This window comes from Streptococcus parasanguinis (assembly GCF_040908565.1).
Classification (GTDB): Bacteria; Bacillota; Bacilli; order Lactobacillales; family Streptococcaceae; genus Streptococcus; species Streptococcus parasanguinis_AC.
Window position 1 is genome coordinate 1 of sequence record NZ_JBDGEA010000012.1, and the last position, 57671, is coordinate 57671.

The window sequence follows — 57671 nt, forward strand, 5'->3', positions numbered from 1 at the left end:
TTGTAATAGGATTTGCTATACCATTCGCGGTCGCTAATTCCTAGATATTCCTTGTATTCCATCGGATACTTATGGATATAGTAGGCTTGCACAATGTGGACATCGATAAGAAAAGCTATTAAATAGGCATAAACAACAAACCAAAGAATCAAAAGTAAACCGTAAGGATAAAAATACCACAAAACCGGTAACTTGTTTAGCTGATGATACATTAAAGATACTGGAAAAAGAAAGACCATCATTCCTAGCGTCATCAACAAGACTTTCTTCAGAATTGGCTTTGGTTCCTCATCATTCATGCGTCGTTTCAAATTCTGGATTTTATTAACAATTATCCAGATAAAGAGAGCTATTCCTACTATCAGCTGAATCCAGAATCCCAGCAGAGTATAGGCATCATAGGCTACAGCACTCGCAAAGTAAAGTCCTGAAATAAACGCCCCAGATAACCACGGGAAATAAAAAGGAAAATAGGTCCAGAGTTGACTACTCAAGCGCTTCTTCGGCCAAAAAACTGGTATAGAAGCAACAAGAAAACCTACATAAACTAGGAGGCTAACAGGCTTTAAAAAAGCACCTATAGACCGAATTAAGATAGCAGCATCATAAGAAAGATAACGAACGTCTGTACCTTTCCCTAAATTACTAGGCAAAGAGATTAATAGAAAATAGACCATGATGCCAAAAAAGAAAAATACACAAAAAATAACTGTAAAGAGACGATTGAGAAGGCTCATATGGATAGGATTCGGCATCCCTGCTGTCAATGAATACTTCCCACTGGTTACAATTTTCTTACTGTTTTCAAAATCAGCACCAAATAAACTGATTCTTTTCATTCTTTACGCTCCACTGTCGTCCTGCTCTTTCTTAAAGAGCACTTTTCCTTGGCTGTATAATTTCATAATTTTCACAAAACGAACTGGATTGTTTTGATTATACATTAACACGAGTACATAGAATAATAATCCACCCATCCAGAATTCATTACCTAGTTCAATCTCCTGACCAAATTTCTGAGTACAGCTATAAAAAACATAGAACAAGTAGATATTAGTGGCAATGATTAGAAAACGAACGAAACGGAAGATTTTCGTTGACAACTTAGCTGGATCAAAGTTATCTTCCCCCACCATCAAGTTATGAGAAGCCGCATAGTAAAAGACCTTCTCTGTCGTTGGCTGGGCCGTGCGAACATTTTTATATAGTCCTCGTTCAAGAATCGTAAACAGGAACAAAAACTCTGCCAACCACAATAATAGGATAAAAGTCAGACTGGTCCAGTTATAAACTCCTATACTCATTGCCGCAAGGAAGCCAAAGCCTCCTGTTCCACCTGCCATGAAGAAAATCACCAGTTCAGGAATATAGGCGTTAGTCTTTCGAGCCCCTTCAGTATTAAGCAGGACGCTCTTGGGAGCGGCTAAAGCCTCCCGCGTCTTTTGGTCATAATAGACCGCCTGACCATCACATTCGCCGATAAAGACACGACGTCGTCTTAGAAAAAACATACATACCTCTTTCTAATCATGAAAATAAGTTCTTAAAATTCCCTAACCATTAGGAACAAGCTTCAAAATGAAAAATCTACTCCTCATATTCTGGGTGTTTGCGTACAAAGCGCGCCGCCTGAACTCCGTCCACTATGAGAGCTGGTAAAAAGAGATTCATCAAGATGCCCAAGAAAACACCAAAAATATTCTCAATGTAGCCAGTGAGAATAGCTGGCGCTAACAATACAGCTACAAAAGCAACTCCACCATTAAACAATCGCTCTTGCTTCTTGTCATTGTCTTTACCACCATAAGTCTCCCACCGGTTGAAAGCCCAGATTTTCCCCTGATTTTTAGGAAGGTAATACCAGGAGTAGAGACCTGTAGAAAAAAGCAGGATAAAGAGAGCTACCAGATTATAAGCCAGCGCCAAGCCTGAATAGATCCCGTCATTACCAACTAGCATAACCAAGCCTATAAAAGTCATGTCAATGTTTAAAATCAAAACAAGTATAGAAACAAAAAGATAGATAAAACTCTTAAATCTCACAATAAAACGATCGAAGAAAGAGAGTGGGATTGCTACACCACTAATGAACATGAAAATAATGAACAAGATTTTATAAATGCCAATATGATCGACATAGGTTGTCCCACAATACGCCATAAAAGAGAATGCTAAGCTAATCCAAGATAGAAGCTTGATATAGCCTAGACTAACACCATCTGTAATCAAAGGGCCGTGGTAGCGTTCTTCGATCACTACTTTCTTTTTCTTTGAAGATTTTGACATGAACTCCCTCTCCTTAACTGGTCAGATTGATTTTATCCAAGGAACCTATTTTCCAATCTCTACCTTCTACTTAAAAACTTGGTTTTTATCCTTCTCTAGTTGGGTGATGACAGGTTCTTGATCTGCTCCCATCCTCACTTTTAGATAAACATCTGGATTGTCATCGTCTCTACATACCACACTCATTTTTCCTTCTTCAAAACGCAGTAATAATTTCAAATTTCTAATGAAATTATTTTGATTGAAGACAACGAAAGCTGTTCCTAACAAAAGGCCTGCAAGACTTCGCTTGACAATCTCCCCTCCAATAGGGTGCCCTAATAACTCTCTGAAGTGGGAAAGGAAATCATAGGCATAATAGAAACCGACCGCAGGAACTGTCAGCAAGAGGGCATAAAATAGTAAAAAATCTTTTTTACTAAATCCTTGTTCCGCCTCTTCGTCGTCCTGATTTTCATCAACTTTCTCAATCATCATTGTTAGGCAGACCGTTTTTGTGGTGACTGTAGCTCGATGGACATTTCGATACAGGGCTCGCTCTACAAGGAGAGTGATGAAAAGAAACTCTGTTACCCAGATAAACATAACTGTCCAAAAAGTTGCCATACTATAGGTGCCATGAAAGAATAGACTAAATAAAGAGACCAGTCCACCTCCGCTTGCCAGAAAAAGAACAACCAAATAAGGAATATGGCGGTTCATCTTACTAGATTTCTCTGTATCCAACAGCTTACTCTTTGGTGCTTCTAACACTTCGTGCGTCTCCCGATCAAAATAAACAGCTTTGTCTTCATATTGATTCAAAAAATAACGCTGTCTTCTAAAAAACATATCTGTCCCTTTCTCACCCAAGTCTATTTCAAGTATTTTTTGCCATAGTCTTCGTAGCTTGGTTGCTTGTTTTTATCCCTATCCTACAAAAGTCTCGGACTCCTTCACTCGCTTGTAAAACAGCCCTAGACTCATAGGATTGTGAAAAATTGCATAGAACTAGTATACCATAAAAGCTAGGTGGCAGAATGAATCTGAGCATAAGAGAGAGTGGGACAGAAATCGGTAATTCGTTAGAATTCGATTTCGTCGTTCCACCTCCGCACAGTTGAGTAGGGCTGTAAAAGCTGATGAAATCAGCGTAGTAGAACCCACTCAACCACTGCATCTTGCTCAACAATCCCAAAATAATTGAGAGGCTAGGACTTTTGTCCCAGCCTCTTGTATCGATCATCCTATCAGACTTTTTTATGTAGAATTCTTACAGACAGCTCATCCTACAAGCCTTTTGCTAGCTCTCCCAATTTTTCGATCCGATCATGAAGGGTTTCTACATTGAGATTTTCGTTCTGGTAGTCGCACAACACACCATTCTCATAAAAGACTTGCTCGGGCAGCTGGACCTGCGGTGGCTGAGGACACTCAATCATGACTACACTGAAGACTCCACCAGACCCAGTTTGCTCCATGGTATTGCCCACAAAGTGATAGGTAAAGGCTCTGAATTGCCAGTCCTTGTAGGCACCTGGGATCACATAGGCTACCTTTCGCTCATGACCACGGCCAAAGGGATAGTGCGTAAAGTTGGCATATTTTTCAACAAAGGGACTTTGGAAAGGAGTGATGGTCCGATCCTGATCCATCTTCTTCTTCGAATAATCTCTGTAATAGTCATTCCCCTGTGCTCGATCAAATTGATAACCATGCAAGGAAGCAAAAGTCTGATACTCCTTATTGCTTTTCTGAGCATAACTGACGGCCCAATAACAAATCCCTACAACAAAGGCTGAAATGACAACTATTAGGATCAAAATTAAGATAACAACATCCATACCATACTCCTTCTATAAAAGAGAAACCCTGACTAAGGTTCCTAATATCCTTGCATTCTACAAGTTTTAGCAGGGATTGTCAAGGTGATCCATAATATTATATGTATAAAAACTTGAACTGTTTCATTCATCTATACTTCTCCAAACACCATCCCCCTATTATCCCCCCACTTATGGTATGATGGTAGAGTATGTTTAGGTGCCAAGCTACTTGAGCACCTCCGTGTTAAAAGGAGACGATAATGAAAATTGCATGGAATGAAATTAAATTCCAACCTAAGAAGTTTATCCTGATTGAACTTCTCATTACCATTCTCATGTTTATGGTGGTGTTTTTGTCCGGTCTGACAAATGGACTGGGCCGTTCGGTATCGGCCCAAATCGATAACTATGGGGCCCTGCACTACATCCTTTCGACGGATTCAGAAGGGATTATCCCCTTTTCAACCATTACGGCGAAAGATTTAGATGAGGTCCAAAAGATAGAGGGGATGGACTATTCGGGCTTGTCCATCCAACGGGCAACCATCTCAAAATCTGAGGATTCCAACACTCTGGACATCACCTACTTCGCGACCGATCACAATGAAGAAGAAATCCTCAATCCAATTATGGAAGATACTGACCTCAAGATCACCGACTTAAAGAAAAACGAGGTCATTCTGGACCATTCTTTCAAAGAGGATGAGGGAATCCAAGTCGGCGATCAAGTGATCGACAAAACCTCTAAGCAAAAACTCAAGGTCGTGGCCTTCGCGAAAAATGCTAGATACGGCTATAGCAAGATTGGTTTTATCAGCTCGGAGACCTACACAGTTATAAGGCAAAAAACAGATTCAAGCTATCAATGGCAAGCCCAAACCCTTGTGACCAAGAAGAGCATCCCTTCTAGCGATCTAGCCAGCAACTTAATGGTGGCCGATAAGAAGCAAGTGATCGATAAAATCCCTGGCTACAAGGCTCAAAACCTGACGCTACGGATGATCACGTGGGTGCTCTTGCTTGCTTCTTCTGCTATCCTTGGGGTCTTCTTCTATATCCTCACCCTGCAGAAGTTGAAACAGTTCGGCGTCCTAAAGGCCATTGGCATGTCCATGAGCCAGATTACCTATGTCCAACTATCCCAGCTCACCATTATCTCCCTTATCGGAGTACTGCTGGGACTTGGCTTGGCAACCATAATGGCGCCATTTTTACCCAATAGCGTCCCTTCCTTTATGACCCTGAAAGACAACCTCACCATCTCGGTTAGCTTTATCCTGACCTCTATTTTGTGTGGTGCCTTGTCCCTTGTAAAAATCAAAAAAGTAGATCCAATCGAAGTCATTGGTGGAAATGGAGAATAAGATGGCCATTATCGAATTAGAAAATATCAGAAAATCCTACGCCGATGGTAGCCAAATGCACCATGTCCTCAACCAGCTTAATTTAAGCGTAGAACCCAACGAATTTGTCGCCATCTTGGGCCCTTCAGGATCTGGTAAGTCCACGCTTTTAGCCATCGCTGGCTTGCTTTTATCAGCGGATGAGGGCCGGATTCGCATCGCTGGCCAAGACTTGACCGGTCTCAACCAAGGCCAGTGGACGCAAAAACGGCTGGAATTGCTCGGCTTTATCTTCCAAGATCACCAGCTCCTCTCCTATATGAAAATCGGTGACCAGTTGGAACTGGTGGCCAAATTAAAAGGAGAAAAGGACAAGAAAAAACGCCAAGAGGAAGTCAAAGCCTTGTTGGCAGATTTGGGCATCGAAGCTTGTTACCACCAATACCCAAATCAGATGTCCGGTGGGCAAAAACAACGGGCAGCCATCGCTCGGGCCTTCATCGGAAATCCACAGGTCATCTTAGCTGATGAGCCAACGGCTAGCCTAGACCCAGATCGAGGGCAAGAAATCGCTCAATTGATCCAAAAAGAAGTCAAATCTAAAAACAAGAGCGCCATCATGGTGACCCATGATCGCTCCATCCTGACCTATGTGGATACCATTTATGAATTAAAACACGGCCAATTGCATAAGGTAGAAAAGGTTGATTAAATACAAAAAGAGGCTGGGACAAAAGTCCTAGCCTCTCAATTGTCTTTGCATTGTCGAGCAAGACGCAGTGGTTGAGTGGGCTCTACTACGCTGATTTCATCAGCTTTTATAGCCCTACTCAACTGTGCGGAGGTGGGACGACGAAATCGAATTCTAACGAATTACCGATTTCTGTCCCACTCTCTATTTTTTTATTCTTGAGGATCTTTAGGCAGTTCCATACGGAAGCGTAAGCCCATAGCCGTTTTATCAAATTGATAGGCCAGTTCTTCATGGTCTAGCAAGTGTTGGACCACGAAGAGTCCCAAGCCACCTTCCTTCTTCTGGCGGCTAACGGTCATTGGCATCTCAGCGGTCTCTACCATTTCTTGACTGGTATTTTCAACAGCCAAGTGCGTCCCTTCTTCTTCGAGACGGAGCTGGATCTCTCCACCGGCATCCGAATGCTTGACGGCATTACTAATGACATTTGAGAGGACCAATTTCAGAATGGCTGGGTCCATATAAACTGCTTTGTCAGGGATTTGATTGTCAATCGTGAGCGCGCGGGATTGAGCCAAGACCTTGTACTGGTCGAGGATCTGCTCTAAGACCTGATCCAGCTGGATCCACTCCTTGTCTCCAGCCAATTCTTGGACAGAGGACAGAGATAGGATTTCCAGGACAATCTGGTTCATCTCATCGACGATATCGAGGGAGACCGACAGATAGCGGTCCCGATCCTTGTAGCGGCCGATCTTATCCCGCATATTTTCAAGGATAATCTTCAAGCTGGCTAGAGGCGTCTTGAGCTCATGCGAGGCTCCACGTAGGAATTCCACCTTCATCTGCTCCAACTTCAGATTTTCCTGTTTCTGCTGCTCTAGATTGTCGATCACTTCTAGGAGATGGTGATAGAGATCATTGATCTGCTGCTTAAGAACACCGATCTCATCCTGCGAATGAATGGGAAGACTGGCTGTCCGATCCAAGCGCTTCATCCGCTTGGTCATCTGCTTGATCTCCAGGATCGGAGCAGAAATCAGGCGGGCATAGAGATAGGAGGCAATCAGAGACAGGACAAAAGAAGCAAGAAGACTATAGGGAAGAAAGCCCAGACTGATGTCCCTCGCTTCCTTTTGGGAATCGACAGTTGCTAAGAATTGCAGGGTTAAGTCCTTCCCTTCCTTGGTCTGAATCTTTCGCTCTTCAATGACCAGAGAATTATTCTGGCTGTCAGGGTTCACGAGCAGGTCATCCTTGACCTCTAGGGCATTTTGTTTTTCCTTGCCCTTGATTGAGACCTTGATATCATTGGTCTTGGAATATAGGTCGATGACCGACTCAATGGTTCCTTCTTCCTGGCCTTGGAAACTCTTGGCTAGGGCCTGTGATTTCTTCAAAATCGTCTGGCGCTGGGACTCGATATAGGTCGATGGGAAAATAAAGTAAACCGAAGCGTGTAGAAGGATGACTAAGCCACTAAATAGGGCAAAGGTGATCAGAAAGATCTTTGCAAAGATACTCCGTTTGGTCATGGTCTCTCCAATTTATAGCCGACATTGCGTACCGTAACGATACAGTCCAGCTCCAGTTTTTTTCGTAGTTCCTTGATATAGACATCGATCACCCGGTCAAAAGGAATCTCCTCCGTCTCCTTCCAGACGGCATCGAGGATCTGAGAGCGGGTCCGGGCCTTGCCCTCATGCTGGAGCAAGTATTCCAAGATTTCCAACTCCTTGGCATTCATGGAGATGGCTTGACCTGCTAGGCTGGCTGTGTAGCTCTCAAAATCCACCCGTGCCTCTCCATAGGTGAAGATCCTGGAAGGTTGAAGCTTTTTAAAAATTGCTTCGATACGGACCTTCAAGAGGGACAAGGAGAAGGGTTTTTCCAAATAACCATCTGCCAACTCTCCAAAGGCTGTCAACTTATAGTCCTCATCATGGAAGGCCGTTAGCATGAGGACAGGGACTGAGCTGGTCTTCCGAATAGTCTTGAGCACTTCCAAGCCATTGAGAATGGGGAGTTGGATATCCAGTAAGACTAGATCTGGCGCTTCTCTGTGAAAGAGGTCCAGGGCCTCCTGTCCATCGCCTGCTTCAAAGACCTCATAGCCACATTCCATGAGATAGTCGCTCATCCCTTCTCGAATCAGGACTTCATCTTCTACGATTAGTATCTTCATACACTTTCCTTTTTATCTAAGAAACTTCTACCTCCTATTATACCCTATTTCTATTTTAGGAAACAATCTCTTATTCGACATCCACCAAAAGTTCCTTTGGTTTCTTATGCAAGAGCCATTGTGAAGAAAGGATGGATACGAGAATCAAGAGGAGCCCACCGACCAAAACAATCACCAGCAATTGGCTCGGTTGGATGTCCATATGGATATCTGTCAGGGTCTTACTGAAGCTTTCCGCCTCAGCTCCTCCACCAAGGTTGGCGGCAGAGGATTCTTGAGCCATTTGTTTGGCAATGCCACTGGTGACGTTTTTGAGCACCGTATCTCCGACTCCTTTGGCAAGAAGACCTGCGACTCCATAGGAGAGGAGGAAGGCTGGAATGGAAATCATGACCAATTCTGCCACAAATTGCCCTGCAATCTGTACCTTAGACAGCCCTAGAGCCAGCAAGATACCCACTTCTCTGCGACGGGCATTGAGCCACAAGACGAGGAGAAGGGTGAGAAGCAAGCTAGCAAAGATGAGGCTGCCGATAAACAAGTAGTCCGCCACTTGGAACATACTGCTGATGGATTTTTGCAAGGCCGGGTAGTTGGACGAGCTCTTAACCAAGTCAAAGTAATTCCATGGGATATCCAAGGCTTTGATTTTTTCGATCAAGGCATCTAGGTCCTGATCTCCCTTGGCAAAGAAGGTCGCATCCTCATAGGTAGCTGTTTGAACAGTATTGCCATAGAGCTTGGCAGCTGTATCTAGGTCAGAAATGAGGGTATCTTCATACAACTCTTGGGCGTAAGTTAGAGGAGCTTGGTTCTTCCCTGAGAACAGACCCTTAATGGTCACTTCGACGGTTTCATTGGCTCCTTTTTCATTGTCAGCATCGTAGAGGTTGGACTTGAGGCGCACCTTATCGCCTACCTTGAGGCCATTCTTTTTCGCCAAATCTTCGTGCATGAGGATTTGGTTTTTGTCTTTATCCGTCAGGTGCTCCCCTTGGACCAGCTTGTAGGCTCCAGAGACAAACTTATCTTCTTTTGAAGAGTCATTGACCCCTGTCACCATCAAGGTATTCTTGAAGTGCTTAGCCCGCTCTGGAGATTGATTTTGCAGGGTTTCTTCGGTTTCAATGATCTCGTGGTCTAGGATATCCGCGATGGCATTGATCCGCTTTATGGAGGAGGTGATCCCCTCTACCTGGCTGATTTTTTCGATATCTTCTCCTCTGAGATTCCCTGCTCCCCGAGGGGTTCCTGGATTGGTTCGGCGGTTGATCTGCATGGAGAAGCTATTGGTGATGGATCCCAGGCTTTCCGATGAAGCTTGTTGGGTTGCACCCTTCATGGAGAGTCCGATCAAGCTCAAGGTCCCCATGAGGAGAATAATGGCAAAGAGCAAGAGAGACTTGGGCCATTTACGTGTGATATAAGCAAAAGCATTTCGCAACATAGCATTCCCTCCTTACTTGCTCTTCTCAACGAGGCTACGACGACTTAATTCCAAGACCACATCAGAGGCCTCTGCCACTTCCTTACTATGTGTGACGACGATGACACATTTTTGGCGTTCCTTGGCCAACTTCTTCAAAATGGCAATGATGTCACCTGCTGTCTGTTCGTCTAGGTTTCCTGTCGGCTCATCTGCCAAGATGACTGGTGCTTCTGAAACGAGCGCACGCGCAATAGCCACCCGCTGCTGCTGCCCTCCAGACAATTGAAGAACATTGCGTTTGATTTGCGTTTCATCCAATCCCAATTCTAAGAGAATGTCTTTCCTAGCATGTTTGTTGACCAGGCGGACATTTTCAAGTGGTGTCAAATAATCAATCAGATTGTAATTCTGAAAGACCAGGGAAACATGGTGCTTGCGATGGTAGCTAGACCCTTTGGTCTGAATGTCCTCCCCATCAAAGAGAACCTGCCCCTTCTTGGGATTGTCCAGACCAGCCAAGAGGGAGAGGAGGGTTGATTTCCCAGCTCCTGACTGACCAATAATACTGTAAAAGGTCCCATTTTCGAACTGATAGTTCACGTCTGAGAAGATCTCTTCTTGATAACTTTGATAGCTATAGGCTACATGTTTGAGTTCTAACATAGGTGTCATTTCTCCTTAACTCATTTTTGTTAATATTTCTTTTGGGCTCTTGCGCCAGATCATGCTGGTGGTTGCACCGAGCGACAGAAGGATCAAGCACAAGAGGCTAGCATAGGCGATTCCTAAAGAAAGGCCTTGAGGGATTTGGTTGAGCAAGTCTAGGGTCTGCTGTTGACCGGTCTGTCCGACAAACTGTTCTAAGAAACGATGGCTGACCAGCCGCCCGATGAGAAAGGCTGGGATCACCGCTAGTAGGGATACCAGGACCACTTCCAAGAGGAACTGTCCAAAGATCCGGCCCTTGCTCTTCCCAATGGATAAGAGCACCCCGATTTCATGGATCCGCTCCCGTGTCCAGAGACTGAGTAAGAGCGATAGGGCACCGGCTCCAGTCACTAGGAGGACGATCATCATGATCCTTACTAGCCCTTCTAGTGTCTGAGAGGATTCCTTCATCTGGTCAAAGGCCTTGCGATCTTCGACCACGCGCAGCGATTGCCAATCCAGATCCAAGCTTTTAACTTGCTTCAAGAGGGCATCGATTTTCTCAGGATCTTTGACCCCAAAGGTGACATGAGTCACTTCTTGCTGACTGAGACCAAGAAGCTTAGTCGCATCCTCATAAGGGAGGTAGACTTGGTTTTCACTCAGATCAGAGGTCATTCCTGTGAATTTTTCCTGTTTCTTACCCGAAAAGATTCCAACGATTTTAAAGGTTTGCTCTTTGGCAGGAGTCTCTCCCATCTGAAAGCTGGATAAGGTCAAGGAATCTCCGACCTTTAGCTTGTTCTTCTTAGCCAACTCTTGGTGGATCAAGATTTGGCCGCGAGCCTTATCAGATAAGTGCTTGCCTTGCACCAGTTGGAAACTACCACTGCGAAAATCCAGGTGCTGGTCTGTTTTCCGGGTAAAGACAGCGCCTAGCGCTTGCTTGGCTTCCTGACCCAGATCATCCCGCTCTACCGACTGCTGCCCCGTCACCGCTTCTTTACCTATGATACGAACGGGACTTTCATATTGGGGGACCATGGATCCTACCCCAGCTAGCTGCTGCACTTTTTTAGCCTCCTTCAGAGCAAAGGGAGCATTCCCCTGTTTACTGGTCAGGGCAAAGCTGGTCCCAGCCGACTGCTTGATATGGTCCTCCAGTCTTCCTCCCACTTGCATCAGTGAAAAACAGAAATACAAGCAAGAGAGGATCAAGAGGAGAATCAGAAAGAGGACCAGATTCCTCGTTCTTTTTCGAGAAATATAGGCGATTGCCTGTTGTAAGAGCATGATCTTTCCCTCCATTTCAAGGTCCACAGCGATGCATTGTGGACGCTTTCATCATTTGTTGCTTTCATTATAGAGGAGAAATGTGAAATGTTTATGAAATAGAAAAAATTTCCTAGAAAAATCTAGGAAAGCTGATCAGTCGTTTAGAGTCACTTTATCTATCGCCATAGAAAAAAACCTTTGAAAAAGAATTTCTTTTCAAAGGTTTTATTTTCTTTTCTTTCTGATTTCTTTTTCAATGGCACTAGCAATCTTCTCCACCATATAGGCCGTCTGGAGATTGCGCAAGATCAAGAGGGCCCAAAAGAATGCAAAGAGCATCTGACCCGCCATGGTCGCTTCATTGAAAAAGTAAGTCTCCATAGCAGTAAAGACTGCTATCACTGCAAATTGTTTTCTATTCATAAAATTATTTTACCATGATTCAGTAAAAAATTCATGTATTAATCGTCCTGAAGGGTAATTTTATCAGATAGGAAGGTAAATTCCTCAGGGATGAGGCTTTCCTCTTCTTCTACCACTTCCGCTTTTTGCCCACGCGCCTTAGCCGAAAACTCTGCCCGGATTTGAGTCCACTCCTCTAGAGAAACCGCTAAAATCTCTGGAGAAAAACCAGCAGCATTGCTGAGGATATTTCCAAACATGGTATTGAGGTTGTCCCTCTTCATGGTCTGTTCAGCATTAAAGGCAGACTCAAAGGCTAAAATAGCGTGATTTTCATTGGCAGCGACCGGCTGGGATCCGATTAAGAGGGCCTTATCCGCACCTGCCAAGCTCTCGATGATTTCCCCCCAAGCGTTCTGAAGACGGATCAAGTTGGTCCGTGCCAACTCTGGATTTTCAACCGCCTCTTGTAAAATCGCGTTGACCTTGTTTCGATCTGCACGATAGCCCTTGCTAGACTTGGTTGGACGAGCTACTGTCGGTTTTGAAGCAGGAAGACTGCTACCCGATTGCGCTAACTGTTGCTTGAGCTGAGCGACTTCCTTCTTCAAGTCTTCAAGCTGAGCTAGCACATTGGAAGGAACCTCCAGAGCAGCTGAGTTAGAAACTTGGCCTGTGCTTTCAGCCAATTTAATGGTCATCATTTCAGTATAGATACGCGGTTGCAAACTATTTTTGATGTCCGCAAGACTGGTCGTCGCCTGGTCAATCAGGGCAAAAAGACGGGCTTGATCAGCTTCAAGATTCGCCGCAAACAAGTCACTAGCGTGAGTGTTTTCTCCGCCTGTCTGGACAATCAAGAGATCTCTCAGATATTGAAGTAAGTCCGTGACGAAACGGGCCATATTCTTGCCATTATCAAAGATAATCGCCAGCTGATCCAGCGCCGCTGTCGCATCATGAGCCAGGATGGCAGCCACGTACTGATCGAGCGCAGCTAGACTGATGGAGCCTGTAATCTCTTCGGCGATTGCTGTCGTCAACTCACTACCCGCAGTCAGACTCAGGGATTGGTCCAAAATGGACAAGGCATCCCGCATCCCACCTTCAGCGCGTCGAGCGATGATCTGCACAGCATCTGCTTCATAGGCAATGCCTTCTGTAGCTAGGATGCTTTCCAAATGATGAACGATATCCGGTAGTTTGATGGATTTGAATTCAAAGCGTTGCACCCGAGACAGAATGGTGGCTGGAATTTTGTGTAACTCCGTTGTTGCGAGGATAAAGACCACGTTTTCCGTTGGCTCTTCCAACGTCTTCAACAAGGCATTAAAGGCCCCTGTCGAGAGCATGTGGACCTCATCGATAATGTAGACTTTGTGCTTGGCTAGACTTGGAGCATAGGTCGACTTGTCGCGAATATCGCGAATTTCATCGACCCCATTGTTAGAGGCTGCATCGATCTCGATAACATCTTCAAGACTCCCATTGGTAATGGATTCACAGATATAGCAGTTGTTACACGGCTCCCCATTGACTTGATTGGGACAGTTCATGGCCTTAGCAAAGATCTTGGCCACACTCGTTTTCCCAGTTCCACGAGGTCCAGAAAAGAGATAGGCATGGCTGATCTTGTCCTGCTCCACTGCCTGTCTCAAAGTCCGTGCCACCACTTGCTGGCCGACCAATTGACCAAAGGTCTGGCTACGGTATTTCCGATATAAAGCTTGATACATTAGTTCTTAACTCCAAACATCTTAAAGTCCCAGTTTGTCTTTTCGATCAAGAGGGCGACAAACTCTTCCAAATACTCTTGATCCAGCTGATCGTAGTCAGAGACGCATTCTGAGTCCAGGTCTAATACCCCAAGGAGCTGACCGTCCTTGACCATAGGTACCACAATTTCACTCATGGCCCGGCTATCACAGGAAATATAGTTAGCATGTTGGCGGACATCATCGACAATCATGGTTTCCTGCTTTTGAGCTGCTTCTCCACAGACACCCTTTCCAAGTGCGATGTGGACACAAGAGACGCCACCCTGAAAGGGTCCCAAGATCAATTCTGACTGGTCATACAAATAAAAACCCGCAAAGACAGAACGAGGTAGGGCTTGATTTAAGAGAGCACTAGCGTTAGACAAATTGGCCAAGGCATTGCTTTCTCCTGTTAAGAGAGCGTCTAACTGTGCCAGTAAAAGTTGGTATTGTGATTCTTTTTCCGAATGTTTCATAACTTCCATTATACCAAATCTTTGCCCAAAAATTAAGCTTCAAACAGCGAAAGAAAAGAGAGTGGGACAGAAATCGGTCATTCGTTAGAATCCGATTTCGTCGTCCCACCTCCGCACAGTTGATTAGGGCTGTAAAGACTGATGAAATCAGCGTAGTAGAGCCCACTCAACCACTGCGTCTTGCTCGACAATCCAAAGATAATGGAGAGGCTAGGACTTTTGTCCCAGCCTCTGGAATATAGATAAACTAATTTTTAGTAAAATAACTTAAGCGATTCTGCAAAGAGATAAAATCGAGGTCTCATTAATTTAAATTGATAAAGAATATACTAAACTTTCCGCTGTGAGAAAAGTGCCTGAAGCTTAACTGCTTCAGGCACACGGAATTATTGAGAACTTAGGCTCAATAATTAGTCATGGAACTTCTTCGAAGAAGTTCGCTGACGTCCGCACTCACCTAAGGAAAGTTTTTTATGATACCTTTATCTATTCATGCAGCCGATTGAAGTGAAAGACTTCAAAATATTGAATGGCCCGGTAGATTAAAAAGATGGTCAAGATGATGGCCACCAGCCAAATCGTCTTTAATCCATAAAACTGGATCAAGTAGGTCGAAAAAATGGCCCCACAGACGAAACTCCCGATCAAGCAGGTCATAAAGATGGCTTCCCAGAGGAATTTCATCTCCCTGTCTCTAACAAAATTTCCATAAGCTACCATGGTTTTCTTGAGATTTCCGGTCATAAAAGAGTGGTTGTAGGCATAGCTACCTACTTCTCCAAATGAGGTCGCTACGATTCCTAAACTCAGGCCAAAAAAAGGCACGATGAAGACATTTTTTACCGATGCTGGCAAAAATCCCGTCACCAAAGTTGTGAGGATATAGGGCACTAGGGTACTCAAGCGCCAGACTGAATTATCAATCAAGCGACGCAAGACCGTCATTAAAAAGATCCCCAGCATAAAGGCCAGCATCGTGGCTAACTTCACTTCTACATCTGAGATCTGCTGGCCGATCAAACCAACCGAAAGAAAGACCACATTTCCCGTCTGGCCTGCCGCCAAGGTCCCACCCCGACAAATAAAGGTATAAGCATCTGAAAAACCAGCACACATGGTCAATAAACAAGCGAACGCCTTGGTCCGCGAATGAAACTCCCTTTTCATTTCCATTCTCCTTAGGAAAAAGAGGGAGTGGTACCAAATGTTTAAATAAAACATTTCCCATACCACCCCCACAAAGTTGATTGAGAACTCTTCTGAGTCTTTTAGCGAATGAAGAGTCCTCATCAACTACTGAGACATTCCGTCACTCCTCCTATCCGTAGACACTTGGAGATCACTTGCCCTCTTTCTCCTTTTTTATTTTCCCTCACGCGCTTCGTTGAGGATTTTTTCAATCTTGGTTGTGATCAAATCAATCGCTACCGTGTTGGTCACTCCTTCAGGAATGATCACGTCCGCATAGCGCTTGGTTGGCTCAATGAACTGATGGTACATGGGTTTCACCACTCCAAGGTACTGCTCAATAACGCTATCGAGACTCCGTCCACGCTCCTCCATATCGCGCTTGATTCGGCGAATGATCCGAACATCATCATCCGTATCAACGAAAATCTTGATGTCCATCAAGTCTCGAAGGCGCTTGTCTTCAAGGACTAAGATTCCTTCCACGATGAAAACATCCTGAGGTTCCTGGCGATAGGTCTTACTACTGCGCGTATGCTCTGCATAGTCATAGGTTGGGATATCCACTGGACGACCTGCCAAGAGTTCATTGATCTGCGCAATCATCAAGTCCGTATCAAAGGCAAAAGGATGGTCATAGTTGGTCTTGATCCGCTCCTCAAAGGTTAAATGACTCTGGTCCTTGTAATAAGAATCATGCTCAATCATAGCAATCTTTTCATTCGGGAAATTAGCCAAAATGGCACGAGACACACTGGTCTTTCCACCACCAGAACCACCAGTAACACCAATAATAATAGGTCTATTTTGCATTTTCTACTCCATTACCTCTAATCGCTTGAAAAGGTCCTAACCTCTCCACTACATCTTATCCATTTTACCATATTTTTGCCTAGACTTAAATCATTTTTTCCGATGAAATTTAGAGTAGAAAAGGACCTTGCGGTCCTTTAAATTATTTTGTTTTTTCTAACTTCGCATCCAAGTGATAACTACTATCTAAAACAATAATACTTTTCCCTCCATTAACTGATACGAAGTAATAAGTTAACCCTGCTTGCTTATACACATCCTTAACATTTTTCAATTGGTAACCTTGTGACTCAATTTCTTCTTTGATGCGTTCAAATCGCTCTGTAACAGTTTTATCAGTTGAACTATTTTTTACAGATTTTCCATCAAGAAGATCTTCATCCACCATTGAGTAGAAACCAGCTGCTTGGCTTGTACTTCCCCCATTTGAAATAATACCGTGATCAGAAATATGAATCTTCTTTGTATCACTACTATCATCGGTTATTACTTCCCATTTGCCTACTAAAACTTTAGGAGTTTCCACTTTATGATATACTAGATATTCTTTAAAAGTTTTTGAGTTTGATTGGTAAGTTTTTAAATCATACAACCCATCTCTTAAGATTATGTTTGAACCATCTTTTTGAAGCAAGTTATACATTACATGGTCATCATATTTGAGAACGACTACTTCTGTCGTCTTCAGGTTAAATTTCTTATCAACATCAGCAAGCGTATGTAATTTAGATGAATTGATTAAAGAAAGGGCCTTATTAAATTCTTTTTTCGCTTCATTGCCCTTGAGAACCTTTTTGATGGTTTCATCTCCATTGACTCTTTGTTTCTTTCCACTTAGTTCATAAGTGATCGGACTAGAATCCGTATTACGAATCCAAACGCCATCAAGACTTGGTCCTCCAGTAAAGAAAAAGATCCAAACCAATGCAATGACTGTAACGGCAGCGACGACTGCAAGACCGAACTTTGTTGGTTTATTAAAACTCAAATTCGGTCTTTTCTGTCCTGGAACAGGTTGCAAGCTTTTCGCTGATGGTTGCGGTGGGACAAAAGCTGTAGACTCTTGTGAAAAAGGTGCACTAGGTGCAACAGCCACTTCCTGTGTAGGAGCCTGCGCTTCAGTTGCTGTAGCTGGTACTTCAGTTGCTGAAGTCGGCGCTTCTTTTCGCTCTACGACAAACTCCCCTTTTTCACGCGCTTCTTGAAATTCTTGCATACTTGGCTTACGACCATTGATCGCTTCAAAGTACTCAACCCAATCTTTTTGATTCATAATATCCCCCTAAAAAATAATTTTCCTAAAAACTAGTCATAGTATACCACAAATCAGAGATTTCAGAACATTTTTTAGGAAATTCATAATTAAAAACTAAAAGGACCTTTCGGTCCTTTGATTATTTCACTTTTTCCACCATCGACTTAAAATTATAGTCTTTATCTAGAACAATAACCTTCTTTCCTCCATCGACAGGCACAATGTAGGAATTAGTATAAGCCTCTTTATATACCTCCCTAGCACTATTCACTGTGTAGCCTTGATTTTTAATTTCTTTTTGAACTTGTTTAAACTCAGTATTTATTTTATCATCCGAAGAATGAGAATTTCCACTCTTATCATTGATACGATCAGTATCTACAAGTGGATAAATGGCAGTGACATCAGTATTAGATGCGCCATTTTTCGTTATTTGAAAAACTAAATGATCATCATTATTAGTCACATTTTTCCATTTTCCAACCAAAACATCAGGGTATTCGATTTTTTGGAAAACGGCTCTTTTCTTAAATTCTGACAAATTGGATTTATAATATGCTAGATCATCCAAATCATCAGAGAATATGACATTTGTCCCATTGGACTGAAGCAAATTATAAAGTGCTAAACCGTCTGTTTTAAAAATGACCACTTCTTTGGTCTTCAAATGAAACTTTTTATCCACATCTGCTAGCGTCTGTATATTCGGTAAGTTTAATGCCGAAAGTTTCTGAACAAATTCCTTCTTAGCTTCTTTTCCTTCGATGATTTTTTTGATCGGAAGAGTTGTATTGACTTTCTTTGTCTTTCCATTTAGTTCATAAACCACAGGCATCGAATCCGTGTTGCTCAACCAAATTCCATTCAGACTTTGTGTCCCTGTAAAGAAAAAGATCCAAACAAGAGTGATTGCTGTAACAATAGCGACGACTGCAAGGCCGAACTTTGTTGGTTTATTGAAAGACAATGTCGATCTTTTTGGTCTTGGAACAGGATGTGGTGGGATAAAAGCTGTAGACTCTTGTGAAAGAGGTGCACTAGGTGCAACAGGTGCTTCTTGAGCAGGAACCTGCGCTTCAGTTATTGGTGTCGGTGTTTCTTTTCGCTCTACGACAAACTCCCCTTTTTCACGCGCTTCTTGAAATTCTTGCATACTTGGCTTACGACCATTGATCGCTTCAAAGTATTCAACCCAATCATTTTGATTCATCATATCCCCCTTATTGATTCATCATAAAAACTAACCATATTATACCACAAATTCATGGTCCATTTCGTGATTTTCAGAAAATAAAAGAAAAGGACCTTTCGGTCCATCTGATTTATTTCACTTTTTCCAATTTTTCGAATAGATGATAGCCCTCTGTGAAAACAAGGACTGTCTTCCCTCCATTTACAGGGACATAATAAAAATCAGATCCTAGTTGTTTGTACACGTCTTTCATACTATTTAATTGATAATCTTGAGAATCCACCGCATCTTGAAGATCCTCAAAGATCTCATTCACTTTGTCAGCTGACTTTTCTTGATCAAACTTACTGGAAGGCATTTTTTGAAGCTCTTCTAGGGTATAAAAAGCCGTACCTTCGCTACTATCAAATTCACTATAAGTAAGAATACCACGATCATTTAATTCAAGGTAATTGGTTTCATCGTCGTAAGAACGCTCAATTTTCCATTTTCCAAGGAGCACTTTTGGAATTTCAGTCTTATGAAAAACAGCATTCTTCTTAAAGCTCTCTGAATGATCACTATAGGTCACCAAATCCATCAAGTCATTGGCTAAAATCACATTGGTCCCATTGCTTTGGAGTAGATTATAAACAAGACCATGCTCGTCTTTAATGATGACAACTTCCCTCGTGTGGAGGTCAAATTTTCTATCAACATCAGCTAAGGTTTTCAGCTTAGAATAGTTTAACTGGTTTAAAGCTTTCTGAAACTCTTGACTCGCTTCCTTCCCCTTATAAACTTTTTCAATCTTATACTTACCATTCGATCGTGGCTCTTCTTGATTTAATTCATAAACGACTGCTGTTGAATCAGCAGGTCCAATCCAGATTCCTTCCAAACTTGGAGTCGGTTGGAAGAAAAAGAAGTAAGCCAGTACAATAAAGGCTAGTATTCCTACACCTGATAAAGCCCATTTTGTTTGCTTATTCCATTTCACACGAAAGTGTTTGAAAGCTGGAGTCTTAGATCTTGACTCCACTTGTGACGCCATTTGAACCTTCTCACTCTTCTCTGGTGAGGCTACTGCTGATGGGACTTGTGCTTCAGGAACGGTCTCTTTTCGTTCCACTACAAACTCACCATTCGCTCGTGCATCTTGAAACTCTTGCAGACTCGGCTTCCGGTTATGGAGTGCTTCAAAATAGTCAACCCAATCTTTTTGATTCATCTATTTCCTCCTAATCGATAATTGTTTTCAAACTGATCCTATTATACCATACATGGAAGATCTCTCACTCATTTTCAGAAGATAAAAGAAAAAAGTCCAAGTAGTTTTCCACTTGGACTTTCTTCCTTATTTCAAAACTTTTTGTGTTTTCGCGTAGTTGGCTTCGACAGCTTCTTTTTCAGCCTTCCACCAATCTTGGTGGTCTGTATACCACTTGATAGTGTCTTCCAAACCTGCTTCGAAGTTGGTGAATTGTGGTTCCCAACCCAATTCTTCACGCAATTTTGTTGAATCAATGGCGTAACGCAAATCGTGACCAGCACGATCTGTGACACGTTCGTAAGCATCTTTTGGTTGACCCATTTTTTCAAGGATGAGTTCAAGCACTTCCTTGTTGTTCTTTTCACCATCAGCACCGATCAAGTAAGTTTCACCGATACGGCCTTTGGTAAGGATTGCCCAAACACCTGTTGAGTGGTCGTTGGTGTGGATCCAGTCACGGACGTTCTTGCCTTCACCATAAAGTTTTGGTTTAATCCCTGACAAGATGTTGGTGATTTGACGTGGGATGAACTTCTCGATGTGTTGGTATGGTCCATAGTTGTTTGAACAGTTTGAAATGGTTGCCTTAACACCGAAGGAACGGACCCAAGCCTTCACGATCAAGTCTGAAGCAGCCTTGGTTGATGAATAAGGGGATGATGGGTTGTATTTGGTTTCAGCAGTGAATTTTTCACCAGGACCTTCCCCATGTCCAGGAAGATCTTCACGCAATGGAAGGTCTCCATAGACCTCGTCTGTTGACACGTGGTGGAAACGGATATCGTACTTGCGAGCTGCTTCCAAAAGTGTGTAAGTACCAATGAAGTTTGTGTGGATAAATGGTGATGGGTCGTTCAATGAATTATCATTGTGACTTTCAGCCGCGTAGTGAACAATCGCATCAGCCTTAGCAGCTAATTGGTCCACCAAGGCTGCGTCAGCAATGTCACCCACAACCAATTCAACACGATCCCCAAGGATTTCTTCAATGTTGGCTCGGTTACCAGCGTAAGTGAGTTTGTCAAGGACAGTCACATGTACATCTGGATGGTTGTTGTAGACATAGTGTACGAAGTTTGAACCGATGAAACCTGCGCCACCAGTTACGATGATGTTTTTGTATTCAGTCATTTTTTCTCCAAATAGTTTTTAGTTTTGATTATTCCTTGCAGTCGCGATACTGCTATGCAAGGTTCATTTTTACAAATCTTCTGCTTTTAGGGGTTTTACGTCTTTGAGCAATGGGTGATTCTTGTCTGCTTCTGAGACTTCTGCTTCTTCCAAGTTTTCCCACTGGATATCTAGGCTTGGGTCTGCGTAATTAACAAATGCATATTTTGGCTTGAGCTCCAATGCCCAGTAATCATTGACTAAGTAAGTATAAGCCACCTTATCCGTCAAAACTTGGAATCCATTGGCAACCCCACGAGGGACAAAGATTCCTTTAGAAGCATCAATCACAGTTTGGTAGGTGTTCCCAAAGGTCTCACCTTCACGAAGGTCTACCCAAGTACCGAGAACCTTTCCTTCATCTGCTACAGAGATGTACTTGTCCCAAGGTTCTGCATGCAAGCCACGCAAGACATTCTTACGAGAGAATGAAATGTTATTTTGCAACTTGCCTTCCGCAAAGAAGCTTTCTGGAAAACCAAGAGGAAGCATCTTCTCTTTTTGGAAGTTTTCCTTGAACCAACCACGGTTATCCCCACGAACTGGAATATCAAACTCCAACAAGCCTGGGATCGCTTCAATCTTGCGGGCTGCTAATTCTTTTTCGAAAAATTGTTCTGTCATTAAGCTTCTCCAATCAAACGGAGCAAGTATTGTCCGTATTCATTTTTCTTAAGAGGTTGCGCCAATTCATGGACTTGCTCTTTAGTAATATAGCCCATACGATAGGCGATTTCCTCAAGGTTGGCTACTTGGACATTTTGCAAACGTTGAACCGTCTCGATATATTGAGAAGCCTGCAAGAGACTTTCATGAGTTCCTGTATCCAACCAAGCAAAGCCACGACCCATGAGTTCAACAGAGAGATCTCCACGCTCCAAATAGGCCTTGTTGACATCGGTGATTTCAAGCTCTCCACGAGGACTTGGTTTGATGTTTTTGGCAATCTCTACCACATCATTGTCATAGAAGTAGAGACCAGTCACCGCAAAGTTTGATTTCGGATGTTCTGGTTTTTCTTCGATAGAGATAGCGTTCATATCCGCATCAAACTCTACCACACCAAAACGTTCTGGATCTTTGACCTGGTAACCAAAGACAGTCGCGCCTTTTTCTTTCGCTTCTGCCCGTTGCAACATCTTGGTTAAGCCATTTCCGTGGAAGATATTATCTCCAAGAACGAGGGCAACATGATCATCCCCAATAAATTCTTCTCCAATGATGAAAGCTTGCGCCAAGCCATCTGGGCTTGGTTGCTCAGCATAAGAGAGAGAAATACCAAGTTCAGAACCATCTCCAAGAAGCTCTTCAAAACGAGGAAGATCCTGCGGCGTTGAGATGATCAAGATTTCTTTGATCCCTGCCAACATAAGAGTTGACAATGGGTAGTAGATCATTGGTTTGTCATAAATGGGCATCAACTGTTTGGAAGCGGCACGAGTCAAAGGATACAAACGAGTACCTGAGCCACCAGCTAAAATAATACCTTTCATAATGTTAGGCCTTTCTACGTAGTCATTACCCTTATTTTATCATGTTTATATAAAAAAGTCACCTTGCATTTGTGTTACAAGGTGATGACAGGAGATGAGCGTTGTAGAATTGTTAGCATTGGTCTTACTCATGATTCAAATAGATTACTGCTCCTTGACTGAGCCGTCTGAAAACCTTACCTTTACTCCCGATTTGGTCGTGCCTTTCCTTGAATCCATAAACCTTTGAAATTCTTCGTCCTCATTATGATAGATCCCACTCCTAATCTTATTCGCCTTTTTATCATAGGCCAATTCATGTTTCTTGCAAGTACCGTCAACAAATGTGAGTTTCACCTCAGCTCCCCATGCGTCTGAAGGAATAGAGCTGTAGGATGGATTTAGAATCTCAATCTCCTCAATACCCTCGTAAGACCTCTTCAAGGTCTTTACAAGGCTGACTTCGTACTCTCGGTTCCGTCGCTTTTCCTCCAATAGTTTGTTCATATGAAACAAAGAAATCCCAACTACCATAAGGAGAGCCAAGGCGATGACCATCATGCTTTTGCTTTTCTTTTTAAACTTGATTTTTACCATAAGACGATACTCCTTACTAATGAAGGTCCCTTTGAGCTGTATCTGACTATCTTTTTCTCAAAGACAATAACAGCAATCAAAAAGATAGTGGGACAGAAATCGGTCATTCGTTAGAATTCGATTTCGTCGTCCCACCTCCGCACAGTTGAGTAGGGCTGTATAAGCTGATGAAATCAGCGTAATAAAGCCCACTCAACCACTGCGTCTTGCTCGACAATCCAAAAACAATTAAGAGGCTAGGACTTTTGTCCCACTCTCTTCTTCACATATTGTTCAACTGGATAATCTGTTGGATCTAGACGCACCTTTCCTCCTGCTACTAGTTGGGCTAGGTGCCAACCAATGAGGGGACCGGTTGTGAGGCCAGACGAACCAAGTCCACTAGCGACATAGAGGCCTGCTTGATCGGGAAGGCCTCCCCAAAAGGGCGAGAAGTCACTGGTGTAAGCCCGGGTACCCACGCGCTCCCCGATAACTTCAGCTTGAGCTAGTTCTGGATAGTAGGTCAAGGCTTCTGTTTCCATCTGATTCAGTAAAGCTTGATCCACTGTTAGGTCAAAGCCTAGCTCATTCTCATGGGTAGCGCCCATACTGATCTTGCCTTGCTGGAAGGGAATGATATCCAGTTCTCCTTCTGGCATGACCACAGGATAATTATTCGTATCTAGGTCTAGCTGATAATCCCTCAACTGTCCTTTTTGTGGACGGACATCCACTTGGTAGCCAAGTGGCTCAAGGATTTGCCCCAACCAGGCTCCTGTTGCTAGGATAACTTGGTCATAGCTCTCTCCTGCTATCTGATAGCCATGATCAGAGATTGTGAGAGCAACCTCTTCCTTGATCACTCTTGCGCCACTTGCTTTAAGGAGAGTTTCCGTTAGAAGGGCTCCCTCTACATGGGCTCCACCTGAGGCATAAAGGAGCTGTTCAAAGCCTTGCAGACCTGGGAACTGTTGACCTACTTCTTCTTTGGTTAAAACCGCCAATTCCCCAATCAAGGGAGATTCTTCTCGTCGACTCAGCGCCAACTGATAGAGTTCATCTAATTTCTCTTCCTTCTTCTTAAGGAGATAGACCCCTGTCTGCTGGTAAAAGTCTGTTTCGATTCCGTCCTTGGACAGGTCCTCTACTAATTCTTGATAGAAATCAGCTCCTAGCCGAGCCAGACGATACCAGGCCTTGTTTCGCCGCTTAGAAAACCAAGGGCTAATGATCCCAGCCGCTGCCTGGGTTGCTTGGCCAACTCCGTGATCATAGACGGTGACATCTATCTGTGCTTCCTTGGATAAATAATAGGCTGCAGTGGATCCCACGATCCCTGCACCGATAATGGCAACTTTCATGATAACCCCTTATATATGGTAAAAAGGATTGGTGCTGGCTTGACTGCCAATCACTTCGATCTCCCACGCTTCTTCAGACTTCCACTGATTGAGTTTTTCTACTAGTTTAGAGATAAAGAGAACTTCGATATGGTGACCTGGATCCAAGGCCAAGAGCCCATCGCTCAGCATGTCTTGAGCCGTGTGGTAGTAGATATCTCCTGTGATGTAGACCTCAGCCCCCTTAGCGAGAGCATCCTTGTAAAAGGATTGGCCACTTCCTCCACAGATGGCGATGCGCTCAATGACCCGTTCCAAATCCGCCTGGTCATAACCAACCAAGCGCAAAGCATCTAAGCCAAAAGTTTCTTTTACCTTATGAGCCAACTGGCCAAAGGTTTGAGCTGGTACCTGACCGATACGACCAATTCCGAGTCCTTCTCCTGTCATGCTGAGGGGCTCTGCATCTTCAATTTCCAAGAGCTGGCAAAACCAATCGTTGAGCCCATCTGGGACAATATCAATATTAGTATGGCTGACATAGACCGCAATATCATGCTTGATCAAGTCAATGTAGATCTGATTTTGAGCCCGATCGGCTATCAGATCCTTGATGGGACGGAAAATGGGCGCGTGCTTGACGATGATCAAGTCCACTCCATGCGCGATGGCTTCTGCCACCGTCTGCTCCCGGATATCCAAGGCTACCATGACCTTCTTGATGTCTTTTTGCAGGGTGCCGACCTGTAAGCCACAGACATCTCCCTCCATGGAAAGTTCTTGGGGACAGTAAGCTTCATAGCGTTTGATAATTTCACTTGCTAGCATTTAGGACCTCCTTGATTTGGGCGATACGGTCTTCTAACGATGCTCTGGCAGATTGATTCTCAACTGGGACCTGCTCCAAGGCAAAGGCTAATTTCTCCACTTCCTTGGACCACTTTTGGACAAAGGCTGGAGCTTGTTCCCGCATCAAATAGGGACCAAAACGCAGTTCCTTAGCTGATAACTCTTGAGAAGCCTGTTCGACCACAAGGATCTCATAGAACTTCTCATTTTCTTCCAAGATGGCTTCATCGACAAGGCGGAAATTATGGTCGACTAACCAAGCCCGCAGTTCATCCTCCCGATTATTGGGTTGCAAGACCAAGCGAGAGACACCGGCTAATTTCTCAAGTCCAGCTGCTAAGATATCTGCAATCAAGCGTCCACCCATGCCTGCAATAGTAATACAGGAAATGCCGTCTGCTGGTTCAAAGGCAGCCAAGCCATTGGCAAGGCGGACTTCAATCTTGTCCTCTAAACCATTATCGGCGACATTTTGCAGGGCAGACTGATAAGGCCCCTCAACCACTTCACCAGCGATAGCAGCCTCAATCTTGCTTTCTTGTAGGAGGGCGATTGGCAGATAAGCGTGGTCACTCCCTACATCTAACAGACGAGCTCCTTCTGGGACGAAGCTAGCCACCAAGTCCAAGCGATTTGATAATTTTGTAAATTCCATGTGCTACTTTCTAAACTTTTATTCCATCCTTAAGTATATCATGTTTGCACCATTAAAAAAAGGCGCGACGGCGCCTTTTCCTTATGCATCAATTTCCTTATATTCTACTTCCAAGCCACGTTGCACAGCTGGGCGATTAGCAATTTTTTCTGTCCAAGCTTGCAAATGCTTGTATTCCTTCACATCTAGGAAAATTCCAGCACGATCCCAGACCTTATCTTGGGCTAGACGGCCATACCAAGACCAGATGGCAATATCCGCAATGGTATAGTCATCTCCTGCTATATAAGGTTTGGTCGCCAATTCTTTGTCCAGTAGGTCCAATTGGCGTTTGGCTTCCATGGCAAAGCGGTTGATGGCATACTTGATTTTTTCAGGAGCGTAGTGGAAGAAATGGCCAAAGCCTCCCCCTAAGAAAGGTGCAGCCCCTGTCTGCCAGAAGAGCCAGTTGAGCACTTCTGTCCGTTTAGCAGTATCTGTCGGAATCAATTGTCCAAATTTCTCTGCTAGATACAAGAGAATATTGGCTGATTCAAAGACCCGAATGTCTTGGTCACCTGATTGATCCAACATGGCTGGAATTTTCGAGTTTGGATTGATGGCCACAAAGTCACTGCCGAATTGATCCCCATCACCAATCTTGATGCGATAAGCGTCATAGCCCGCATCCACACCCAACTCTTTTAGTTCTTCCAGCATAATGGTGGCCTTGATTCCATTAGGGGTTGGAAGGGTATAGAGTTGGAAACGCTGATCGCCTTTTGGAAGGCTTTGTTCAAAGCGGGCACCTGCTGTTGGTTGGTTCAAACCTCCCCAGGCTCCTCCCATTTGACTCGGCGCTTCCCATACTTCTGGTAATTGATAATCTGACATCTCTGTTCTCCTTTTTCTAAGCTAGTACTAGCATATCAAATCCAGGTGCTAGTTTCAAAAATCTGCTACGCTAGCTTTACTTGACTTTTCTGATCAAAATGATAGTATAGAAAAAATATATTTTTGAAGGAGAAAACCATGTCCACGATCGATTTTCATAGTTTGGCAAAGACGGAACTCCACTGTCACTTAGACGGTTCCTTGTCTCTTCCGACTATTCGTCAATTGGCAGCCCTGGCCAATATTGTCCTCCCTGCTAGCGATGAAGAGCTCAAACACCATGTCACTGCCCCTGCCCACTGTGAGAATCTCTTGGACTATTTGGAGGCCTTTGATTACATTCGCCCTCTCCTTCAAACCAAGGAAGCCCTGACCCTTGCTGCTTACGATGTCGCTAAGCAAGCGGCTCTAGAGAATGTCCTCTACATCGAGGTTCGTTTTGCCCCAGAATTATCCATGGACCAAGGACTTACCGTCCCAGAAACCATCGATGCTGTCTGCGATGGTCTGCGCCAAGCCCAGAATGAATTTGGCATTGTTGCAAAAGCCTTAGTCTGTGGCATGCGCCAGTCAGATCAAGAACTCACCTCTCGCATCCTTGCAGAAGCCAACCAAGTTAGGGATCAAGATTTTGTTGGTTTTGACTTTGCCGGGGATGAGCACAACTACTCTCCAGAAGATATTCGACATCTAATCGAGCAAGTCAAGAGTTACCATCGGCCCATGACGCTTCATGCAGGTGAGTGTCATTGTCCACACTTTGTTGCTCAATCGATTGCATTTGGCATCAAACGCAATGGCCACGTGACAGCTCTATCTCATGAACCAGCCTTACTCCAATCCTTTATTGACAATGGGGTCACGGGTGAACTCTGCTTGACCAGCAACTTACAGACAAAAGCAGCACCGACTATAGAGGATTTCCCTTATCTGAAGATGAAGGTAGCCGGAGCTCGGATCAGTATCAATACTGATAACCGCACTGTATCTGATACGGATTTAACCAAGGAATATGCCCTCTACCATCAGCATTTCCAAACCAAGGAAGCTGACTTTTACCAGCACAATGTCGATGCCATCCAGGCTTCATTTGCCAGTGACGAGGAAAAACAAGAACTCCTTACCAAACTAGAAAAAGCCTACGCAGACTATCTGTAAACAAAAAAAACTAGCACTTTATGAGTGCTAGTCTTTTTAATCCTTCCACAAATCCATGGCCTTCAAAAAATCGTCTGAAACGGTCACATTGCGTGGGTTGGCTTGCTCGCGTTCTTGTAGTTTCGCTTCTACTTGGACCAGGCTGTTGATACCTTCACTGCGCCAATTTCGCAAAATGGCCTGGATATATTTCCAGTGAGGCTTGCCATTAAAGACAGCTTCTCGTAGCGCTGCCTTGATCACATCTGGATCTGTCTGATCCTCGCGCACGGTCTTGGTCAGGTCTTCAATCTCAAAAGGTGTCAAGAGTCGTCCAAGCTCCTGTTGGAAGGTTTCCACCAAGTCCTTGATGACATTTCCCTTGGCAGGAGCACTCTGTGTCTTCCCTTGTGTCTGAGCGTCTAAAATTTCATCCAAGCGTTCCAGGGCAATGGTCGCATCAAAGATGGCTTCAATCTCGCCATTGAGCTCAATGGTCCGATATTGAAGAAGTCCCTTGGTGGTCAAATTGGACATAATCCGATTGACCTCTGTCACCGTTTTTCCCAGATGACTGGCAATCTGATTGGGAGTCAAGGTCTCTTGACCGGTCGTATTTTGAAGGAAGAAAAACTGCCAAACCAAGTAGTCATCTGCTTGGTCAAACAATTCATGATAATGAAAAAGCAAGGCACTTGGAAGAACCAAGTTGCCATACTTAAATGCTTGTGAATATGTCATAATTCCCCTTTATAGGTAACCATAAAATGAAATATCTTTTTCCAATTCTTCCAAGCGGTAAGGTGTTTCTTGATAAACCGCATAGTTGATCCAATTACTAAAGAAGGTTGTCGCAGCAAGATTCCAGCGAATGCGAGGCTCTGTACTGGCATCATCCCCATCAAAGTAATTCTTAGGAACATCCGGATCCAAGCCTGCCTTGACATCTCGGTTGTATTCCTTAGCCAGGGTATCGCGATCATACTCCAGATGGCCAAAGCTATACACCTCACGCATGTCTGGACTGGCAATGATGGAAAGGCCAACTTCATTTCCTTGCGCAATCACCTGAAGATTGCTCTTTTCAAGGACTTCCTTCAAAGGAACATCCGTATAGCGAGAATGAGGGGCAAGGAAGCGATCGTCAAAACCTCTCATGAGCAGACTATCGGGACGCACCACTGCTTGGTCATAGATACCGGATAGCTTGTCACAGAGCTCTACTTTTTGAATCCCGTAACGGTAGTAAAGACCAGCCTGAGCTCCCCAACAGAGGTGCAAGGTGGAAAAAACATGACGCTTGGCCCATTTAAAGACCTGGGTCAACTCATCCCAGTAGTCCACTTCTTCAAAGTCCATCTTTTCGACAGGCGCTCCTGTCACAATCAAACCATCATAGTAATTATCCTTGATATCCTGAAAGGTCTTGTAGAAGCTCTCCAAATGTTCTGCCGCTGTATTCTTGGACTCATGGCTCGCCATGTAGAGGAACTCCACATTGATCTGCAAGGGCGTGTTAGCCAAGAGGCGTAAGAGCTGGGTTTCTGTCGCAACCTTGGTCGGCATCAGATTAAGAATGAGAACATTCATGGGCCGAATATCCTGGTGAGTCGCCCGAACATCATCCATGACAAAAATATTTTCTGAACGAAGGATATCAACTGCTGGTAATTTTTTATCTAGAGTAATTGGCATAAAAAGCTCCCATCTTACAAGTTCTTAACTAACATTATATGATAGGAGCTTATAGTTTTCAATTATGGTTTTTCTGTAGCCAGTTATAGTATTAGACTATATTAGTAATGCATCAAAACTTTGTAGTCGTAATCGCCGATCGCTTCGCGACCTTTCAAGTCGTCCAACTCGATCAAGAAGGCACACCCTGCAACGACCCCACCGAGTTTTTCGATCATTTCGATGGTTGCTTTCACCGTACCACCAGTCGCCAAAAGGTCATCAACGATGAGAACACGTTGACCTGGTTTGATAGCATCGGCGTGCATGCAGAGGGTATCGACACCGTATTCTTTTTCGTAGTCCGCTGAGATAACTTCACGTGGCAACTTACCAGGCTTACGAACAGGTGCAAATCCAACCCCCAATTCAAAAGCGACTGGACATCCAACGATGAAGCCACGCGCTTCAGGACCGACGATCATATCGATCTTCTTATCGGTTGCGTATTGAACGATCTCACGAACCGCATAACTATAAGCATTGCCATCTGCCATCAAAGGGCTGATATCACGGAAGGTAATCCCTTCTTGTGGATAGTTTTCAATGCTTGCAATGTAATCTTTTAAATTCATGGTTAACTTTCTTTCATAAAAAATTTTTACATTCCATTATACCATGAATTCTACTAACTTGCATCATTTTTGCCAAATCATTTTCCCAAGTCTCCGCGTCAAATGCAAAAATCCTACATCTGAAAAAAGATGTGGGATTGGAAACATGCTTACTATTCTTCTATCAATTTATTGTACTCGATTTTCATATCCCCCAAGTTTTTCAGGGAATAACGGGAACTTCCATTTTTGAACCAGGTACCAAGGATGTATTGCTCAGCGACTTTCTTGCTTTGCTTCTTCAACCAAGTGCGGTCTTTGCCGTAGGTAGAAAGTTTCTGTAGAAAATCACTGCCTTCAACTGTTTGATCATCCGCATAAAGATATGCTTCTTCTTGGATCAATGCTCTTTTTTTAGAATTGTATTTGAACATCAGACGAACCGATACATTTTCTTTTAACTGATATTTATACCTATAAACCCATTCCGAGCTGTCTCGAAACATCATGACGGATAGATCTTCTTGTCCCCCAACGATTTCATCTGAATAGGGATACATTTGGAATCCTTCATCTTCTTTCCAGATACCATCTTTTCCTATCGTTTCTGTATAGGGCTTAAACATCACATAGCGCATCAATCCACCATTTTCAGAGTAGTTAATTTCTTCCATGGGGTTCTTCAAGCTCAGGTAGATTCCTACCCAATAAAGAGAAAAAAGTAGGATGGGAGTGAGCCAGAGAAACTGTTTTAGGTGTTTTTTCATAAGGCCTGTCCTGTTAGATAGTCGTAGATTTCACGAACCGTTCCAAGGGCCATCAATTCCTGCTCTTTCACTGTTTGTTTGAGTTTTTGGTAAATGCTACTTTCTGCGATTTCCCGTTTTTCTGCTTCTTTATTGACCTTCATGATGCCATTTTCAATGGTCACAAAGCCCAACTCTTGGAAGATCTGAATCATTTTAACCAGGAGGATCTGCTGGATCTTGAGATAGGCTGCTAGGTCTTTCAGTTTGTAGCGGACATCGAACTCTGGGTATTGGTAGATGGTTTTATAGAGTTTGGCATACTGGTCCCTGCTCCCGTACCCTGTCAGATAGTAGGCTTTGGGGATCTCATTTTTGAAATAGACAGCCTGGAAATCATGCTCTTGAAAAATTTGCCGTAAGGACTCTATATCCTCAGGGATATTTCCAACCACTACAGCAGAAGCATCCGATAGATCAGGCAGTTCTTGGGTAAAGTCGAGAACAGGAACACCTACGGGGAGACTGGCATTTTTGGAGCGGATATTAAAGAGCTGGACTCCGTCCACACGCGCATCGACCAGCATGAGCTGAAGGGTCGTTTGGCCATTCCATTGGTTGACAGATAATTGCACAGCTAGCTCAAGGTCTTGCGCCTGGGCAAACTCCGCCTCTAAGCTACCCAAGCCAAAGGCAACCACCTCAAAGGTTGCATCTTCTTGAGAAATTTTGAGTTTCAAGTGGGTATTGCCGGCTCCCATTGAACGTGCTCCTTCTACCTTGAAATTACGGACCAGAAAGACCGGCTTTTTATTATCCATGCCAAAAGGACTCAAGCGCTCAAAGCTTTTCAAGGTCTCAAGCGTTAATTCTGTTAAATGCAGTTCCTCATCGATCGCTAAGCTAGACTTGCTGCTGAGATCAATCTCTTGTTCTGAAATATAGTCGGTAAGGGCCTGAGACAAGGCAGGGAGTTGGTCCACCTCGAGCGTCATCCCTGCTGCACCGGCATGTCCTCCAAAGGCAACAAAGAGTGACCGGTGAGGATCGAGAGCCTCAAAGATATTGACCGACTCAGGACTCCGAGCGCTTCCTTTAGCTCGTCCATCCTCGATACTTAAAACAACGACCGGCTGATGTAGCTCTTCTAATAAACGACCGGCAACAATGCCAAGAACCCCAGGATTCCAGCCTTCTTTGGCCAAAACCTGGGCGGACAAGCTCGTGTCGACCATGGCTTTGGCTTCGTCATAGATACTTTGGACAATCTCTTTGCGTTCTTCATTTTTCTGATGAATCATGAGGGCAATTTCGTGCGCTTCTTCATCATCAAAACCAGTCAGTAGTTCGATGGCTGGATTTGGGTCATCGAGGCGACCAAGGGCATTGAGACGAGGGGCGATCTGAAAGCCAATTGTTTCTTCATTGACATCCTCCGGACGAATCCCAGCGATCTCCAAGAGCTCTTGCAAGCCCATGCGCTGGGTATGTTGGAGAACCCCCAGGCCGTATTTGACCAGAATTCGATTTTCATCTGTCAGGCTCACCATGTCAGCGATGGTCCCGATCGCGACCAAATCTAAAAGATCAACCGGTACTTCCTCTAGGAGGGCACAGGCCAACTTAAAGGCCACACCACAGCCTGCCAGATAATGGAAGGGATAGGCCGCATCTGGATGCTCTGGATGGATGATCGCATAAGCATCCGGCAAGTCCTCTGGCATAGAGTGGTGGTCCGTCACGATGACATCCACTCCCATTGCCTGGGCCATGGCGATGGCTTGATTGCCTGCGACACCATTGTCCACCGTGACAATCAAAGAAATACCTTGCTGCTCGATAAAGTACTTGTAGACACTCTCATTGGGACCATAGCCGTCTGTGAAGCGGTTGGGTAGGTAGACTTGCACCTCTGCTCCCATCTGCTCCAAAGCTTCCTTCATAATAGAGGCCGAAGTCATCCCGTCCGCGTCATAGTCTCCATAGATGAGGATCTGCTCGTAATCTTCGATGGCCCGTCGAATGCGCTCCACTGCCTTGTCCATATCATGGAGCAAATAAGGGTCGTGAAGGTTCTCTAACTTGGGTTCTAAAAAGTCTTCTAAATCCTCTTTGGTCTGAATGCCACGCTCATACAGTAAGGTTGCTACGGACGCTTCCAGGCCTGCTTTTTTAGAAAGGGCTAAAAAGGCCTCATCTGCACTTGGCGAAGCTAACTGCCAATCGTATTTTGAAGTGATCATCTAGCTTTTGGTCTCCTCTTTTTCCTATCTGAATATTATATCATGAAAGCAGGAAATGTCGGGAAATAAAGGGTCAGGTAGTAGTTGGAACAAAATGAACAATTTCCACCATATTTGTTGCATTTAGCTTGACTTATTACACTAAAAGAATATAATAATGATGATAATAATCTTTTAAATATGTAATGGGATGATTATTCTGTTAAATTTGCACTGCTTATTATCATTTTATATTATGAAGCATTAATTTCTTCCGTTTTTCTATTTAATCATTGTTTTTAGAAAGTTTGTTTCAGGTCCAACCCGTCCTCTATTATGGACAGACTAAAGATAGGATATTGAGGTATGTCCCCATATTTTCTCAATAGAGGTAAGGTCCTTCTTCTCTAACTACATGTTCAAATAAAGCAACTGATTGTATGGAGCAAAGATCAGAAGTTTTTCGGTTTTAGGAGATATCACTATATAGAAAAACTATACAAAATTTATGCAAAAGAAAGGAAATGAGGCCAATTGAAATTTCTATATAAAAAGGTAGTTGCATTTGTAGCTATCATCGCTGTGGTAGCCTTAGGGTTGTCTGTAATCAAACCTGTCAGTGCAGCCACTGTAACGCCAACAGTATCCAATCTAAAAGCTCAGGCAACTGGACAAAAAATTGTCTTTTCATTTGACTGGGATTTGACTGGTAAATCTGTTAAAGAAGGGGACACGTTCACCATCGATGCTCCTGAAGGTGTCAATATCACTGAAGTCGCAACTCAATCCCTCCAAGCAAATGGAGCTGAAGTCGCGACCATTTCGATGACAAACAAAAAGATTACTTTTACTTTTAAAAAAGCCATCGAATCCATGAACCAAAACGTAAAAGGTGGATTCTCATACAAAGCAGAATGGGACAATACTCCAGGAAATCCTGGAAATAAAACTGCCACTTCTAATGTCGGTTCGGAATCCGTTGTCATCACTCGTCCTGATGGACCTGGCGTGTTTGAATCTGTTTTGAACAAGTACAACCGTACTGGTGACTATGTAACTAAGCAATTCAAATTAGACGCATCTGAAAACTATGCATGGATGAACGTTGGAGATGACTATTATCTCACTACTTGGTTCATTCGTATTAACGGAGATGGTAAGAAACAAGCCATCACAAATCCTGTTGTATCAGATAAAATCCAAGCTCCAGCTGTCGATTACTCAAAAATCACTTTTGCTCCAGCTGCCAATCACGCTGCAAGTGAATTCTTCGTTGGAACTTACTTGAAACCATCCTTCACTTTAAGAAAAGGTGGACAAGTGGTTGCTTCAGGATGGGACTTCTGGCAACATGTTAAATTCGATGCAGACGGAAATGGATTTACCGTGAATTTATCAGATGTCAGTGATGTATTTAAAACAGCGTCTAGCGATGAATTGATCGTTGAATACCAAACATTAATTCCTAAGACAACTATTCGCGTAGATAACAATGCTACGTTAACAGCTGATGAAATCAAAACACCACAAACAGACCCTGCATTCTGGAATAACACAGAATTGAACTTCTGGGTAACTGGTGACAAGACTGTTACAGTTCAAAAAGAATGGGTTGGTGACGAAGAATCTGACCGTAAAGATATAACTGTTCAATTGTATGCTGACGGCCAAGCCTTGGAAGGGATGACACAAACTCTTACAAAAGCTTCTGGTTGGCAAGCAGAATTTACTAAATTACCAGGTATCAAAGACGGTAAGAAGATTGAGTACTCCGTAGTGGAAACAAATACACCTGATGGATATACTTCAAAAGTTGAACCAATCAATGAGTCGAATGTTATCAAAGTTGTAAACACTTCAAATAAACCAAAAGTTACTGAAACCACTGCAAATCTTGTTATTAAAAAAGCTTTCGAAATAGCCGGCGATCAGGAACATACACAAGTTCCGATTACAGAAGGTCAATTCGAATTTGTCTTGAAAGACGAAAATAACAAAGTAGTCGAAACTGCCAAGAACACAGCAGATGGCACTGTTAACTTTAAGTCTCTGACTTTCAATAAAGAAGGTACTCATACTTATACCATCACTGAAAATAAGGGTACAGACGCTAGTGTCAACTATAGTACACAAAGCATCAAAGCTACTGTCGATGTGAAGAAAGATAACGACAAACTCGTTGCTACTGTCACTTACTCAGGTGGAGATGGTGAACAAAAAAATACGATCACCAATACTCAAAATAAACCAAAAGTTTCAAATGCTAAGGTAACCTTAAAACTTAAAAAAGCATTTGAAGGTGGCGAACTGAAGGGCGATGACTTTGAGTTTGTTGCAAAAGATGCAAACGATAAAGTTGTTGGTACAGCTAAGAACAAAAAAGATGGTTCGATTACTTTTGATACCATCACTGTAGACCACGCAGGAACATTCAACTATACCATCACTGAAACAAAAGGTAGTGACAAAACCATTACCTACAGTGATAAAACCATCACGGCTACGGTTGTAGTGGTTGAAAAAGACAATGCTTTAGTTGTCGAACAAATCAACTACTCTGATGGTCAAACTAACACAGATACGTTCATCAACAAAAAAGAAGCTCCTAAAACAGAAAGTACAAAAGCTACTCTTCAAGTGAAAAAGCTCTTTAAAGAAGGTGAAACAACCTTACCGTTGACAGACGATCAATTTGAATTTGTCTTGAAAGAAGGAAACACTACCCTTGAAACTGCCAAGAACAAGGCAAATGGAACTGTCACCTTTAAGGAACTTTCTTATACTTCAGAAGGAACACACACTTACACCATTACCGAAAACAAAGGTACGGATGCTTCTATCAACTATAGCACACAAACCATCACGGCTACTGTTGCTGTGAAGAAAGATAACGACAAACTCGTCGCTACTGTGACTTACTCAGGTGGAGATACTGAAAAAGGTGATGCCTTCACAAATACGAAGACACCTCCGACACCTCCAACTCCTGTTCCTCCAACAGTGAAACCGACGACAGCTCAATTCAAGGCTAAAAAAGTATTGGCGGTCAATGGTACAAGCGATCGTACATTAAAAGCTAATGAATTCACTTTCCTTCTCAAGGATCAAGCTGGTACGCTCATTGATACCAAGACAAATGGTGAGAATGGGGATATTCTCTTCAATCCAGTAAGCTTTAATGAAGTTGGTACTTTCACCTACACAATCGCTGAACAAAAACCAGCTACGCCAGAATCCGCTATTACTTATGACGAAACTGTTCATACTGTAACAGTAACTGTCACAAAAGATGCAAACGGACAATTGAATGCGGATGTGCAATACGACGGTAAAAAGGATACTCCTACTTTTAACAATACGTATACACCTCCGACACCTCCAACTCCAAGTGAAAAACAAATTACCACAAGCAAGATTTTAGAAGGTCGTGACCTTCAAGGTGGTGAATTTAGCTTTAACCTCTTGGATGAAAATGGAACTGTTCTTCAAACAAAACAAAATGCTGCAGATGGTACAGTGACATTTGATGCGATCGCCTACACGGAAGCGATGATTGGTACTCATCAATATACCATTAAAGAAGTCGTTCCAGCTGATCAGGCAAACATCCAATATGACGAAGGTCAAGTAGATGTCACAGTTACCGTCACAAAAGATGAAGCATCAAATGCGATCCAAGCAGTTGTTTCATATGGTGCGAAGAAAACCTTTATCAACAAGGTCATCCCACCAACTCCACCAACAATTGATATTCCTGAATTGAAACTTTACACCCTTAAGGTTCGTAAAGTAGATGAAAAGGGTGATTTCCTTGCTGGTGCAGTATTTGGACTCTTTGAAGCAGATGGTGTGACACCTGTTGCGAACCCATATGGACAAGGCCAAGCGCAAGCAATTTCTGGTCAAGATGGACTTGCAAGCTTTGTTGGATTTGAAGCGAAAGATTACGTAATCAAAGAGCTCTCTGCTCCAAGTGGTTACCAACTTTCAAATGAAGTTATCAAAGTTTCTGTAAGCGACTATGTTGCTGCTACAAACCTTGTTGTTGATAAAGGAAACGTGGTGAATAAACTTCTTCCACCTCCACCATCAACAGATAAACCTAAATCATCAACACCTCCATCACCAAATGGAGATAAACCTAAGTCTAACGACAAACCTAAATCTAGTGAAACTCCTAAATCTAGTGACAAACCTAAAGAAAATAAAAAATCTCTTCCTTCAACAGGAACTGAAGATCATTTAGGACTTCTTGTAACTGGTTTGACATTCGTCGCTACAGCTATTGCTTCTATAACACTTAAGAAGAAAGAAGACTTCTAAGAAACATGAAAGATCTAGTCAAACGTGACTAGATCTTTTTCTTGTATGATATTAATTTTTATAAATCATCCCTGTACAGGCTTGCTCTGACAATTCGACAAAACCCAGGGATTGGTAAAAGGCAAGATTTTTCTCACTTCGTTCAGTAACAAGGAGCCGTTGATAGACAGTAGGGAAGGTCGCTAAAGCCTCTTCTAAGAGTTTCTTTCCAATGCCTTGGCGCTGGTGATCTGGTCGCACCAATAGGTCCTGCACCAACAGGACCGAGTGCCCATCTCCTACCAAGCGAATGTAGGCGACGAGCTCTTTCTCATCATAGACTGCTAACTGCCAGAGACTGGCTTTGACAGCTTCTTCCAACATGGTTGGATTGTTAGTATAATTGGTCCAGCCGACTGAGCTGTAGAGTGCGAGTAGGTCTGTCATCGCTGGAATTTCTTGTTTGTAATGGAACATCTTAACTCCTTTTTAAGCTATAGTGCTGGAAGAAGGCGATATCTCTGTAAGGGGACTCTTGGCAAACGGCCAGCTCCATCTTGAGCATAGACTCTCGCCAGCCTTCTTGGCTCTTGAAGCGATTGTCCTGTAAGGCATAAAAGACACGAATTCCTTGGTAGTCCTGAACTTCAATGGCTAGATCTTCAACAACTAGATCGAGATCATAGGCCTGAGCCAAGCCCATGGAGTGGGTTTCCAGGTCCTGACCTGCTAGGAGCTCAAGCGCCTTCTGAGTATCATTTTCAAAGACGACGGTCTGAAGGACGCGGCCAACCTCATTGTGCTTGACGATAGAGAGCAGGCCTCCTGGTTTCAAGAGACGGGTGAATTCCTTGAGAACATCCTTGCGATCCTCCACATACTCCAAGACATTGTGGCAGAGGATGACCTCAAAACTGGCATCTTCAAAGCTTTCTATTTGGTCCAGACTCCCGACCAGTTGCTGGTAAGGATGATCCTGGGCCCGCAAGGCCACCAATTCCTCATTAGGCTCCACAGCAAGGACTTGATTGTCTTGCGCCAAGTGGTTGGCTACAAGGCCGAAACCACTGCCAAAATCGAGCACTCGCTTTCCCTTGATGTCCTGTAATTGTTCAAAAAGGATATCATAATAGATCTGTCCCCAGGGTTGCCGAAGGTTCTCTAAATAGGCTTGAATATTTGCGGCCATCTATCTCCTCCTATTTGAAGTTAAACATCTTGCAGGCTAGCTTATCTGAGATGCGTGGGAAAAGGGTATAGAGCTTGTGGGTCAGGTTCAAGAGCCAAGGCAGATTGAGCTCACGTTTTGCTTTTCCAAAGTTTTTCACGATCTTCTTAGCCACAAAGTCTGGTTCCAAAATGTAGCGGTCCACAGCCTTGACATAGCTTCCGTCAGGATCTGCCTGGTCAAAGAAAGTAGTCCGGATTGGGCCTGGATTGACTGTCGTCACATGGACACCAAAGGGCATGAGTTCCAAACGCAAAGCGTTAGAGAAGCCAATGGCCGCAAACTTGGTGGCCGAATAAAGGCTGGATTTAGCAGTTGCTACTAAGCCCGCCATGCTGACGATATTGACAATGTGCCCCTTGCCTACTGCCTTCATGTGCGCACCCATCAAGCGTGAAAGCTGCATGAGGGCAAAGGTATTGACCTCAAACATTTCCCGCACCTGCTGGTCAGAAATGCGATCAAAGTCCTCAAAAATCCCATAGCCAGCATTGTTGACCAAAATATCAATCTGCCCATAGCGCTGATAGAGCTCTTCTACCAAATCTTGGACGGCTGAGGAATCAGTGATATCGATCCCGATGCATTCTTTCTGAGGATGGTCAGTATAGAGGTCTTCCAGTTTCTCTTGATTTCTCCCTAGGAGAATGAGCCGGTCTTCATGAAGGAGCTTGACCATTTCCTGTGCCAGGCCTCCACTCGCTCCTGTGATGATGATAGTTCGCATCTTAGATCTCCACTTCTTCTAGATCTTTGACCACATAGACATTTTCAAAAATGCTGGACGCATCCTTGCGCAATTGGCTGATGTCTTTTGATAAGAAGCGAGCACTGATGTGATTCAAAAGAAGGCGCTTGGCTCCAGCTTCACGCGCTACTTCTGCCGCCTGCATATTGGTCGAGTGGCCGTGTTTCTTAGCAATCTTCTCATCTCCCTTGCCATAGGTGGACTCATGGACCAAGACATCCGCATTGACTGCTAGTCGTACACTAGCATTTGTCTTCCGTGTATCTCCTAGGATCGTGATAATCTTACCAGGTCGAGGGGCTGAAATATAGTCGGCTGCAATGATTTTGGTGCCATCTTCCAGGGTGACGTCTTGCCCATTTTTGACTTTCCCAAAGAGCGGTCCAAAAGGAACTCCTGCCGCCTTCAACTTCTCTGCATCCAGTGTTCCTTCAAGGTCCTTCTGCATAATCCGGTAACCTACACAGAAAATGGTGTGGTCCAAAGCTTCCGCATAAACTGTGAATTTATCAGTTTCTAAAATCTTGCCAAGAGAATGCTCATCGAATTCATGAAAATGGATGCGGTAAGGCAGGCGAGAGCCTGATACGCGAAGACTGGTCATGACAAAGGATTTGATTCCTACTGGTCCATAGATATCCAGATCCGTCTGCTCTTCATTGGCCTGAAAGGCCCGACTAGATAGGAAACCTGGCAAACCAAAAATATGGTCTCCGTGTAGGTGAGTGATAAAGATCTTGCTAACCTTTCGCGGACGAATGGTCGTTTCTAAAATTTGATTCTGTGTCGCTTCGCCACAATCAAAGAGCCAGACTTCATTGATCTCATCTAGCAATTTGAGCGCCAAGCTCGATACATTTCGGGCTTTTGAGGGTTGCCCAGCTCCCGTTCCTAAAAATTGAATGTCCATTGTCTACTTTCTATCTATATAAATCATGGCCGTCCTGTTCTCTGAACGGAACGAAAGGTTGCCTGGGTAGGCTTGCGCTAGCTCGAGGAGTTCCTCTTGGTTATATCCTGACAGTTTCAAGCGTCCATCTTCCAAGGTCATCAAGTCAGTCAGGGCTGAGAGGACTTCTGTTTTGGTGACCACTTCTGGGCCGGCCTCTTGCAGACAGATCTTGCCATCTTTTTCAAAGACCAAACAATGCGGAAAAATCTCTGCGATTTCGAATAAAATCGAAGGGGTGATTTCCGCCGCTGGATGTTCAGCAAAGACACAGGCTATCTCTCCATTTACATAGGCCAAGCCATAAGACTGACCTGATAAGTTGAGGCGGATAAAAGGTTTTTGTTCATTAAAGCTTTTCTGAACTGTGAATAAGTCAAATGCTCGGCTCAAGTCCAAGAAATAATCCATGGCCTCCTTGGGACTCTTCTTTTGGTAGAGCTCTGCGAAATAAGCGTTGATCACACTTGGGGGAGGCGTAATCACACGGAGACGCAATTCCTCAGGGATCGTGCTTAAAAGATTGGTCAGATAGACCCGATCGAGGCTGGTATAGCCTCCATATTTTATTGCTAAATCAACGTAATCCGTCATAAAATTCTTCCAACTTCCACTTATTTTTCTCTGCAATATAGCCTTGAATGACCTCGACGTCTTCTTCAAATTCGCGCTGGTCAATGATCGCTACTGTTTCTAGATCATGTGTCCGATAAGATTTTGAAAAGGGAACGCGAATGGTAAAGGGAACAAAGAGCTCTCTCAGTTTTTCTAGAAGCAAAGCCTGGAGATCTTCACGGGCTGTCTCAGAGCGCGCTGAAATCAAGCTAAAAGGTGTCTGGGTTGGGGTAAAGTCTGCTACTTTATCTGCTTTGTTGTAAAGCGTCAAGCGAGGAATCTCCAACATATCCAGGTCCTTCATGATCGAAAGCACCGTCTTTTCATGCTCTTCATGATTGGGATCAGACGCATCGATGACATGGACCAGGAGGTCTACATTCTTACTTTCTTCCAGGGTCGACTTAAAGCTTGATACCAACTCTGTTGGTAGATCTTGGATAAAGCCAACCGTATCGGTCAGCGTCACTTGCAGATTGCCTGTTAAGTGGATGCTCTTAGTTGTTGCGTCTAATGTCGCAAAGAGTTCATCGGCTTCATACTGACTCTTACTGGTCAGCTGATTCATAATGGTCGACTTTCCTGCATTGGTATAGCCGATCAAACCAATCTTGAAGACAGGTGATTCCAAGCGTTTTTCACGAAGGGTTTCCCGGTTTTTTTCAACTGCCTTGAGCTGGCGCTCGATATCGGTGATTTGATTGCGAACGCTCCGGCGGTTCAACTCCAACTGACTTTCCCCTGGACCACGAGAACCAATTCCCCCAGCTTGACGGCTGAGCATGATTCCTTGACCGACAAGGCGTGGCAAGAGGTATTTGAGCTGGGCCAAGTGTACCTGCAACTTGCCTTCATGACTCCTAGCCCGCATGGCAAAGATATCTAAAATCAACTGCATCCGGTCAATGACCTTAACCCCAAGAATTTCTTCTAAGTTGACATTTTGACGGGGGGTCAGGCGGTTATTGACCACCACGGTCGTAATCTCATCTGCTTCGACCATTTGAGCGATTTCTTCGAGTTTTCCTGAGCCGACAAAGGTCTTAGTGTCGTATTTCTCCCGCTTTTGTGTATAGGAGCCCCGGACATCCCCACCAGCTGTTTTAGCCAGACTGGCCAACTCCTCCATCGACATATCAAAATTGTCCATGCCTTGAAGTTCCACACCAACCAATAGGATGCGTTCTTGTTTCTTTTCTGTTTCAATCATGCTCTAAAAACTCCTTTACATCTGCAAGAACCTTCTCCTTGAAGTGGGGGGCAGAAATGGCGTAAAAGGTCACTTCCATCCGATTTCGAAACCAGGTCAGCTGCCGTTTAGCAAACCGCCGGGTGTTGCGCTTGAGGGTCTCTCTGGCTTCTTCAAGGCTTTGCTCCCCCTTAAAGTAAGGAAAGAGTTCCTTGTAGCCAATCCCTTTACTGGCTTGCACATCTGGATAATGGTCATAGAGCCACCGAGCTTCCTCTAATAAACCTTCCTCTAACATACAGTCTACTCGATGATTGATGCGATCATAGATCAAGGAGCGTTCATCATCTAGACAGATCAGATAGGGTTCATAGTCCGTCTCTTCGTTTGCTAGGTCTTTCCCAAAATGCGCAATTTCAAGAGCCCGCATGGCCCGACGGCGATTGAGCTGAGGAATCACAAGTCCTTGCTCCTCCACTCTACGATACAAGTCTTCGTCCGACAGCAGGTCCAATTGAGCGCGATAGGCAAGAATCTCTTCATGAGGAACTTCACCACCTAGATGATAGCCTTCAAGAAGACTTTGGATGTAGAGGCCCGTCCCACCTGCAATGATGGGGAGCTTGCCTCGGGCTGTGATATCCTCAATCGCAGTCTTAGCTTCTCTTACAAAATCAAAGGCCGAGTAAGACTCGGTCACCTCCCGCACATCGATCAAATGATGGGGAGCTGCAGCTTGCTCTTCTGGTGTCGCTTTGGCTGTTCCAATATCCAGCTTGCGATAGACTTGCTGACTATCGCCACTGATGATTTCACCATCGAGGGCTTGCGCCAAATCGATCGCAAGAGCTGTTTTTCCAACCGCAGTCGGTCCCACAATCACAATTATCTTGGTTTTCATCGTTTTTCCTTGCAAAATTCACGTTTTTTCGTTACCATATATTATAACATAAATATTTAAAGTTCAGAAAAGGAGAAATTCTCATGGCTAAAGGATTTGGTAAAGGTTTTGTTACTGGTGTTGCTGGTACAGTTGCTGCTGTCGCAGGTGCAGTTTACACATTCAAGAAAAAAGTAATCGAGCCAGAAGAACAAAAAGCAGCTTTCATCGAAGAAAACCGCAAAAAAGCAGCACGTCGTCGTGTCTCACACTAATCCAACAAAAAGCCCCGGGAAACCGGAGCTTTTTTTGCTGAAGAAAAAAGTCCATTTTGGAAAATTTTCTTTTACTGATAGGTTTTGTCAAGATAAGCTAACACAAGTAATGCTAAAAGAATTAGAATGATATATGTTATGTTTATTCAAACATTACTGAAACTTTCCGCCGTGAGAAAAGTGCTAGAAACACGATAGTTTCTAGCACTCGGGAGTTTTGAAACTTTAGGTTCAAAACTAAGTCATGGAACTTCTTCGAAGTTCGCTGACGTCCGTAATCACCTAAGGAAAGTTTCTATGATGACACGTTTGTCTTCAATCTAAAAGCTCCGGGAAACCGGAGCTTTTAGATTGAAATTTCACCGTTCTTTGATCATCTTCGTTGCGATCTCCAAGAGTTCAACTCCCATCTGAAAATGCTCGTCTAACAAATCATAGACGGCATCTTCAGACAAGACACCACAAGGAAGATCAGCTGGAAAATCAGCTTGATTGGACAGGTCCAAGTCGTCAAAATAGGCCTGACTACTATAATAATCGCGCAGTTGAATATAGCTCTCTTGATGCTCTTTTAGTCGATCCACTGCTTTTTTTGTATCTTCCAAAGTCTTAGCATAGTCATTCAAATAACCTTCCATCCTTTGGATGCGTTCAATTTTTTCCTTTGCAATTGTCATGTGTTACTCCACTTTCACCACTTCTAGATGAGGGCCACCTAAAAGTACCAGATATTTTTCAACGTGCTCTTGGCCATAAGAACGACGAAGAGCTTCTGCATAGAGATCGAGCTGATCCCGGTAGCGTTCGACCAATTGGCTAGGAATCTTGTAGTGATCCGTCTTGTAATCAAAGAGCAGGATCCGGTCTTCTAGCACCAAGTAACCATCCAGGATCCCCCGCACGACGAAGTCCTCTCCACTGGCTGGATCTTTCTTCAGCATGGCAAAGGGAGCTTCGCGACGGACTCGAGAGGCCTCTTTTTGAAGCAAGGTCCCCAAAGGCGTCTCATAGAAAGCAAGGATGGCCTCTAGCTTGATGCGGGCCTTGACCGCTGGCTCTGCTTGGACTTGGTCCAAGGCCTGACGCAGTGTATCAAGAGTGATTGCTGCTCCAAGAGGCACGCGCTGCATGAGTTCATGGACAGCACTACCGACTTGGGCTCCTGTCACAGCTTTTTCTTGATCAAAAGTTGGAAGCTCAAACTCAGGCGTCACAGTCTTTGCATCCATGATCTGGACGCCATTGGCATCCATGACCGGCTCGTAGAATTTCTTGATCTGACTAGGAGTACGTACACTTGGTAAATGAATGGCCGGAGCATAGAGCTGATTGAGCCGATCAACATTTTCCAAGATATCCAAGGCCCGACGAATATCCTCGGACTGACGGACATCCTTGAGCTGATCCAGGCGGGAATCCTTCTCCTTCTCTAGCGGTTCCAGCTGGTCTGGTGTCAGGTCTTCGTCTGTCACAAAACGCGTGTCATAGGCCAGGGTATTCTTGGTAAACACATCTTGAATAGCAAAGAGCCAGTCCTGATATGAGGTCCATTCTTTTCGTTTTTCAGGATCCAATTTGCCATTGCGACTGGTCCCCCAATCGGTATCGCGCAGTTTGTCCTCCCGGCCTTTTCCGACCAGATAGAGCTTGAGCTCAGCCCGTGTCATGGCGACATAAAGAAGACGCATCTGCTCAGAAATTGTGGCCAATTTTGTTTCTTCCACATTGCGTTGGTAGCAAGGCGTTTCGATCTGCAGACGAATAGTCTCTGGAGCAGCTGGATTCTCTGTCTCAACCGGCAGGTTCGCAACAAATTTAAAGCCAATCCCTTTTTGACGACTGAGAATGATTGGCCCCGATTGATCCTTACGGTTAAAGGCCTTGTCCATATTGAGAATAAAGACATACTTGAATTCCAGCCCCTTACTCTTATGGACGGTCATGAGCTGGACGGCATCTTTTGGTGCTGCAAGGGGGACGCTGGCCAAATCGTGTTCATTTTCGATCACCTTATCGATCATGGCAATAAAACGCGACAAGCCCTTAAAGCTGGCTTTTTCATAATCATTGGCCCGAAGCGTCAAAGCGTAGAGATTAGCCTGGCGCTGGGCCCCATTTGGAAGGGCGCCGACATAGTTATAGTAATAGCGATCCTCATAGATTTTCCAAAGCAAATCATAGAGCGAAGAGGTCTTAGCAGCAGTCCGCCAACTAGATAAAACCTTGAGGAAGTTCTCGATTTTAGCTGAGAGCTTGGCATCAATCAAATTTGCATGCTCTGCAGTCTTTTCAAGGGCTAACTGGACCTTGTGGTAGAAGGGCATTTGCTTTTGCTCTGGAAGGGTCTGCAAGGAAATCCGTGCCAGCTCATCTTCATCAAAGTCAAACATAGGGGATTTCATGAGGGCCACTAAGGGATAATCATGCAAGGGATTGTTAATGGTCCGCAAGGTATCCAGCATGACCATCACTTCCAGTGACTCAAGATAATGCGCCTGTCCGCTATCTGCCACAATCGGGATATGGTACTGGTCAAAGGCTTCCAGAATCGCATCATTTCGCGTTCGAGTCGCAGTCAAGAGCGTGATGTCTTTAAAGGGTACTTTTTCCACCCGATGGAGGCGTAAAATTTCTTTGATCACTAGAAGAATTTCTCCCTTGGAAACCGTCTCGAGTCCAGAAGCAACTTCCTCGTCTTCGGCCTTTTCTTCCTGGTCTTGGCTACCATCATAGAGCAAAAATTCAGCCCGATGTTGTGGCAAGGCCATCCGCTGCTTGTCGCTTCCTGCAACCAGATAGTGGGTTTGATTGTAGTCAATCTCGCCCACCTCTTCGTCCATCAAATGGCGAAAGACATCATTGGTTGCGTCCAACACTTCCACATGACTCCGGAAATTTTCCTTGAGGAGGATCAACCGCCCTTTCGCCCCTTCTTCTTGGTAGGCTTTAAATTTATCATTAAAAATCTGTGGATCTGCCTGACGGAAGCGATAAATCGATTGCTTGATATCCCCCACCATGAAGCGATTGTGGCCATTTGACAGCAAGTCCAACATCCGCTCTTGGGTGTGGTTGGTATCCTGGTACTCATCGACCATGACCTCATGATAACGCTCTTGAAAGGCTTGTCTCACCTCTGGAAATTGCTCTAAAATTTGAATGGCAAAATGACTGATATCCCCAAATTCATAAGCTTTTTCTTGGATTTTTCGCTCCAGATAAGCGCGAGCAAAGTCTCTGATAAAGTCCCGGAGCAAGGAGAGCATGGGGCCTTCTTCTTGGTGGAAGGTTTGTTGAAATTCCAGCTGATAGAGCTGATTTTCCAAGTCTCTGAGGCGATTGATATGTATGGTTTTATCCTGGTTATAGGCCGTAACTAGGTCTTTCAGCTCTTCTTTTCGGGCTCTATTGGTCAAGGCTCCCCCATTTGAAGCCCGGCTAATCGCCACGACTGCCTTTAGGACAGAGGTCAGTTGCGCTTTATTAGGGCGCTCTGTGAGGCTTCCAATCTGATCCAGCACCTCTTGCACGGCTTCCAAATATTTGGCCTTGCCAAATGCTTGGCCTTCATTGGACAAATGAAAGGCAAAAAAGCTTTCTGCCTCATAGAGGGCCTGCTGGATGTTCTCCATCAGATCGCCTTCAACCTTTTCAAAATCAGTCTCCTCATAGCCTTTTAGGAAATGCTCTTCCAGCCATTTTTCCGGATCACTGGTCGACTGAAGAAAGTCATAGATCTGGTAGATCTGTTCTTTAAACAAGGTTAAATTTTTGCGCTGTCCCGTGAAATTCTTGACCATCTGCACAAAGGCTTCTTGGTTTTCCCCCTGGTAATAGCGGTCAAAAACAGCCTGAAAGACTTCATTTTGTAAGAGGCGTTGCTCACTAGCGTTTTGTAAAATGCGAAACTGGGGTGCCAACCCAAGCAAATAGCCATAGCGCGTTAGGACCTTTTGGGTAAAAGAGTCCATGGTTCCGATATCGCTGGTGGCGACATCTGCGATTTGACGGGCCAGGTGTTGCTTGAGCTCTGGGTTATCGCTCGCTTGCAGGGCTTTTCCAAGTTCACTTTCCAAACGCTCCTTGAGCTCTCCGGCTGCCTTGACCGTAAAGGTCGAGATAAAGAGCTCCTTAATCGAAATGCCTCGCTGCATCTGATCCAGTATCCGCTGCACCATGACAAAGGTCTTTCCTGATCCAGCAGAGGCTGACACCAAGATATTGGTCCCCGAACTATAGATGGCATCGATCTGTTCTGGTGTTCGCTTTTGCTCTTTGGTAGAAGCTACCTCTTGGGCCTGAAGGGCCTTGATTTCTTCTCTTGTCAAAAATGCTTGTTTGATCATTTGTTCAAGACCTCCTTCATCTTCTCGATCCACGCGGCTTTCACCTTTTCACCGCGTATTCCTTTTTGGTCTAGTTTGGTCAAGAATCGTGCCTGACCTAGGTGACGATCGGCTTCAAATCCTGTGATGGATTTAAACTGCTCCACGAATGGTGCGATATTGCGCCCATTTTCACTATAGGGATTGATGCCAAATTGCCCCTTGAGGATCCCTTCTGCTGCTGTTTTATAGAGATAAGCGTTGTACAAGAGGAGCAAGTCCAGTTCTTCCTTACTCAGCATCATAGCCTTATTCTTATCATAGGCCTCGCCCAGATAAGGGGCCTGATCTGCCATAAAGAGTCCCTTGTACTGTTGACTTTTCATGGTTTGATTGATGGCATCCTCTACTGTCTTGGTCTTTTTCAGATCCACTACAGGATCTCCCATTTCCAAATACATGGCTCCAAAAATCCCCTGCTCCTCTTGGTACTCCTTCAAATCCTGAATCGCAGAAAGATAGGTCGGCAATTGAGAATTCAGTCCATTAAAGAACTTGTCATAGTGGAACTGCGTCAGACTGGACTTGTAGTCCACGACTCCGAGGGCTCCCCGATCCCTCAATTGATCAATGCGATCCACCTTGCCTCGTAGCTGCAGGAGACGGCCATCGGACAATGGATAAGAGGTGTGGGTACTTCCACCAAAGAGGGTCTCCTCACCGATGGTCTCGATGTCATTCTGCTGGGCGAGGACACGGCCCGTTGTTTTCGCGGTATCAAGAAGCAAGTTGCGAATAAACTCGGTCTCTCCATTTTCTCCATACAATTGCTGGAACTCTACTTCTTGGCTGGTTTCTCGAATCGCCTCGTTTAAGCGCCGATCAAAAGCTTGATCGGAGCTATCTTTTAAGACTTTTTCAAAAATCCGGTGCAAGAAATTCCCATGACTGCGCGCGTCTGGCCGGATGGTTTCATCCTCTTGTAAGCCCAAGACATAGCGCAGATAAAAAGCATACTGGTGCTTGTAGTATTCATTCAAGGCAGAAGCAGATAATGTCAAGGCTTTGCCCTCTGGATAGAGCGCTTGAAGCGTATCCGACTGAAGCTGACGGCTCTTTAATTCCGTTGAAATCTGAGGAATCTGGATGCCTTCAGCGGCCAATTTCTTTCGCAAGACCCGTACGGCCACACCCCAAAAGCTGGCTTCTTCAGCAGACAGCTCACTAGTGATCTCTTCTTGATGGAGTTCGATCACGCGCGCTAAAAGGGCTCGGTAGGTCCCAATATCATCACTCGAAGCTTGGGCTTGTTTGGTCGTCCACTCGATGGCAATAGGCTCCTTGGCCAATTCTACAAGGTAAGGAGAGACACTATCTTCCGTTTCATTGACCAAGCTAGGGGCCGATAGGACCAGTTGTTCGGTCGCTGCATTGAGTAGCGAAACCGCCACAAAGCGATTCTTCTTGAGATTTTCGCTGGTCACCACCTGGAGCTCTGCTCCTTCTTGGGTGGCCTCATTGAGCTGTTGTCGTTCTTCTTCACTGAGAAGCGAGGTATTCTGCGCGATCTTTGGAAAACGTTCCTGGGTCAGCCCGATGGCGTAGACATAAGGTGCTGTCAAGGGTTCAATCAAGTCATAGGACTGAACCATCACCACATCGACCGTAGCAGGAACTGTCCGGTATTGTGACAATTGCATGCCAGATAAGACAAGAGCTAAAAAGTCATCCACTGTCAGTTCTTGGTCCTCAAAAACCAGATTCAATTCTTCTAAGACGTGGAGGAAGGCCTTCCAAACCTGGTCATAGCGCTCTTGCTCCTCCAAGGTTAGATCCTTGATCAAAGCTTGTAGATTCTGAGAAAGCTGAGCCTCTTGCAGAAACTCTGTAAAGGCTGTTAAGAGTTGGGAAACCTTTTGTTTGCGCTGTGAAAAGAAAGGAGCTAAAGGTTCTGCGACGCGTTCTCGGAGGGCATTGAGCTCTTCTAGATGAAACTTACCCTGACGATTGCTGGTAAAAGGCTTTTGAAATTTTGCAGCACCCTTTACTTCCGCAAAGCGAAGATACTGTTCAAAAGCATCGACTTCAGCTTGCGCCAGATCACTATACAGACCCGTTTTCAACAGATTGATGACGTCATCTGTCTGGTAATTGAACTGCTTGATCCGCCCTAGCGATTCAATGACCTGAATCAAGGGATGGTGGACCATGGCCTCACTTCGTCCCAAGTAAAAGGGGATCTGATACTGATCAAAAATGGTCTTGAGTTGCAGTTGATAAGCTTCCACATCTCCTAACAAGACCCGAATATCCCGATAGCGTGCGCCGTCATGAAGACGTTGACGGATGGATTTAGCGACAAATTCCAACTCTTCTTTTTGTGTATTGGTTTGCCAGAGTTGGACAGCAGTTCGATCTTGGTTCTCCAGTTCATCTTCCACTTGTGAAAAATCGTAGTGCGCTTCTAACATGCGGGTCATGCGACTAAAGGAATCTTCGATGGCTTGCCCACAATATTGAGGTTGAACCTGAAAAGTCTTAGCTAGCTGGAGTAGAAAGTCAACACTAGCCTGATAAAGATTGCCCTCTCTGAAGCTTGCTCGATAGGCTTTTTCACTGGCATAGACCCCGATAACAATCTCCACTTCTTTTCTGTGAAGTAGACCAATCAAGGCCTCTTCTTCCGCAGAAAAACGCGTGAAGCCATCGACGACGATCGCCACATCCTTCAATTGCTCTTCCAAGTGCCCCTCTTCAACCTGGTTGAGGAAAACGCCAATCTTGGACTGGGATTCATACTGGTGCTGAACTAGCATCTCAGAGACAGCTTCAAAAATTGCCAAGAGGTCCTCTCTTTTTTCAGCTTCCCCGAGCAACTCTAAATCTGTAAAATCCATCTGAGCTGTCTGTAATTCATGGTAGAGCTGAACCAGTTGCTGGATAAACTGAGGATCCTTGCGCAGGGCTCCGTAAACTTTAAGATCCTGCTCCTTCATTTGGGAAAGGGCTTTAAAAAATAACATGCCTAGTCCGATGTCATCTAAGGGTTGCTCCTCAAAAACCTGATTCAGGATGAAATAACGGGCCATTTGAGCAAAGCGCGTAACAGTTATGGCAAAAGAAGCCTGACCTTCTAAATAGGACAAGACCTTGGCTTCTTTTTCAAAGGAAAGAGAGTTAGGTGCAATGTAAAACACACGCTTGCCATCTTCTACTAACCTTACGGCTTCTTGCGTCAGGACCTGGGTCAAGGGGGTCCGAACATCCGTATAGAGTAATTTCATCCGATCCGTTCTCCTTTGAGCACTTTCTTGAGAGCTTATTATCTTCTTATTATATCATTTTCGCAGGAGGGACTAAAGCAAGAAGTCATGCTCCTCTTGCCCCAATTTTAGGACATTTGTGCTACAATAAAAACTAAAGAAACAGAAAGGATGATCCCTATGACCAGCATTTATGATTTTTCTTTAGAAAACCAACAAGGGGAAGAAATTTCTCTTTCCCACTACCAAGGTAAGGTCCTCATCGTGGTCAATACAGCAACAGGCTGTGGCCTAACCCCGCAATACCAAGGACTGCAAGATCTTTACCAGCGCTACCAAGATAAGGGGCTTGAAATCCTAGACATCCCCTGTAACCAATTCATGGGGCAAGCTCCAGGAACTGCAGAAGAAATCAATAGCTTCTGTAGCCTCAACTACCAGACCACCTTTTCACGATTCGCTAAAGCCAAGGTCAATGGTAAAGAAGCCCTTCCTCTTTATGACTGGCTCAAAAGCCAAGCAACTGGACCACTGGGCAAACGCATCGAATGGAACTTTGCAAAATTTGTCATCGACCGACAAGGCCAAGTCGCCCAACGCTTCTCCTCCAAAACAGAACCAGCTGCTATGGAAGACTTAATCCAAGAATTGCTTGAGAAATAAGCAAAAAGCCTGAGCGCTGGCTCAGGCTTTTAGATTGAAGACAAAGTCTTCTTAAAAACTTTCCTTAGGTGAGTACGGACGTCAGCGAACTTCGAAGAAGTTCCGTGACTTAGTTTTGGACCTAAGGTTCCAAAACTCCCGAGTGCTAGAAACAATAGTGTTTCTAGCACTTTTATCACGGCGGAAAGTTTTGGTATTTTCTTGATTCATTTTAAAATTTTGTACTCATTTTTATTTTTTGCAGAATCGCTTAACTTATTTTAAAATAGTTTGTCTACATTCAAAAAGTCTGAGCCAACGCTCAAGCTTTTTTATCTTAATCAATTTCAAGTCCACCGGTGTACAAACGGTGATAGGTTCCTTTTTCTGCCATCAAGGAAGCATGGTTGCCTCGCTCGATGATGCGTCCATGGTCCATCACCATGATGACATCGGAATTGACAATCGTCGACAGACGGTGGGCAATGACAAAGACTGTCCGACCTTCCATCAGTCGGTCCATCCCTTCTTGCACCATCTTCTCTGTCCGAGAGTCAATCGAAGACGTCGCTTCGTCCAGGATCAAGACTGGCGCATTGGCAAGGGCTGCACGGGCAATGGCGATCAATTGTCGTTGACCGTTTGATAGACCAGCCCCATCATCCGTCAAGACCGTTTCATAGCCCTGATCCAAATGCTTAACAAAGGAATCCACATTGGCAATCCGAGCCGCCTCAAGGATCTCCTCCCGCGTTGCATCAGCACGGCCGTAAGCGATGTTTTCTGCAATCGTACCAGTGAATAAGTGGGTATCTTGAAGAACGATTCCGAGAGAACGACGAAGAGAATCTTTCTCAATCAATTTGATATCGATCCCATCATAGGTGATCATTCCGGATTGGATATCATAGAATCGGTTGATCAAGTTGGTGATGGTTGTCTTCCCTGCACCAGTCGCTCCGACAAAGGCCACTTTTTGACCCTTATCCGCATAGAGATTGATGCCATGAAGGATTTGTTTTTTCCCATCATAAGAGAAATCAACATCATCAAAGACCACATTTCCGACCATCTTGACAAGCTGGTAATCTCCATTTGGACGAGGGTGTTTCCAAGCCCACTTGTTGGTTTTCTGATCGGTTTCGACCATTTCTCCGTCGACCAGTTCATAATTGACCAGCGTCACTTTTCCTTGGTCGACTTCTTCTTCCTCATCCAAGAGATCAAAGATACGATCACCACCAGCTAAGGCCATGAGGACGAAGTTCAATTGTTGAGAAACCTGAGCAATCGGACCAGTAAAGGAGCGGTTCAATTGCAGAAAGGCCATGAGACCACCAATGGTTAAACCACCGATACTGTTCAGGGCAAAGAGGCCACCGATCAAGGCCGTCAGAACAAAGGAAACATTTCCCAAGTTCCCAAGAATTGGCATGAGGACATTGGCATAGCGATTGGCTAGATAAGAGGATTCAAAGAGCTGGTCATTGATCCGATCAAAATCTTCAATGCTTTCAGATTCGTGCACAAAGGCCTTAACCACTTTCTGACCAGTCATCATTTCTTCAATAAATCCATTTTCAATCCCCAAGTTTTTTTGTTGGGCCCCAAAGTAACGACCTGACTTGCTAGAGACATTCTTCATGACATAGAACATTACGACAAGCATCATAAGGACAATCAAGAACAAGAGCGGACTCACTGTCAGCATGGTGATCGCCACTCCAAGGATGGTAATCGCTGAGGATAAGAGTTGAGGAATGGATTGTTCAATCGCTTGACGAAGGGCATCAATATCATTGGTATAGATGGACATGATATCCCCGTGTTGGTGGGTATCAAAGTAACGAACGGGTAGTTTTTGCATGCGCGCAAACAACTGATTTCGAAGGCTTCTAAGCGCATCTTGGGAAACCGTCGCCATAATCAAGGTAAAGCCATAGTTAGCAAGGACCCCGATCAAACAGATCAAACCAACCCGTGTCAAGAAGGACAAGAGCGGTCCGAAATCATGGCTGTTTGACGTTAACATGGGCTCCACATAGACATCGACCAAGGACTGAATAGAAGCTGTCACATTGACCGTCGCAAGAGACGATAGAATGATCAAGATAAAGGAAACAATCAAGGATAGCTTGTAGTTTTTCCAAAGGAAATCCAGTAGGCGAAGGAGCGAGCCTAGATTTGCTTTTTTCTTAGTTTTCATCAGCTACTCCTTTCCCTTGTGTTTGCATTTCATATACTTCTTGGTAGATGGCATTATTGGCAAGCAATTCCTCGTGACGACCGATGGCATCAATCTGACCATCATTCATGACGATAATACGATCTGCATCTTGAATAGAGGAGATTCGTTGACCAATGATGATTTTAGTGGTCTCTTTCAAGCTTCTTGCCAATCCTTGACGAATCAAACTGTCGGTCTTGGTATCGACCGCAGAAGTTGAATCATCCAAGATCAAGATCTTTGGATTCATGAGGAGAGCACGCGCGATACAGAGACGTTGACGTTGGCCACCGGAGACGTTGGATCCCCCACGCTCAATCATGGTGGCATAACCCTCTTTGAAATCTTGAATAAATTCATCGGCTTGGGCAATCTTACAGGCTTCGATAATCTCTTCATCCGTCGCATCTTTATTCCCCCAGCGCATATTCTCTTTAATCGTACCAGAGAAAAGGACATTGGTTTGAAGAACCATCGCCACTTGCTTACGAAGGGAATCAAGGTCGTATTCTTTGACATCGTGACCTGCTACTGTCACTCGACCAGACTCAACATCATAGAGACGAGGAATCAACTGCACCAAGCTCGATTTCCCTGATCCTGTTCCTCCCAAGATGCCAATGACTTCTCCTGAACGAATGGAAAGATTAATGCCTTGCAAGACATGGGTCTTGTCGCCATTTTCATCGGTATAGGCAAAAGTCACATCCTCAAAGTTGATCGATCCATCTGCAACTTCTTTGATCCCATTTTCTGGAGAGACAATGGTCGCTTTGGTCGTCAAGACTTCATTGATCCGCTCGACCGAGGCCATGGAAATCGACAACATGACAAAGATCATCATAAACATCATCAGCGACATGAGAATGGTCATGGTGTAGCTAAACATAGAGGTCAAATTCCCAGTAGAGAGTTGGCCACCAACGATCAGATGTGCCCCAATCCAAGAGATCAAAAGGAAGGAAGCATACATGGAAAGCATCATAGCTGGGCTACTAAAGACAACGATACGGATTGCCTTCATAAACATGTTGTAAATCCGGCGGGAAGCTTTTTGGAATTTAACCGTTTCGTCGGCTTCTTTAACGTAGGACTTAACCACTCGCATATTGGTAATGTTTTCCTGAATGCTGTTGTTAAGATTGTCATAGGATTCAAACACTTCTGTAAAGAGAGGATACACAATCTTCATGATGATGCTTAGGACAGCTGCCAAAAAGATGGTCACATAGACAAAGATCATAGCCATTTCCGGGTTGATCAAGAAACAGGCCGCAATGGCAAAAATCAAATTGAGCGGTGCCCGTACACAGATCCGGATGACCATTTGATAAGCATTCTGCACATTGGTTACGTCGGTCATCATCCGAGTGACCAGACCTCCAGATGAGAACTGGTCAATATTTTCAAACGAGAAAGTTTGAACCTTTTTGAAAATGGCTCGACGAAGGTTTTTGGCAAAACCAGCCGAAGCATAGGCGCCATAACGGGCAGACTGCATTCCACAAAAGAGGGAGAGAAAGGCACAGACCAGCATGAGCCCACCGTAAAACAAAATATTGTTCATGTTTCTTTGTTGAACACCCTGGTCCAAAAGACTCGCCATGACAAAGGGAATCGAAATCTCAAACATGACTTCAAAGACCATGAACAAGGAAGCCAAAATCGAGGGCTTCTTAAATTCTTTGATCTCGGAAATTAAGGATCGAATCATTATTACCTCCAATGTTATTCATACTTTTTCTTGCGGTAGAAGCAAATCTTATTTCCACCGAAAATAGGTCAAAACACACAAAATTCCCTGAGGGAAAGACCCTAGGGACTGTGCATTGAATAGTTTCAATTGTAAACCAAATTCCTAAAAAATGCAAGATTTTAGCCAGTTTCAGCAATTCTATTTATCCAATATAAAAGGCCCTCCTATTTTGAAGGACCCTACAGACAAATCAGGCATTATTCTGCTTTAGACGTAGCAACAAGATTTAAGAAGCGATCAAAGTAGGACTTGTTTTGTTTCAAATCCTTTTTCAGTCTTTGTGCCTCTGTCAATTCATCCGTAATCAAGCCATCAATGGGTTGTTGCAAATACTTGGTCAACTTTTGCTTGTCATTGATGGTCCAGACATAGAGCTCTTTTTTCATCTCATGGGCCTGAGTCACTAAATCCTCCTGATAAGAAAAGTCTTCAATCGCAAAGAAGTCGACTGAATCATTTCCAAAACTGCCAAATTGAATGGGAATGACATAGCCAGTCTTGATCTCAGGGGCTTTCTTCTCGACTTTTTCCATGACCGACAGATCCAAAGACATAGCCGGATAGTCTTTTTCAACTCCCAAGTCCCGCATCTTCTGGACGAAGAGATCCACATAGTTAGCAGGTTCTCCACCATGGGGCTTAAGCTCGACCAAGAGCTTTATCTTCAATTCTTTGGCCCGTTTGACATATTCCTCAAATGAAGGGATATGACTTGTGTGCCCATCCTGTTGAATCTTGAGGCCTTGCACCTCAGCCAGGGTCATGTCTTTCACATCCTTATCCACCCCAGCAAGGCGCTTGAGATTGTAGTCATGCATGACTACAAATTGATGGTCCTTAGTGAGAAGAATGTCCATCTCTACATAAGCTGCCTTTTCCTTGGCTGCTGCTTCTAAGGCTTCCAGGGAATTTTCTACCCCTTTAGAGACATCTCCTCGATGGGCGATGAGCTTGATCTGGTCATTCACCTTTAGGGTTGCCAGTTCAAAAGCTGAGATCCCCGATTGGACCATGAGAAAGACTACTGTCAGGGCAAAGAGCCCCTTCATCTTTCGACTGCCTTTCGAGCGCATGACCGATCGGCTCGGTACTTCCCATGCAGAATCCAAGATAATGCCGAGCGACCCCACCTTTGTCAAGACTGTAAAAATAAACAAGAAGGTCCGAATCAAGACCAAAAAGATGGTCTCCACCCAGAAATACTGCCCCTCTTTATCGATCACCGTCAAGGTAAAGACCAGACCCAAGACCAGCAAAATCCCTAGAAAGGTTAAGAGAAACTCAAAGGACAGAATTCTCCATAAGAGACGAAAGCTTCCTCTTTTGGTCATGCTCCAGCTTTTTTTCAAGGCACGACCAAATGGAAGCTCCTCCACCACGAGGTTGGGAACTGTATAGATGAGGCGAAGATTGAGATAGAGAAGGGTCAGCTGCACTACAAAGAGCCCGATGGAGCCGATCGTGGTCTTTTCAAACTCTCCTGTGATAAAGGTTGGAATAGAAAGCCCATCTGTCAGGGTCGATCCAATCAAGACCCCTGCGACAGGCAAGGTCAAAAGGAGATAGAGCAGAAAGTAAAGCAGGTTTCTCCCCGCTAGATCCTTCAAGCGACCAAATGATTGGCCTAGCACCTTTTTAAAGGACAAGTGCCGATCGGTTCGCGATAGGTAAATGACCGAAATCAGGGTCCGCATCTCCAACATAAACAAGAAAGCAAAGACCATGATAAAGACCAAAAAAGCCAGCAAGCTCAAGGGATGGCTCATAACAGAGGCAAGATTGTTCTTATCAATGTTGGCCTGACCCGCAAGTAAAACAGCCAGATGAAAGACCCAGCTCAAGGCGGCAGCCCCAACCCCCACGACAAATTGAAGCAAAATCCCAATTGCAATAAAGGACCATTTGTTGCGCCAGATCAAGTAAAAGGCCCCCTTCAGGTCC

At 44.3% G+C, this 57671-nt stretch carries 50 protein-coding genes (1 of these 50 running past the window's edge); 6 read left to right on the forward strand and 44 right to left on the reverse strand.

The features are described from left to right. The 5 genes from AB5Y61_RS06830 to AB5Y61_RS06850 all read right to left on the reverse strand — a co-directional run. Window positions 1–839 (reverse strand): beta-carotene 15,15'-monooxygenase (locus AB5Y61_RS06830; RefSeq protein WP_368403619.1); only part of this gene is annotated, 839 nt, incomplete at its 3' end. A gap of 3 nt (window positions 840–842) precedes the next feature. Continuing rightward, window positions 843–1511 (reverse strand): hypothetical protein, encoded by a 669-nt coding sequence (locus tag AB5Y61_RS06835; protein WP_368403620.1) that lies wholly within the window; start codon window positions 1509–1511, stop codon window positions 843–845. A 76-nt stretch (window positions 1512–1587) separates the two neighbouring features. Beyond that, window positions 1588–2286, reverse strand: coding sequence for a hypothetical protein (locus tag AB5Y61_RS06840; RefSeq protein WP_368403621.1), 699 nt, complete (start codon window positions 2284–2286; stop codon window positions 1588–1590). A 66-nt stretch (window positions 2287–2352) separates the two neighbouring features. After that, window positions 2353–3117 carry a hypothetical protein gene (locus AB5Y61_RS06845; protein ID WP_368403622.1) on the reverse strand — a complete coding sequence of 255 codons (765 nt, stop codon included), beginning with the start codon at window positions 3115–3117 and terminating at the stop codon, window positions 2353–2355. 437 nt (window positions 3118–3554) lie between these two features. Beyond that, entirely contained in the window at window positions 3555–4109 is a 555-nt protein-coding gene (locus AB5Y61_RS06850; protein WP_368403623.1) for a hypothetical protein, read from the reverse strand. Window positions 4110–4351: 242 nt separating this feature from the next. On the opposite strand from AB5Y61_RS06850, the gene AB5Y61_RS06855 reads away from it, so the two are divergent. Continuing rightward, complete coding sequence (locus AB5Y61_RS06855; protein ID WP_368403624.1) at window positions 4352–5455, forward strand: ABC transporter permease; 1104 nt, start codon at window positions 4352–4354, stop codon at window positions 5453–5455. A 1-nt stretch (window position 5456) separates the two neighbouring features. Then, window positions 5457–6146 carry an ABC transporter ATP-binding protein gene (locus AB5Y61_RS06860; protein ID WP_070675743.1) on the forward strand — a complete coding sequence of 230 codons (690 nt, stop codon included), beginning with the start codon at window positions 5457–5459 and terminating at the stop codon, window positions 6144–6146. A gap of 191 nt (window positions 6147–6337) precedes the next feature. On the opposite strand, the gene AB5Y61_RS06865 is transcribed toward AB5Y61_RS06860, so the two are convergent. The 21 genes from AB5Y61_RS06865 to yghU all read right to left on the reverse strand — a co-directional run bounded on the left by AB5Y61_RS06865 (window position 6338) and on the right by yghU (window position 26938). Then, a complete protein-coding gene (locus AB5Y61_RS06865; RefSeq protein WP_368403625.1) occupies window positions 6338–7663 on the reverse strand; it encodes a sensor histidine kinase in 1326 nt (441 codons plus the stop codon). Continuing rightward, window positions 7660–8313 (reverse strand): response regulator transcription factor, encoded by a 654-nt coding sequence (locus tag AB5Y61_RS06870; protein WP_070466194.1) that lies wholly within the window; start codon window positions 8311–8313, stop codon window positions 7660–7662. Before AB5Y61_RS06870 ends, AB5Y61_RS06865 begins: the two co-directional genes overlap by 4 nt. Window positions 8314–8383: 70 nt before the next feature. Next, window positions 8384–9760 carry an ABC transporter permease gene (locus tag AB5Y61_RS06875; protein WP_368403626.1) on the reverse strand — a complete coding sequence of 459 codons (1377 nt, stop codon included), beginning with the start codon at window positions 9758–9760 and terminating at the stop codon, window positions 8384–8386. A gap of 12 nt (window positions 9761–9772) precedes the next feature. Then, the gene (locus AB5Y61_RS06880; RefSeq protein ID WP_368403627.1) at window positions 9773–10414 is read right to left on the reverse strand and encodes an ABC transporter ATP-binding protein; all 642 of its coding nucleotides are present in this window, start codon (window positions 10412–10414) and stop codon (window positions 9773–9775) included. A 6-nt stretch (window positions 10415–10420) separates the two neighbouring features. Continuing rightward, on the reverse strand, window positions 10421–11683 hold the full coding sequence (locus AB5Y61_RS06885; RefSeq protein WP_368403628.1) for an ABC transporter permease: 1263 nt from the start codon (window positions 11681–11683) through the stop codon (window positions 10421–10423). Window positions 11684–11890: 207 nt separating this feature from the next. Continuing rightward, window positions 11891–12088: a DUF3272 family protein gene (locus tag AB5Y61_RS06890; RefSeq protein WP_368403629.1), complete on the reverse strand. Its 198-nt coding sequence runs from the start codon at window positions 12086–12088 to the stop codon at window positions 11891–11893. Window positions 12089–12126: 38 nt separating this feature from the next. Continuing rightward, entirely contained in the window at window positions 12127–13803 is a 1677-nt protein-coding gene (gene dnaX / locus AB5Y61_RS06895) for a DNA polymerase III subunit gamma/tau (protein WP_368403630.1), read from the reverse strand. Further along, window positions 13803–14300: a GAF domain-containing protein gene (locus tag AB5Y61_RS06900; protein WP_049515482.1), complete on the reverse strand. Its 498-nt coding sequence runs from the start codon at window positions 14298–14300 to the stop codon at window positions 13803–13805. The genes dnaX and AB5Y61_RS06900 overlap by 1 nt, the downstream gene beginning before the upstream one ends. Before the next feature lie 486 nt (window positions 14301–14786). Further along, the gene (locus tag AB5Y61_RS06905; protein WP_277838803.1) at window positions 14787–15467 is read right to left on the reverse strand and encodes a YoaK family protein; all 681 of its coding nucleotides are present in this window, start codon (window positions 15465–15467) and stop codon (window positions 14787–14789) included. Between the two features lie 195 nt (window positions 15468–15662). Next, a complete protein-coding gene (udk, locus tag AB5Y61_RS06910) occupies window positions 15663–16301 on the reverse strand; it encodes a uridine kinase (RefSeq protein ID WP_003007856.1) in 639 nt (212 codons plus the stop codon). 142 nt (window positions 16302–16443) lie between these two features. Further along, window positions 16444–17574 carry a hypothetical protein gene (locus AB5Y61_RS06915; RefSeq protein WP_368403631.1) on the reverse strand — a complete coding sequence of 377 codons (1131 nt, stop codon included), beginning with the start codon at window positions 17572–17574 and terminating at the stop codon, window positions 16444–16446. Window positions 17575–17695: 121 nt separating this feature from the next. Beyond that, window positions 17696–18766, reverse strand: coding sequence for a hypothetical protein (locus AB5Y61_RS06920; protein WP_368403632.1), 1071 nt, complete (start codon window positions 18764–18766; stop codon window positions 17696–17698). Window positions 18767–18878: 112 nt separating this feature from the next. Next, a complete protein-coding gene (locus AB5Y61_RS06925) occupies window positions 18879–19958 on the reverse strand; it encodes a hypothetical protein (RefSeq protein WP_368403633.1) in 1080 nt (359 codons plus the stop codon). 126 nt (window positions 19959–20084) lie between these two features. Then, a complete protein-coding gene (gene rfbB, locus AB5Y61_RS06930) occupies window positions 20085–21131 on the reverse strand; it encodes a dTDP-glucose 4,6-dehydratase (RefSeq protein ID WP_368403634.1) in 1047 nt (348 codons plus the stop codon). 69 nt (window positions 21132–21200) lie between these two features. Beyond that, window positions 21201–21794 carry a dTDP-4-dehydrorhamnose 3,5-epimerase family protein gene (locus AB5Y61_RS06935; protein ID WP_368403635.1) on the reverse strand — a complete coding sequence of 198 codons (594 nt, stop codon included), beginning with the start codon at window positions 21792–21794 and terminating at the stop codon, window positions 21201–21203. Further along, on the reverse strand, window positions 21794–22663 hold the full coding sequence (gene rfbA, locus AB5Y61_RS06940) for a glucose-1-phosphate thymidylyltransferase RfbA (RefSeq protein ID WP_048717356.1): 870 nt from the start codon (window positions 22661–22663) through the stop codon (window positions 21794–21796). Before rfbA ends, AB5Y61_RS06935 begins: the two co-directional genes overlap by 1 nt. 144 nt (window positions 22664–22807) lie before the next feature. Continuing rightward, complete coding sequence (locus AB5Y61_RS06945) at window positions 22808–23239, reverse strand: hypothetical protein (RefSeq protein WP_368403636.1); 432 nt, start codon at window positions 23237–23239, stop codon at window positions 22808–22810. A gap of 236 nt (window positions 23240–23475) precedes the next feature. Next, window positions 23476–24582, reverse strand: coding sequence for an NAD(P)/FAD-dependent oxidoreductase (locus AB5Y61_RS06950; RefSeq protein ID WP_368403637.1), 1107 nt, complete (start codon window positions 24580–24582; stop codon window positions 23476–23478). Between the two features lie 9 nt (window positions 24583–24591). Continuing rightward, window positions 24592–25389 (reverse strand): Nif3-like dinuclear metal center hexameric protein, encoded by a 798-nt coding sequence (locus tag AB5Y61_RS06955; protein ID WP_368403638.1) that lies wholly within the window; start codon window positions 25387–25389, stop codon window positions 24592–24594. After that, window positions 25376–26065: a tRNA (adenine(22)-N(1))-methyltransferase TrmK gene (locus AB5Y61_RS06960; RefSeq protein WP_368403639.1), complete on the reverse strand. Its 690-nt coding sequence runs from the start codon at window positions 26063–26065 to the stop codon at window positions 25376–25378. Before AB5Y61_RS06960 ends, AB5Y61_RS06955 begins: the two co-directional genes overlap by 14 nt. An 81-nt stretch (window positions 26066–26146) precedes the next feature. Next, window positions 26147–26938: a glutathione-dependent disulfide-bond oxidoreductase gene (yghU, locus tag AB5Y61_RS06965; protein WP_368403640.1), complete on the reverse strand. Its 792-nt coding sequence runs from the start codon at window positions 26936–26938 to the stop codon at window positions 26147–26149. A 138-nt stretch (window positions 26939–27076) separates the two neighbouring features. On the opposite strand from yghU, the gene add reads away from it, so the two are divergent. Then, window positions 27077–28096 carry an adenosine deaminase gene (gene add, locus AB5Y61_RS06970; protein WP_368403641.1) on the forward strand — a complete coding sequence of 340 codons (1020 nt, stop codon included), beginning with the start codon at window positions 27077–27079 and terminating at the stop codon, window positions 28094–28096. 36 nt (window positions 28097–28132) lie between these two features. Here the strand turns inward: add and AB5Y61_RS06975 are convergent, their stop codons facing one another. The 5 genes from AB5Y61_RS06975 to recJ all read right to left on the reverse strand — a co-directional run bounded on the left by AB5Y61_RS06975 (window position 28133) and on the right by recJ (window position 33352). After that, the gene (locus tag AB5Y61_RS06975) at window positions 28133–28816 is read right to left on the reverse strand and encodes a DnaD domain-containing protein (RefSeq protein WP_272107209.1); all 684 of its coding nucleotides are present in this window, start codon (window positions 28814–28816) and stop codon (window positions 28133–28135) included. 9 nt (window positions 28817–28825) lie between these two features. Continuing rightward, window positions 28826–29770 (reverse strand): homoserine O-acetyltransferase MetA, encoded by a 945-nt coding sequence (metA, locus tag AB5Y61_RS06980; protein ID WP_368403642.1) that lies wholly within the window; start codon window positions 29768–29770, stop codon window positions 28826–28828. Between the two features lie 101 nt (window positions 29771–29871). Further along, window positions 29872–30384 carry an adenine phosphoribosyltransferase gene (locus AB5Y61_RS06985; RefSeq protein WP_302692445.1) on the reverse strand — a complete coding sequence of 171 codons (513 nt, stop codon included), beginning with the start codon at window positions 30382–30384 and terminating at the stop codon, window positions 29872–29874. A gap of 152 nt (window positions 30385–30536) precedes the next feature. Further along, window positions 30537–31130 carry a TipC family immunity protein gene (locus AB5Y61_RS06990; protein WP_368403643.1) on the reverse strand — a complete coding sequence of 198 codons (594 nt, stop codon included), beginning with the start codon at window positions 31128–31130 and terminating at the stop codon, window positions 30537–30539. After that, the gene (gene recJ / locus AB5Y61_RS06995; RefSeq protein ID WP_368403644.1) at window positions 31127–33352 is read right to left on the reverse strand and encodes a single-stranded-DNA-specific exonuclease RecJ; all 2226 of its coding nucleotides are present in this window, start codon (window positions 33350–33352) and stop codon (window positions 31127–31129) included. The genes AB5Y61_RS06990 and recJ overlap by 4 nt, the downstream gene beginning before the upstream one ends. A 513-nt stretch (window positions 33353–33865) precedes the next feature. Here recJ and AB5Y61_RS07000 point away from each other — a divergent pair. Then, window positions 33866–37654 (forward strand): Spy0128 family protein, encoded by a 3789-nt coding sequence (locus AB5Y61_RS07000; RefSeq protein ID WP_368403645.1) that lies wholly within the window; start codon window positions 33866–33868, stop codon window positions 37652–37654. Between the two features lie 51 nt (window positions 37655–37705). Here AB5Y61_RS07000 and AB5Y61_RS07005 read toward each other — a convergent pair whose 3' ends face one another. The 7 genes from AB5Y61_RS07005 to miaA are packed head-to-tail and all read right to left on the reverse strand — an operon-like array spanning window position 37706 to window position 43263. After that, on the reverse strand, window positions 37706–38110 hold the full coding sequence (locus AB5Y61_RS07005) for a GNAT family N-acetyltransferase (protein WP_368403646.1): 405 nt from the start codon (window positions 38108–38110) through the stop codon (window positions 37706–37708). 1 nt (window position 38111) lies between these two features. Continuing rightward, window positions 38112–38822: a class I SAM-dependent methyltransferase gene (locus AB5Y61_RS07010; RefSeq protein WP_368403647.1), complete on the reverse strand. Its 711-nt coding sequence runs from the start codon at window positions 38820–38822 to the stop codon at window positions 38112–38114. Window positions 38823–38832: 10 nt separating this feature from the next. Continuing rightward, a complete protein-coding gene (locus tag AB5Y61_RS07015; protein ID WP_368403648.1) occupies window positions 38833–39588 on the reverse strand; it encodes an SDR family NAD(P)-dependent oxidoreductase in 756 nt (251 codons plus the stop codon). A 1-nt stretch (window position 39589) separates the two neighbouring features. After that, window positions 39590–40519, reverse strand: a complete 930-nt coding sequence (rnz, locus tag AB5Y61_RS07020) for a ribonuclease Z (protein ID WP_368403649.1) — start codon at window positions 40517–40519, stop codon at window positions 39590–39592. Window positions 40520–40522: 3 nt separating this feature from the next. Further along, on the reverse strand, window positions 40523–41152 hold the full coding sequence (locus AB5Y61_RS07025; protein ID WP_368403650.1) for a cystathionine beta-lyase: 630 nt from the start codon (window positions 41150–41152) through the stop codon (window positions 40523–40525). Then, window positions 41136–42383: a GTPase HflX gene (gene hflX / locus AB5Y61_RS07030; RefSeq protein WP_031576943.1), complete on the reverse strand. Its 1248-nt coding sequence runs from the start codon at window positions 42381–42383 to the stop codon at window positions 41136–41138. Before hflX ends, AB5Y61_RS07025 begins: the two co-directional genes overlap by 17 nt. After that, on the reverse strand, window positions 42376–43263 hold the full coding sequence (miaA, locus tag AB5Y61_RS07035) for a tRNA (adenosine(37)-N6)-dimethylallyltransferase MiaA (protein ID WP_368403651.1): 888 nt from the start codon (window positions 43261–43263) through the stop codon (window positions 42376–42378). The genes hflX and miaA overlap by 8 nt, the downstream gene beginning before the upstream one ends. Window positions 43264–43346: 83 nt before the next feature. Between miaA and AB5Y61_RS07040 the strand changes: the two genes are divergently transcribed. Continuing rightward, window positions 43347–43517: a DUF3042 family protein gene (locus tag AB5Y61_RS07040; protein WP_003002781.1), complete on the forward strand. Its 171-nt coding sequence runs from the start codon at window positions 43347–43349 to the stop codon at window positions 43515–43517. A 359-nt stretch (window positions 43518–43876) separates the two neighbouring features. Here the strand turns inward: AB5Y61_RS07040 and AB5Y61_RS07045 are convergent, their stop codons facing one another. The 3 genes from AB5Y61_RS07045 to rexB are packed head-to-tail and all read right to left on the reverse strand — an operon-like array spanning window position 43877 to window position 51126. Beyond that, window positions 43877–44194, reverse strand: a complete 318-nt coding sequence (locus AB5Y61_RS07045) for a DUF4298 domain-containing protein (protein ID WP_070588852.1) — start codon at window positions 44192–44194, stop codon at window positions 43877–43879. 3 nt (window positions 44195–44197) lie between these two features. Further along, window positions 44198–47863, reverse strand: coding sequence for a helicase-exonuclease AddAB subunit AddA (gene addA / locus AB5Y61_RS07050; protein ID WP_368403672.1), 3666 nt, complete (start codon window positions 47861–47863; stop codon window positions 44198–44200). Then, on the reverse strand, window positions 47860–51126 hold the full coding sequence (gene rexB / locus AB5Y61_RS07055; RefSeq protein ID WP_368403652.1) for an ATP-dependent nuclease subunit B: 3267 nt from the start codon (window positions 51124–51126) through the stop codon (window positions 47860–47862). The genes addA and rexB overlap by 4 nt, the downstream gene beginning before the upstream one ends. A 159-nt stretch (window positions 51127–51285) precedes the next feature. Between rexB and AB5Y61_RS07060 the strand changes: the two genes are divergently transcribed. After that, window positions 51286–51768 carry a glutathione peroxidase gene (locus tag AB5Y61_RS07060; RefSeq protein ID WP_368403653.1) on the forward strand — a complete coding sequence of 161 codons (483 nt, stop codon included), beginning with the start codon at window positions 51286–51288 and terminating at the stop codon, window positions 51766–51768. A gap of 316 nt (window positions 51769–52084) precedes the next feature. Here the strand turns inward: AB5Y61_RS07060 and AB5Y61_RS07065 are convergent, their stop codons facing one another. From AB5Y61_RS07065 to AB5Y61_RS07075, 3 genes are all read right to left on the reverse strand, one after another. Next, window positions 52085–53953, reverse strand: coding sequence for an ABC transporter ATP-binding protein (locus tag AB5Y61_RS07065; protein ID WP_368403654.1), 1869 nt, complete (start codon window positions 53951–53953; stop codon window positions 52085–52087). Continuing rightward, window positions 53943–55688, reverse strand: a complete 1746-nt coding sequence (locus AB5Y61_RS07070) for an ABC transporter ATP-binding protein (RefSeq protein WP_368403655.1) — start codon at window positions 55686–55688, stop codon at window positions 53943–53945. The genes AB5Y61_RS07065 and AB5Y61_RS07070 overlap by 11 nt, the downstream gene beginning before the upstream one ends. Before the next feature lie 239 nt (window positions 55689–55927). Beyond that, window positions 55928–57671, reverse strand: partial view of a glycerophosphoryl diester phosphodiesterase membrane domain-containing protein gene (locus AB5Y61_RS07075; protein WP_368403656.1) — the 3' portion only. Its footprint extends 20 nt past the window's final position; only the last 1744 of its 1764 coding nucleotides appear in the window; its start codon lies beyond the right edge, outside the window; the stop codon is at window positions 55928–55930.

Bases quoted from the DNA above. Each gene is read 5' to 3' on its own strand.
- udk (WP_003007856.1), bottom strand. From the start codon at position 16,301: ATGCAAAATAGACCTATTATTATTGGTGTTACTGGTGGTTCTGGTGGT.
- AB5Y61_RS06915 (WP_368403631.1), bottom strand. From the start codon at position 17,574: ATGAATCAAAAAGATTGGGTTGAGTACTTTGAAGCGATCAATGGTCGT.
- AB5Y61_RS06925 (WP_368403633.1), bottom strand. From the start codon at position 19,958: ATGAATCAAAAAGATTGGGTTGACTATTTTGAAGCACTCCATAACCGG.
- AB5Y61_RS06850 (WP_368403623.1), bottom strand. From the start codon at position 4,109: ATGGATGTTGTTATCTTAATTTTGATCCTAATAGTTGTCATTTCAGCC.
- AB5Y61_RS06945 (WP_368403636.1), bottom strand. From the start codon at position 23,239: ATGGTAAAAATCAAGTTTAAAAAGAAAAGCAAAAGCATGATGGTCATC.
- AB5Y61_RS06955 (WP_368403638.1), bottom strand. From the start codon at position 25,389: ATGCTAGCAAGTGAAATTATCAAACGCTATGAAGCTTACTGTCCCCAA.
- AB5Y61_RS06855 (WP_368403624.1), top strand. From the start codon at position 4,352: ATGAAAATTGCATGGAATGAAATTAAATTCCAACCTAAGAAGTTTATC.
- miaA (WP_368403651.1), bottom strand. From the start codon at position 43,263: ATGAAAACCAAGATAATTGTGATTGTGGGACCGACTGCGGTTGGAAAA.
- AB5Y61_RS06990 (WP_368403643.1), bottom strand. From the start codon at position 31,130: ATGAAAAAACACCTAAAACAGTTTCTCTGGCTCACTCCCATCCTACTT.
- AB5Y61_RS06960 (WP_368403639.1), bottom strand. From the start codon at position 26,065: ATGGAATTTACAAAATTATCAAATCGCTTGGACTTGGTGGCTAGCTTC.
- rnz (WP_368403649.1), bottom strand. From the start codon at position 40,519: ATGGACATTCAATTTTTAGGAACGGGAGCTGGGCAACCCTCAAAAGCC.
- AB5Y61_RS06950 (WP_368403637.1), bottom strand. From the start codon at position 24,582: ATGAAAGTTGCCATTATCGGTGCAGGGATCGTGGGATCCACTGCAGCC.
- dnaX (WP_368403630.1), bottom strand. From the start codon at position 13,803: ATGTATCAAGCTTTATATCGGAAATACCGTAGCCAGACCTTTGGTCAA.
- AB5Y61_RS07065 (WP_368403654.1), bottom strand. From the start codon at position 53,953: ATGAAAACTAAGAAAAAAGCAAATCTAGGCTCGCTCCTTCGCCTACTG.
- AB5Y61_RS06880 (WP_368403627.1), bottom strand. From the start codon at position 10,414: ATGACACCTATGTTAGAACTCAAACATGTAGCCTATAGCTATCAAAGT.
- AB5Y61_RS06885 (WP_368403628.1), bottom strand. From the start codon at position 11,683: ATGCTCTTACAACAGGCAATCGCCTATATTTCTCGAAAAAGAACGAGG.
- yghU (WP_368403640.1), bottom strand. From the start codon at position 26,938: ATGTCAGATTATCAATTACCAGAAGTATGGGAAGCGCCGAGTCAAATG.
- add (WP_368403641.1), top strand. From the start codon at position 27,077: ATGTCCACGATCGATTTTCATAGTTTGGCAAAGACGGAACTCCACTGT.
- AB5Y61_RS06845 (WP_368403622.1), bottom strand. From the start codon at position 3,117: ATGTTTTTTAGAAGACAGCGTTATTTTTTGAATCAATATGAAGACAAA.
- AB5Y61_RS07015 (WP_368403648.1), bottom strand. From the start codon at position 39,588: ATGCGAACTATCATCATCACAGGAGCGAGTGGAGGCCTGGCACAGGAA.
- addA (WP_368403672.1), bottom strand. From the start codon at position 47,863: ATGATCAAACAAGCATTTTTGACAAGAGAAGAAATCAAGGCCCTTCAG.
- hflX (WP_031576943.1), bottom strand. From the start codon at position 42,383: ATGATTGAAACAGAAAAGAAACAAGAACGCATCCTATTGGTTGGTGTG.
- rexB (WP_368403652.1), bottom strand. From the start codon at position 51,126: ATGAAATTACTCTATACGGATGTTCGGACCCCCTTGACCCAGGTCCTG.
- AB5Y61_RS07005 (WP_368403646.1), bottom strand. From the start codon at position 38,110: ATGTTCCATTACAAACAAGAAATTCCAGCGATGACAGACCTACTCGCA.
- AB5Y61_RS06865 (WP_368403625.1), bottom strand. From the start codon at position 7,663: ATGACCAAACGGAGTATCTTTGCAAAGATCTTTCTGATCACCTTTGCC.
- AB5Y61_RS06875 (WP_368403626.1), bottom strand. From the start codon at position 9,760: ATGTTGCGAAATGCTTTTGCTTATATCACACGTAAATGGCCCAAGTCT.
- recJ (WP_368403644.1), bottom strand. From the start codon at position 33,352: ATGATCACTTCAAAATACGATTGGCAGTTAGCTTCGCCAAGTGCAGAT.
- AB5Y61_RS07025 (WP_368403650.1), bottom strand. From the start codon at position 41,152: ATGACGGATTACGTTGATTTAGCAATAAAATATGGAGGCTATACCAGC.
- AB5Y61_RS06905 (WP_277838803.1), bottom strand. From the start codon at position 15,467: ATGAAAAGGGAGTTTCATTCGCGGACCAAGGCGTTCGCTTGTTTATTG.
- AB5Y61_RS07040 (WP_003002781.1), top strand. From the start codon at position 43,347: ATGGCTAAAGGATTTGGTAAAGGTTTTGTTACTGGTGTTGCTGGTACA.
- AB5Y61_RS06870 (WP_070466194.1), bottom strand. From the start codon at position 8,313: ATGAAGATACTAATCGTAGAAGATGAAGTCCTGATTCGAGAAGGGATG.
- AB5Y61_RS06835 (WP_368403620.1), bottom strand. From the start codon at position 1,511: ATGTTTTTTCTAAGACGACGTCGTGTCTTTATCGGCGAATGTGATGGT.
- AB5Y61_RS06920 (WP_368403632.1), bottom strand. From the start codon at position 18,766: ATGAATCAAAATGATTGGGTTGAATACTTTGAAGCGATCAATGGTCGT.
- rfbA (WP_048717356.1), bottom strand. From the start codon at position 22,663: ATGAAAGGTATTATTTTAGCTGGTGGCTCAGGTACTCGTTTGTATCCT.
- AB5Y61_RS06890 (WP_368403629.1), bottom strand. From the start codon at position 12,088: ATGAATAGAAAACAATTTGCAGTGATAGCAGTCTTTACTGCTATGGAG.
- AB5Y61_RS06975 (WP_272107209.1), bottom strand. From the start codon at position 28,816: ATGACATATTCACAAGCATTTAAGTATGGCAACTTGGTTCTTCCAAGT.
- AB5Y61_RS06985 (WP_302692445.1), bottom strand. From the start codon at position 30,384: ATGAATTTAAAAGATTACATTGCAAGCATTGAAAACTATCCACAAGAA.
- AB5Y61_RS07010 (WP_368403647.1), bottom strand. From the start codon at position 38,822: ATGGCCGCAAATATTCAAGCCTATTTAGAGAACCTTCGGCAACCCTGG.
- AB5Y61_RS06840 (WP_368403621.1), bottom strand. From the start codon at position 2,286: ATGTCAAAATCTTCAAAGAAAAAGAAAGTAGTGATCGAAGAACGCTAC.
- AB5Y61_RS07060 (WP_368403653.1), top strand. From the start codon at position 51,286: ATGACCAGCATTTATGATTTTTCTTTAGAAAACCAACAAGGGGAAGAA.
- AB5Y61_RS07045 (WP_070588852.1), bottom strand. From the start codon at position 44,194: ATGACAATTGCAAAGGAAAAAATTGAACGCATCCAAAGGATGGAAGGT.
- AB5Y61_RS06935 (WP_368403635.1), bottom strand. From the start codon at position 21,794: ATGACAGAACAATTTTTCGAAAAAGAATTAGCAGCCCGCAAGATTGAA.
- AB5Y61_RS07070 (WP_368403655.1), bottom strand. From the start codon at position 55,688: ATGATTCGATCCTTAATTTCCGAGATCAAAGAATTTAAGAAGCCCTCG.
- AB5Y61_RS06900 (WP_049515482.1), bottom strand. From the start codon at position 14,300: ATGAAACATTCGGAAAAAGAATCACAATACCAACTTTTACTGGCACAG.
- AB5Y61_RS06860 (WP_070675743.1), top strand. From the start codon at position 5,457: ATGGCCATTATCGAATTAGAAAATATCAGAAAATCCTACGCCGATGGT.
- rfbB (WP_368403634.1), bottom strand. From the start codon at position 21,131: ATGACTGAATACAAAAACATCATCGTAACTGGTGGCGCAGGTTTCATC.
- metA (WP_368403642.1), bottom strand. From the start codon at position 29,770: ATGCCAATTACTCTAGATAAAAAATTACCAGCAGTTGATATCCTTCGT.